This window comes from Azospirillum picis (genome assembly GCF_017876115.1).
Classification (GTDB): Bacteria; Pseudomonadota; Alphaproteobacteria; order Azospirillales; family Azospirillaceae; genus Azospirillum; species Azospirillum picis.
Map to the genome: position 1 here is coordinate 1 of NZ_JAGINO010000036.1, position 54837 is coordinate 54837.

The following is a 54837-nucleotide window of genomic DNA, read 5'->3' on the forward strand; positions in this document are numbered from 1 at the left end:
ATGATGCCGTACACCATCGTGTAGCCGATCGCGATCAGACCGTAGATCGCTCCAAGCGAAAGGCCGTTGATCAATTGCTGTAGAAAATATTCCATGTCCTCACCCCACCTTCAGCGCGGCGCAAAGGCAGGGTGCGGCGGCACGGGCACACTCGGCACACCGATCACGCAACAGCAGCCCCCTGTCCGATACAGCCCGCCCGATCGCCAAACGGAATGCCGCATCATCCGGAATTCCGTCTATCCGCCTGACGGACCATGATTTTTCCTATTCTCGAACGCGGTCCCATGCCCGGCTAGGCCGAACGGGAGACCGTTCCCGTGACTTTTTCGGTAGTACCAGCCTGACGGATTTTTGCAAGACAGATTTGTGTTGCCCGCATGCGTACACCAACGTCCGCCATGGCGCCCACGCCGGCCGCCGACAGGCCAGCCAAGAAAAAAGCGCGCCCCCGGGATGGGGACGCGCTCTTTTACGAACCGGGAGATGGAACCGGTCAGTTCTTCGACTTGTCGACCAGGCGGCGCTCGGCGATCCAGGGCATCATGGCGCGCAGCTTCTCGCCGACCTTCTCGATCTCGTGCTCGGCGTTGCGGCGGCGGATTGCCTTGAAGGATGGCTGGCCGGCCTTGCACTCCAGCATCCAGTCGCGGACGAAGCGGCCTTCCTGGATGTCGGTCAGGACGCGCTTCATCTCGGCCTTGGTCTCGGCGGTGATGATGCGCGGCCCGGTGCGGTAGTCACCGTACTCGGCCGTGTTGGAGATCGAGTAGCGCATGTTGGCCATGCCGCCCTCGTACATCAGGTCGACGATCAGCTTCACTTCGTGCAGGCACTCGAAGTAGGCCATCTCGGGGGCGTAGCCCGCCTCGACCAGCGTCTCGTAGCCGGCGCGGATCAGCTCGGTCAGGCCGCCGCAGAGCACGGCCTGCTCGCCGAACAGGTCGGTCTCGCACTCTTCCTTGAAGGTGGTCTCGATGATGCCGGCGCGGCCGCCGCCGTTGGCCGAGGCGTAGGAGAGCGCGATGTCCAGCGCGTTGCCCGAGGCGTTCTGGTGCACCGCGACCAGCGACGGCACGCCGCCGCCACGCTGGTATTCGCTGCGCACGGTGTGGCCGGGACCCTTCGGCGCGATCATGAACACGTCGAGGTCGGCGCGCGGTTCGATCAGGTTGAAGTGGACGTTCAGGCCGTGCGCGAAGGCGAGGGCGGCGCCCTGCTTCATGTTCGGGGCCAGATCGTCACGGTACAGGTCGGCCTGCAGCTCGTCCGGGGTCAGAACCATCACGACGTCGGCCCAGGCGGCGGCTTCGGCCGGGGTCATGACCTGGAAGCCGGCGGTCTCGGCCTTCTTGATGGTGGCCGAACCGGGGCGGAGCGCGATCCGCACGTCCTTCACGCCGCTGTCACGCAGGTTGTGGGCGTGGGCATGGCCCTGGCTGCCGTAGCCGACGATGACGACCTTCTTGCCCTTGATCAGGTTGACGTCGGCATCACGATCGTAATAGACGCGCATGGAGATGGTTCCTTGAATTCGCAACGAACAAAGACAGAGTGCGTTTCCTGCGGCGGATTACTCCATTGAGCAAAGCCGCCCGTCAAGGGAAACAATCGCTCGACCGGGCGGCCGTACGCAGAGCTTCCTTACGTTTCCGCCGCCCCGATCTTGCACAGATTACCAAAGCCCGTTTCCGGACCGCTTCAAAAAGCCGTCGGCCCCTTCGACATGGCGACCACGCCGGTGCGGCTGGCCTCGACGAGGCCGAGCTGGCCCATCAGACCGACGAAATCGTCGACCTGCTCGGTGGTGCCGGTCAGCTCGAAGACGAAGCTGGTCAGGGTGGCGTCGACCACCTTGGCCTTGAAGATGTCGGCCAGCCGCAGCGCCTCGATCCGCTTGTCGCCGGTGCCGGCGACCTTGACCAGCGCCAGTTCGCGCTCGACCGCCGGGCCTTCGTCGGTCAGGTCGTGGACGCGGTGCACCGGCACCAGCCGGCCGAGCTGCGCCTTGATCTGCTCGATGATCATCCTGGTGCCGGAGGTGACCAGCGTGATGCGCGACAGGTGGTCGGCGTTGTTCACCTCCGCCACCGTCAGGCTCTCGATGTTGTAGCCCCGGCCGGAGAACAGCCCGATGACGCGGGCGAGCACGCCCGGCTCGTTGTCCACCAGCACGGCGATGGTGTGCTTCTCGATCATGTTCTGGTCCATGAGTCCCGGTTCCCCTTGCTCGTTCTTCCCCGGCCGGTCAGACCAGCACCATGCCGTCTTCCGGCGTGGCACTGGACGGGCTGTCGTCCGGACCGAACAGGATCTCGTTGTGGGCCTTGCCGCCCGGGATCATGGGGAAGCAGTTCTCCTTGGGATCGACGGCGATGTCGATGATGCAGGGGCGGTCGGTGACCGTCAGCATCTTCTCGATCACCTGGTCCACCTCGGCCACCGTGGTGGCGCGCAGGCCGACGCACCCCCAGGCCTCCGCCAGCTTGACGAAGTCCGGCAGCGCTTCGGAGTAGCTCTGGGAATAGCGCGAGCCGTGCAGCAGTTCCTGCCACTGGCGCACCATGCCCATGTACTGGTTGTTCAGGATGAAGATCTTGACCGGCGCGCGATACTGCACGGCGGTGCCGATCTCCTGCATGTTCATCAGGAAACTGGCCTCGCCGGACACGTCGACGACGATGGCGTCGGGGTGCGCGAGCTGGGCGCCGATGGCGGCCGGCAGGCCGTAGCCCATGGTGCCGAGCCCGCCCGAGGTCATCCAGCGGTTCGGCTGGTCGAAGGGCAGGAACTGGGCGGCCCACATCTGGTGCTGGCCGACCTCGGTGGTGATGTAATGGTCCTTGCCGCGCAGCGCCTCGCGCAGGCGCTCCAGCGCGTACTGCGGCTTGATGACCGATTCCGTGCGGTTGTAGTTCAGGCAGTTGCGGGCGCGCCAACCCTCGATCCTGCCCCACCACTCCTTCAGAGCGGCCTTGTCCGGCGACTTGGCGCGCGCCTTCCAGACGCGCAGCATGTCTTCCAGCACGGCGCCGCAGTCGCCGACGATCGGGATGTCGACCGCGACGTTCTTGTTGATCGAGCTGGGGTCGATGTCGACGTGGATCTTCTTGGACCCCGGCGAGAAGTCGGACAGCTTGCCGGTGACGCGGTCGTCGAAGCGGGCGCCGATGTTGATCATGACGTCGCATTCGTACATGGCGAGGTTCGCCTCGTACGTGCCGTGCATGCCGAGCATGCCGAGCCACTGGCTTTCAGACGCCGGGAAGGCGCCCAGGCCCATCAGGGTGGAGGTGATCGGGAAGCCGGTGGCCTTGACGAACTGGGTCAGCAGCTTTGCCGCGAAAGGACCGGCGTTGATCACGCCGCCGCCGGTGTAGAAGACCGGCCGCTTGGCGTTGGCGATCAGGTCCACCGCCTCCTCGATGCGGGCCATCTCCGCCTTCACCTGCGGACGATAGGTCTTGTGCTTGACCTCGGCAGGCGGGACGTAGGTGCCGTCGGCGAACTGCACGTCCTTCGGAATGTCGACCAGCACCGGGCCGGGCCGGCCGCTGCGCGCGACGAAGAAGGCCTCGTGCAGGGTGCGGGCCAGGTTGTCGACGTCCTTCACCAGGTAATTGTGCTTGGTGCAGGGGCGGGTGATGCCGGTGGTGTCGGCTTCCTGGAAGGCGTCGTTGCCGATCAGGTGGGTCGGCACCTGGCCCGACAGGCACACCAACGGGATGCTGTCGCACAGCGCATCCAGCAGGCCGGTCACCGCGTTGGTGGCGCCGGGGCCGGAGGTCACCAGCACGCAGCCGACCTTGCCGGTCGAGCGCGCGTAACCTTCGGCCGCGTGAACCGCGGCCTGCTCGTGGCGTACAAGGACATGCTTGAGGTCGTTTTGCTGGAACAGCGCGTCGTAGATGGGAAGTACGGCGCCGCCGGGATAGCCGAAGATGATGTCAACGCCCTGATCCTTCAGGGCCTTGATGACGATCTGGGCGCCGGTCAGCTTCTGTTCGGACATCGCTTGCGACCTTCTCATTTGGACGCCTCCTTGAGCCTCCTCAAGGGCGCCCGGTTCCTTGGACTGCATCCCGCCAGCCGCGTCGGCAGCGCCGCCGGAACAGGGTCCGGATCAACGGCTTAGCCCGATGGCTCAGGTTGGGAGCGGCAAATTAGTCAAATCTTCCGTCATAGGTCAACCCAAATCGCGAATGTTCGCAAAGGTTTTTTGCCGCAGTTTTTCCGTTTGTTGCGCGCAATTCGGAGAAGGCGCGACGTTCGGGCGGAAATGGCAAACGCCCCGCCGGCGGCTGCCGGCGGGGCGTTTGCATCACGAACGGATCGGGCCGACGGCGGCGTGCGCCCCGGCCCCGGCTTGGCGACTCAGCGGACCGCGACGTCCGCCTTCGACGGCACGGCGGCGACCTTCTGCTTCGGCTTCGCCGGCGCGGGGGCCTTCGCCGGCTTCGCAGTCGCCGGCTTGCCCGCCTTGGCCGACGCGACCTTGGCCGTCGAGGCGGCGGGTGCCTGGGCGACGGCGTAGGTGTCGGGAACGCTCACGACCTTCACGTCGCACAGCGGCTTGCTCGACATGTACATCAGGCCGGCACCCTTCTCGTCCGAGGTCAGGGTGCGCAGGTCCTCGGCGGTCAGATCCTTGGCGGCGGCCGAGCGGTCGACGAAGTTCGCGCAGTATTGCGGGATGCCGATGGTGGCGGCCCGGCGGCTGATCTCGTTGGCGAGCTCGGTGCGGTACATGTCGAAATTGCGGGTGGCGTTGCCGCCGGAGGTCCGCTTGTAATAGCCGATCATCGCCGCTTCCGAGTTGGAAAGCATGGCGCGGTTCTTGACCGAGAAATCCTGGTAGAGATCGAACGGCTTCTTGTCCGGCACCACCGTGCGGCAGGTCAGGCCGACCACCATCATCTCGGTGTGCATGCGGATGAGCTGCTCGGCCGCGTGCTCACTGCGGTTGTAGCAGGCCGGCGCCTGCGGGGCACTGGCCTTGGCCGGGCGCGCCTTGGCAGCGGGCTTCGCAGCCTCCTTGGCGACGGCCGATCCCGCCGTTGCCGGCAGGGCGAGCAACGCGCCGAGAACGGCGACGCCGGTGAGGGCTTGGAACGAAAGGCGAAGGGCAGCGCGCTGGCGACTCATCAGTGACTCCGGTGGCGCGGTGTGTCTGAACGGGAGGAGGCGACCTTCTACCCGAACGCCAAGGCCGGTCAACGGGAATTGCCCGATGCTTGCGATTTGTCCCATCACCGCGGCGCGGCTGCCACGGCGCCACCACCTTTGCGGTGCGGCGCATGGCTGGACGGCACACGGCCGGCGACGCTATGGATGGGCCACCATCGACGGACGGAATTCTCAGCATGGCGGGCACAGCGCCTGATTACGACGGCGGCCATCGGATCGGCATCGACCTCGGCGGCACGAAGACGGAAGGCATCCTGCTCGACCACCAGGGAAGACAGGTGGCGCGCCACCGGGTTCCCACGCCGCGCGGCGATTACGACGGCACCATCGCCACCATCCGCGCCCTGGTCGACCGGCTGGAGGGAGAGGCCGGCGGGCCGAGGGCAACGGTCGGCCTGGGGATTCCGGGGGCGATATCGCCGGCGACGGGACTGGTGAAGAACGCGAATTCGACCTGGCTGATCGGCCGGGACTTCCGCGGTGATCTCGCCGCGGCGCTCGGGCGTCCCGTGCGGATCGAGAACGACGCCAACTGCCTGGCGGTCTCGGAAGCGACCGACGGCGCCGGGGCCGGCTGCGGCGTCGTCTTCGCGGCGATCCTCGGCACCGGCTGCGGCGCCGGCATCGTCGCGCACGGCCGGGTGCTGGGCGGGCGCAACGCCATCGCCGGCGAATGGGGCCACAACCCGCTGCCCTGGCCGACCGATGCCGAGCGGCCCGGACCGGCCTGCTACTGCGGCAAGAACGGTTGCCTGGAAACTTACGTCTCGGGCCCGGCGGTGGCCGCCGACCACGCGGCCGTCACCGGCGAGCGGCTCGACGCCGCGGCGATCCTGAAGCGTGCGGCATCGGGTGGCGATCCCGCCTGCGCCGCCACCGCCGGACGGCTGGTCGACCGGCTGGGGCGCGGGCTGGCGGCGGTGGCCAACCTCCTGGATCCCGACGTGATCGTACTGGGCGGCGGCCTGTCGAATGCGGAGCTGCTCTATGCCCGCCTGCCCGACGCAATGGCGCGCTGGGCCTTCACCGACCGGCTCGACACGCCGGTGCGCCGCGCCCGCCATGGGGATTCCAGCGGCGTGCGCGGTGCAGCGTGGCTATGGCGCCCAGGGGAGGCCCCGGCAGCGTCCTGACAAAAGAGTACGGAGAGGGACGCCCGCAGTGAGCGGCGGAGCCGGCGGGCCGATTTCCGTCCGGCCCGCCGCCTTGCATGGGATCAGGGGCGCTGCACCGTGCGGGGGGCCGGCGGCGGATCGGCGCTGCGCGGCGGGGCGGCCATGCGCTTGGCCGCCGCGGGGTCGACTGCGGGCGGCGTCAGCGAATGGGTGTTGGAATAGTGGCGGGTCGTCTGCTTCACGTCGGTGCCGTACCGCTGCATGCCGGCACGGAACTCACCGTTCTTGCCGAGGGCCCCCCAGTGGGAGGGGGCGGGGCCGGGAACCGGCTGCGCCTGCTCCAGGTTGCGCAGGTAGGGACCGGTCGGCACCATCTCCTTGTAGACCCAGGGATCGTATTCCTGCTTCTGGGCGTGGGCCGGCGACGTCAACGCCATCACCGTCAGGGTGGCGACGGCGGACATGGTCAGAGCGGCGTGGGTAACGCGGGGCATAGAACAGGCGCCTTTCGTCCGGAACGGATCGGAAGGGACAGTCGAGCGGAAAGCGGCCGCGCCGTCCATTGCGCAGCCGCATTACCCATGCCTGCGCCGGCATCACCCGTGCGGGGCAGCCCGCCCCTCCCCGCCTGTCACCACCGGGCCGCCACCACTGGGCCGCCCTTATCGCGACGCCGCCAGCCGGTAGAGGGTCAGGTGCAGGCGCTTGCCGGTGTTGTAGTTGAACCCGGAGAAGTCCGTCAGCGCCAGCGGCGGCATCGTGCCGAGGCTGTCGAGGAACGCCGCCGTCTCGCGATCCTCCACCAGCGCCAAGCCGCAGGCCGGGCTTTCCCTGAGATGCGCGGCGGCTCCGGCGCCATGCACCAGCTTCGTCGGCGTGCCGAGCAGGAAGACCAGGCTCGGCTCCGAATAACCGGCGGAGGCGACGACGCTGTCCGGACAGGGTGCGCCCTGCGCCACCGCACGGGCCGCCTGCCGGCTGATCCAGACGCCGTCGATCCCCGGCAGCACGACCGCATAGGTCCCGGCATAGAGCATGGCCGCCGCCGCGACACCGGACGCCAGCCCGGTCCGCCGCTCCCCCCGCAGCACCGAGCGCAGCGCGAGGGCGAAGAGGCCGCCCACCGCCGGCACCATGGCCGCTCCCAACGGATCGATCCGCCGGTCGACCAGCCACGGGATCACCGCGACCGCCAGGACCAGCGCGCCGAACCCGAGGCTGCCGAGCACCGCGGCGGCGACCGCCAGCCAGCGGCGCGGCCGCTCGCGGCTGCGGTCGAAGGCGCCGAGCAGCGCTGCCGCGGCAAGGGCGGCGATGGCCGGGAAGACCGGCAGGGTGTAGTGGAGCAGCTTGGTCGGGACCGCCTCGAACACCAGCCAGCTCGGCACGATCCAGGCGATGCTGAAGCGCACGGCATCCAGCCGGCGCCGCGCCCAGGCCCAGGGAACGGCGAGCAGCGCCAGGAAGGACCAGGGGGCGAAGGTGACCCAGAAGGTGCCGAGATAGTAGCCGGGCGGCAGTCCCTTGCCCTCCTGCCCACCCGACACCTTGCCCAGCATGTCGTGGCCGACGGACTCGGCGAAGAAGGCGCCCTTGCTCTTGATGGCGATGGCGATCAGCCAGGGGGCGGCGATGGCGACGACGATGCTGATGCCCGCCAGCGGCTTCAGCCGCTTCAGCCACCCCGCCTCGCGGTCCCACAGCGCCAGCACCAGCGCCGTGCTGCCGGAGACCAGCAGGACCATCGGCCCCTTCACCAGCACGCCGACGCCGGCGGCGATCCAGAACACCAGCGGCGGCCCCCAGGCCGCCCGGCCGGCCGGGGCCGGCTGGCGCCGGGTCAGGTAGAGATGCGCCAGCGCCCCCTGCCCGATCACCACGGTGGCGAGCAGGACCGCGTCGGTCTTCGCCATGCGTGCCTCGACCCCGAGGACGACGCAGGACGCCAGCATCAGCCCGGCGATGAAGCCGGCCGGGCCGCCGAACAGCCGCGCCGCCGCCCAGGCAGTGGCGAGGACAGCGAGAATGGCGCCGAGGACCGACGGGATGCGGTAGGTCCAGATCACCTTTCCGGTTCCCGCCGGCACGCCGCGGAGCGCGTCGGTGGCGGCCGTGGCGGCGCTCTGAAGCCAGTAGATGCCGACCGGCTTTTTATAGCGCGTCTCGTCCTGGAAGCGGATGTCGACGAAGTTGCCGCTGTCCAGCATCTGCGACGAAGCCTGGGCGAAGCGGGATTCGTCGCGGTCGAAGGGCGGCAGGACGGTGAAGCCCGGCAGGAACAGGACGGCGGCGATCAGCGCCAGCAGTGCATAGGCCCAGACCGGCAGGCGGCCGCCCGGCAGGTCCGCGGAGACGGGCAAGGTCACGATTTGCTCGGCACCGCGTCGCCCTGTCCCAGCGACTTCTTGTGGGTCCAGACGAAATAGACGTTGCGGGCATAGATCACCAGACCCATCCCCTGCCCCAGCATGAAGACCGGATCGAAGCGGTAGAAGGCGTAGGCAAACAGCAGGGCGCCGCCGGCCAGCGAGAAATACCAGAAGACCTCCGGCACCACACTGCGGCGCGCCTTCTCGCTGGCGATCCACTGCAGCACGAAGCGCATGGTGAACATGAGCTGGGCGAAGAAGCCGATGCCGACCCAGACCAGGTCGGTGGTGCTTTGGCCCTGGAACCACGCTGCGGCGCGCTCAAGCATAGGATGATCCTGTCCCGTAGGGGTCGTGTGGTGCGGTCAGAGCCGTTCGGAAACCGGCGACATCTTGGTCCGCCGTTTCAGCCAGTAGACGCCGAGCAGATCGACCACGCCGATCAGGCCGCGCCGCCAGTTGTTGTATTTGGACACGCCGCGTTCGCGCGGGCGATGGTTCACCGGCACATACGCCACCGGGTGGCCATGGGCGCGGAAGAGCGCCGGCAGGAAGCGGTGCATCGCCCCGAAGAAGGGGAGGTCGAGGAAGGCGTCGCGCCGGAACAGCTTCAGGCCGCAGCCGCTGTCGGTGCAGCCGTCCTGAAGGAAGGACTGGCGGACGGCGTTGGCGACCTTCGATGCCCAGCGCTTGGACAGGCTGTCCTGCCGCTTGCGGCGAATGCCGCCGACCAGGACCGGGGACCCGGCCCGGCCCGCGGAGACCAGCGCGAACAGCGCCGGGATGTCGGCCGGATCGTTCTGGCCGTCGCCGTCCAGCGTCACCACGAACTCGCCGCGCGCCGCCTTGACCCCGCTGCGCACGGCCGCGCTCTGGCCGGAACGCCGGTCATGGCGCAGCAGGCGCAGGCGGCCGGCCGCCACCACGGGGGCAAGGCGCGCCTGGGTGTCGTCCTCGGACTCGTCGTCGACGAAGATGATCTCGTGGCCACCGACCGCCGCCAGCGCCCGCTCGATCTCCTCGAGCAGCGGCAGCACGTTCTCGGCCTCGTTGAAAACGGGGACAACGACCGACAGCCGCACCGGCTGGCCGCTCTCCGGATAGATGCTCACGGTTTGCCATCCCATTCACCAAACGGGCGGCAAATTACTCTCGCGGCGCGGCGAACGGTAGCGGAAAAGGATGGGACCGGAGCGGGGACTTTCCCCACCCCGGCGGCAGCCTCGCGGACCACGCCGGCCGCGGGATGCACATCCCGCCGGAAGCGGACGGGCGGAGACTCCCGGTGGGCGCCGCGGCCCGGCCGGAACTCCCCGCCCGCCTGCCGGACCGGGACGGTCCCGGACTCAGCCCTTGCGGCCGTCGAGCGGCAGCGGGACGTAGCGCAGGTCGCCGCCGCGGCTGACCAGCATCAGCAGGGTCTTGCGGCCGGCCTCGCGCGCCTTGGCGATGCGGCTGTCGAGGTCGGCGGGGGTCGCCACCGGCTCCTGCCCGGCCTCGACGATCACGTCGCCGAGATCGAGGCCACGGTCGGAGGCGGCGCTGTCGCTGTCGACCTCGGTGACCACCAGCCCCTCGATGTCGGCGGCGATCGAGAAGGTTTCGCGCAGGCCGGGGGTGAGCGGCGCGATCTTGAGGCCGAGGGCGGTGCGGGTTTCCTCCGGCTGCGCCGAACGGGGAGCCCCGCTCGACCCGGCCATCGCGACCTGCTGCGGCTCGTCGCGCAGTTCGCCCAGCGTCACCTGCATCGACCGGGTCTCCCCGCCGCGCAGGATGGTGACCGGAACGGCGCTCCCGATCCCCGACGAGGCCACGAGGCGCGGCAGCTCGCGCATCTGCGTCAGCGGCTTGCCGTTGAAGCCGGTGATGACGTCGCCCTGCCGCAGGCCGGCCTCGGCGGCCGGGCTGCCGGGCGAGACGCTGGTGACCAGGGCGCCGCCCCCGCCGTTCCCGGCCTCGGCGTCCATGCCCAGGCTTTCGGCGATGTCCGGCGTGATCCGCTGGACCTGGACGCCCAGCCAGCCGCGCCGCACCTTGCCGCTGTCCTTCAACTGCTCGACGATCGGCCGCGCCAGCGACGACGGGATGGCGAAGCCGATGCCGACGGAGCCGCCGGTCGGAGAATAGATCGCGGTGTTGATGCCGATCACCGCCCCCGAGGCATCGTAGAGCGGGCCGCCGGAGTTGCCGCGGTTGATGGCGGCATCGGTCTGCAGGTACTCGTCATAGGGGCCCTGCTGGATGTCGCGGGCGCGCGCCGACAGGATGCCTGCGGTCACCGACCCGCCGAGACCGAAGGGATTGCCGATCGCCACCACCCAGTCGCCGACCTCCACCGTGCCGCTGTCGCCCCAATGGGCGGCCGTCAGCGGCTTGTCGCTCTCCACCTTCAGCAGCGCGAGGTCGGTCGGCGCGTCGGCCCCGACCAGTTTGGCCGGCAGCTTCCTGCCGTCATGAAGGGTTACGGAGATCTCGGCCGCGTCGGCGACGACGTGGTTGTTGGTGACGATCAGTCCCGTGGGATCGATGATGAAGCCGGAGCCCAGCGCCATGCTGGGGCCACCGCCCTGCGGACCCTGCCCATCCTCCTCCGGGCTGCTCCCACCGCCGCGCTGGCGGTTGCGGAACTCACGGAAGAACTCCTCCAGCGGCGAGCCGGGAGGCGTTTCCAACCCTTCCGGCGAACGGCCTCCACCCGGCGAGGCACCCTGCGGCGCCTGGGTGCTGGAGATGTTGACCACCGTGTCGATCTGCGTCCGGGCAAGGTCGCGGAAGGACGGCGGCGAGTAGGTCCGGCTGGCGTTGGGCGCCGCGGACGCGTCCTGTGCGGCGGCCGTCCCGGCCGCCAGCATCGGCAGCGGCAGCAGGGCGGCCCCCGTCAACAGCGCGGACAGCGCGGCCGCGGGAAGGCGTCGGGTGGAGGAAGGCGAATGCGGCGCGGGCGCATGCGGCATGGACGGTCTCCGCCGATACTGTTTGGGACCAGAGGCGGCCGGTTTGACGGGCCGGCCGGACCCATTTCTGTTGGCAAAACGCATCACCCCCTGCCCGGGGTCCATCGCGTTTTTGAAAAGATCCGCAAGGCGGCATTTTTTAAAACAGCCGGCCCTTTGCAAACCCTCAACCAGACGTGGCGATCCGCCGGTAGCGGCCGGCACAAAATCACGGCCCCGTGCAAAGTTATGCTGGCATTTTTGAGAAGAGTTTCCGATATTCGTCCATACTGAAAACATCGCCCGCCAGCGTGAAGCCCGATGCAGCCGACGCACGCGCCCGCGTGGTCCCGCGTTGGAAAGCTGCGGTCCGGGTGGACATGCTGACGAATGACTGAAAATTCACTTTGGCAACCGAGCGACATAATGAACTCAGAAACCGGGAGCGAACCGGAGTCTCCCAAGAAGCGTGGGCGCATTCCGCAGTCGGCATGGCCCCAAATTCTTGATCGTTACCGCAGCGGCGCGACGCTGTCGGCCATCGCGCGCGAGTTTGAATGCACGCCCAGCGCGATCTCCTACATCATCAAGAAGGCAGAGGCGGCAAGCGGCCAGGGTGAATTGAAAGTCGGCGACGCCGATGCCGCCGGTGACGCCGAGGCGGCCCCGGCCCCCGCTCCGGTAGCCGAGGCGGCCCACGAGGCGCCGGCACCGGAAAGCGCCCCCGCGGCGGACGCTCCCGCCGCGGCCCCGGCTTCGGGTTCGGGTTCGGCCGATGCCACCCGCCGCGAGGGACGGCCCATCGGCCGCACCGCGCGCACGACACTGACCCGCGCGTCGCGGACGGAACCGGCGGCCGATGCCGCTCCGGCCGCCGAAACCCCCGCTCCCGCGGCGGCGCCGAGCGAAACCCTGCGCCTGAGCCGCCCGGAACCCGCCCCGGTTCCCGTCGCGACCCCGGCTCCCGCTCCCGCCGTCACCGCTGCGGCTCCGGCCGGCACGGACGCCGCGGCACCTCGCGCCGCCGGTCAGCCGACGCCGCCGGTGGATGCCGTGGAAGGTCGTCTGCGCGACACCGCCAAGGCCTGCATCTCCGCCTACCGCAATTGGCGCCAGCAGCCGAGCGAAGGCACGATCCAGTCCTTGTCCGATACCGTGCATGAGCTGCGCAAGGCTCTGGCGCGGGTCGAGATCGACATGTCGGCCAGCCGGCGCGAGGAGCAGGCGATCCGCCCGATCCCGATCCCGGCACACCGCACATCGCGCCGGCCTAACTGACCGGGTTTCGAGCGTCCGCGAGCGACGTCGATTTGAAAAACCTCCGCCCCGCTCCCGGGGCGGAGGTTTTTTTTGGACGTTCGAAGCTTAAGCCCAGCCGTTCACAAAAGGGCTTGACGCCCCCCGGGCGAGCGGCTACTCCTCTGCGCCCCGGCGGAAGGGTGGCCGAGTGGTTAAAGGCAGCAGACTGTAAATCTGCCCGCGTACGCGTACGCTGGTTCGAATCCAGCCCCTTCCACCATACCGGGTCCAATCGACGGGACCCGTCGCGCCGGCCGGCGATCAGGGCCGGTTGCCCCCCGATACAGACCATGCGGAACGGTGCGCCGATCGGTCCGGCCGCTACAGCGGTGGCGGCTCCGACGGAGTGACCCTGGGAAAGCGCAGGATGAAGGCCGTTCCTGCACCGTCCGTGCTGTCGAGGCGCAGACGCCCGCGCAGGTTGCGTGTCACCAGCGTATAGACGATGCTGAGCCCCAGCCCGCTGCCGCCACGCTCCCGGCTGGTGGTGAAGAAGGGCTCGAAGACCCGCCCCTGCACATCGGCCGGAATGCCGCGGCCATCGTCGGCATAGACCAGCTCCACCTCGGCGCCCACCAGCGTGACGTCGATGTCGAGATGCCCGCGCTCGCCCGGAGCGTAGCCGTGCAGGATCGAGTTGAGGACGAAGTTGGTCAGGATCTGACCCAGGGCACCGGGATAGCTGTCCAGCATCAAGCCTTCCGGACAGTGGACGGTAACGGCATGGCCGCTGCGGCGGATGCGCATGCCGATGCTGTGCAGCACCTCGTGGATGTAGTGGCCGAGGTCGAAAACGCGGCGTTCTTCGCTCGACTGGTCGACCGCGACTTGTTTGAAACTCTGGATCAGGCGGGTGGCCCGTTCGATGTTGAAAAGCATCAATTGCGTCGCCTCGTCGGCGACGTCGATGAAGTCGGCGAAGTCACCCCGCCGCAGGGCACCGTCCTGGTAGAGACGGCGCAGGGTGCGCGTCTTCTCGGCCAACAGCGAGGCACCCGTCAAGGCGATGCCGACCGGCGTGTTGATCTCGTGCGTCACCCCGGCAACCAGCGATCCCAGCGCGGCCATCTTCTCCGCCTGGATGAGCTGGACCTGCGCCTCCTTCAGGTCCTGAAGGGCCTGCTCGGCCTCCTCCTTGGCCGCGCGGACGGCTTCGGCGGCACGGACGCTTTCGGTGACGTCGGTATGGGAGCCGACGATGCGGAACGGCCGGCCGTCGCCGCCGGGCACCGAGATGGAGCGGGTCTCCAGATACACCGTCCCGCCCGCCCGGTGGCGGAACCGCTGCAGCAGGCGGCTCTCGGTCCGGCGCCCCGCCGCCACCTCCTCCATCATGGCAAGCGCTTCGCTGCGGTCGTCGGGGTGGATCAGCGTCTCCCAGCGGCGCCGGCTGTTGTCCGCCTCCCCGTCGCCATAGCCCAGCAGCCCCCACCATTGCGGCGAGAACCACACCTCCCCGGTGCGCAGGTCCCACTGGGAGATGCCCTCGCGGGCCGCCCGGATCGCCAGCTCGAACAGTTCGCGGCTGGCGGCCAGTTCGCGCTCCGCCTGCTTGCGCTGGGTGATGTCGGTGTAGGTGGTGACGAACCCGCCGTCCGGCAGCGGCAGGGTCACCGTCTCGATGACGGCGCCGTCGGGCCGGACCCGCTCGTTGTAGAAGGGCCAGGAGGCCTTGCGGATGTAGTCGAGCCGTTGTGCCACCAGCTCTTCGACATCGCCGGCGCCGTAGCCGCCCTGCCGGGCGATGTGTCGGACCACCGCTTCATAAGGCTGGCCATGGCGCGGGAAAGCCGGGTCGATGGAAAGGAGCTCGAGCACGCGGCGGTTCCAGGCCACCAGCCGCAAGTCGCGGTCGAAGGCCATCACCCCCTGGCTGAGGCAGTCGAGGACGAGACTCGTCCTCGCCCAGGGGCCATCCGCTTCGGCCGCGGGCACGGATGCCGGGGCGGCCGGACACTCGACTGCCGTCAGCAGGCGTTCGTCGGCGGTTCCGTCGCCGAGAGCGAGCGTCAGTGCCGCCCGGCCGGACGGCTCCCAGGTCACCGGACCCCCGCGGCGCAGCGCGGCAAGCCCCGCTTCGCCGAGCGCCCCGATCAGCAGGCCGGCGAGAGTCGCATCGGCGGGAGAACCGAAGCTGGCGGAGAATGCCGCGTTGGCCCACACCAGACGGTCGTCGGCATCGAAGCGGGCGAATCCGGTAGCTCCCATGCGCCTGGAGTCCTCCCGAGGATCGGGCCGGCGGGCGTGGATGGGAAACACCCGTATCCTCCGGCACCTTTGGCGACCTTCCGCCCCATTCTTGTCTCTTGCCGTTTTCCGGGCAAGCGCCATTGCGCGGGGGTCCGGGCCGGTCCGTCGGCTCAAGCGCCCTCCAAGCACCCTTGAATTCGCCCGCCCGCACCGCCTAATCCTGCGCCGACGGCTTACCAAGCAGCCAAGGCATTGGCGGGAAAGGGACTTGCAGGATGTCCGATGTCACGGCCTATGGGAGCCTGTTCCTGGTGGCGCTCGCAGCCGCAACGATTTTCCCGGCACAGTCGGAGATCCTGCTGGCCGGCCTGCACGCATCCGGGAATTACGACGACGCCATGCTGATCCTCGCGGCGACGGCCGGCAACGTCGCCGGTTCCACGGTCAATTGGGCGCTCGGCCGCTACCTGATGCATTTCCAGGACCGTCGCTGGTTCCCGGTGCCCCGCCGTCTGGTCGAGCGGGCGACCGGCTGGTACCAGCGCTTCGGCGTCTGGTCGCTGCTGCTGGCATGGGTGCCGGTGATCGGCGATCCGCTGACGCTCGTCGCCGGCATTCTGCGCGTCGATCTGCGCCTGTTCCTGCTGCTCGTGACGATCGGAAAGGCTGCACGGTACGTATTGCTGATCGTCGCCATTTAATACTGCTTGTTTTGAAAATAATATGTGTGCTTACGCAGGTGAAGGCAAAACAATTTTCTTGTCTGCGAACAGGAGGAGGCAGTAATAACCAGCCCGGTAGGCGCACCCTTCGCACCCGCGAAAAGCCTTAGTAATTCGATGGCTTTTCAAAATACGGATGTTTTTGACCGAGGTCAAAGGCCGTGCTGTGCAGGTCGATTATGCTCCGCACCAATGTGGAACCGGAACCCAGGCGCATCGACATGCCAGACGGAAGCATCGTTCAGCCGGAAGCCGCCAAACCGGCCAAGCTCCAGCTTTTCGAAACCCAGAAGAAGATCCATCCGAAGGCGGTCAAGGGCCTTTATCGCCGCCTGAAAACCATCACCTTTTCGGTTCTGCTGGCGCTGTTCTTCATCGCCCCCTGGATCCGGTGGGAACGCGGTCCCGATGCGCCGGCCCAGGCGGTGCTGTTCGATCTGACCACCCCGCGCTTCTTCCTGTTCTGGATCGAGATCTGGCCGCAGGAGATCTATTACCTCACCGGCATCCTGATCGTCGCAGCTCTGGGGCTGTTCCTGGCGACGGCCCTGGCCGGTCGCGTCTGGTGCGGTTTCGCCTGTCCCCACACGGTGTGGACCGACCTGTTCGTCTGGATCGAGCGGACCTTCGAGGGCGACCGGGCGGAGCGCATCCGCCTCGACAAGCAGCCCTGGACCGCGCGCAAGATCCTGCGCAAGGCCGGCAAGCATGCCGGTTGGATGGCGCTCAGCCTCGTCACCGGCTTCGGCTTCCTGGCTTACTTCACCGATGCGCCCACCCTGCTGCGCGATCTGGTCACCTTCGAGGCCAGCTACGAAGCGGTGAGCTTCTTCGCCATCTTCGCCGGCATGACCTACATCATGGCCGGCTGGACCCGCGAGCAGATGTGCATGTACATGTGCCCGTGGCCGCGCATCCAGAGCGCCATGCTCGACGAACATTCGCTGGTCGTCACCTATCAGGCCGACCGCGGCAACAACCGTGGCCCCAAGCGCAAGTCGCAGAGCTGGGACGAGCGCCGCGCCCAAGGGTTCGGCGACTGCATCGACTGCGGCCAGTGCGTTCAGGTCTGCCCGATGGGCATCGACGTGCGCACCGGCGAACAGGCCGACTGCATCAACTGCGGCCTGTGCGTCGACGCCTGCGACAGCATCATGATCCAGCAGGGCCTGCCGACCCGTCTCATTGCCTTCGACTCGCTCGCGGCCCAGGACACCCGCGCCGCCGGCAGCACCTACAACTGGCGCCTGATCCGTCCGCGCGTGATCGTCTACGCCCTGCTGATGCTGGTCATCGGCGGCGCCATGGCCTGGAGCTTCGCCCTGCGGCCCAGCCTGAACATCACGATCCTGCGCGACCGCGCCCCGCTGTTCGTGACGCTGTCGGATGGCTCGATCCGCAACGCCTACACCTTCAAGGTCGCCAACAAGACCCGGCAAAACCGCGCCTACACCCTCAGCGTCGACGGCATCGCCGGTGCCGAGATCAAGGTGATCGGCGAGGCGGAGGATGAAGGCTCGGCCCACACCGCCGCCCTGTCGGCCGACGCGGACAGCGTGGCGACCTACCGCGTCTATGTGACCGCCCCCCGCTCCGCGGTAACGGCCGCCTCCCTGCCGCTGACCTTCCGGCTGGCCGATACGGCCAACGCCGACAAGGACAGCCGCGACAGCGTCTTCATGGGACCGGCGAACTAAGGGAAGGCCGTCGCGACAACCTCCGGGAGCCCCCGCCCGGACGGCCCGCTGGCTAGGGCAGTTCGGGGACGGGGCCGGGAGCCGGGCTTCCGTCGCCTTGCCGCCCGCCGCCTAGCCGCCGCCCTTCGCGGCCCTGGACGCAGACGGCCGCCGGTTCGGCCTACCGCCTTCCGCACCTGCACGCAAAGGGAGACCATCCGCATGGACAGTTTGCGGATGGGGACTTGCCACTCACCTGACTCCCGAACGAGGAACGGGCAGCCGGAAGGCCAAGCAGGACTTCCGCACCCGCGCGCTCCAGCCGGTAGAGAGGTGAGCGAGCCATGCTTTTCGATTTCGAACCGTCGGGCATCAACGACACCTATCTGCGCCTGACCCGCAACGGCCTGTCCTGCATCGTCGCGCCCGCCGGGGTGTGGAACGGGCTGCTGCGCGTCAACTACATCGTCGCCGGCGCTCCCGGCGGCAGCGAACCCCACATGGTCTTCCGCAGCCTGGACGTCGGATGGGACGACGGCCGCTTCTGCTGGAAAGGGCGCGCCGCCCCGGTGATGACCGGCTCGGCGATGGTCGACATCCTGCTGGACCGCGGCCTGGTCACCGAAGCGGAGGCCGAGCGGCTGCTCTTCGGCATCAACACCCCGGCCGCCGGCGCCTCGTCGGACGAAGCGCTGATGATCCGGGCGATGCTCAGCGGCTGCAGCTTCACCCCGGTCTACGAAAATCAGCCCCTCGGCGGCCAGCCGCCGGTCGTCGTCGGCTTTGCCCTGCGCACCCTGTCCGATCCGGGGGCCTACATGCTGGAGGCGAAGGGCGGGATGCCGGTCCTCGACGGCGACGCGCGCGACGCGCTGCGGCGGCAGGTCGGCGCCGTCCTGTAGCGCGGCGCGCCCTCCTTCTTTGGTCGCAAACGGGCTGCAACGGAGCCCTATCCACGACCTATGGTATATAAATTAAACCTTCGGGCGATGGAAACTGTCACAGAGTAGGGACATTCTTATTGCACCCGCTCACAGGAGCAAAGACCACCGACTTCGATCTTCCGCGCGAGAGAGCCGCCCCGCCATGACTGCCAGACTGTCCAGTGCCAGACTGTCCGAACGCTGCACCTCCCTGTTCGGCCGCGCCCGTGCCGCATGGCTGGCACAACCGCTTGCCCGGCGGTTGGCGGCACGGAAAGCCGGCGGGCGCAACCGGCTGTCGATGGAGTTGCTGGACCTGGAGCTGTTCCGGGTCGACATCGGCGGATAGCCCCCACGCTGGCCAGCATGTTGCCGACGGACGGCGCTATTGGCCCAGCAGAGGCTCGTAGCGCTTGTCGGTCAAGGTCTTCATGAAGGCGACCAGCGCCTTGACGCGGCGGGTGTCCAGCGCCGGCGCGGATTCCAGTTCCTTGGTCGACAGGTTCGCGGCGATTTCGGGCGGCCCCCACGGCTTGCCGGTTTCCAGGTTGATCGCCGCCTTTTCGGTCCTGTTGTTGTAATGGTCGTAGAAGCGGACGACCGTCTCCAGATCCTTGAACACGCCGTTGTGCATGTAAGGGCCGGTCACGGCGACGTTGCGCAGGGTCGGCGTCTTGAATTTGCCCTCGAAACGGGCCTCGGTCGCCGCCGGATTGTCGCGCAGGCCGCGGTCGACGAATCCCGGCTTGCCGGACGCGGCGCGCAGGGACGGGTTCGCCGGGACGCCGATGTTGTGGTGTTCGTAATTGCTGAAGGTTTCGCCCTCCGCCGCCGGCATCGCCTTCAGCTTGTGGCACTGGTTGCAATTGGTGAACTGGGTCGAGAAGAACAGGGTCATGCCCAGATCCTCCTCCGCCGTCATTTTGTAGTCTCCACGCAAATACCGGTCGTACTTCGAATCGAAGGGCGAAAACAGGTCGGTCCGCTCGAAGGCGGCCAAGCTGTCGGTCATCGCGTCGAAGGCGCGCCCGGCATCGTCCAGCACGCCGGCGCCATAGAGCGCAACGAAGGCCCTCGCGTAATCCGGGTTCTCGGCCAGACGCTCGCGCACCTGCTCCTTGGAGGCCATGCCCATCTCGGCAGGGTTCAGCGGCGGACCGCCGGCCTGCTCCTGCAGGGTGGCGGCCCGGCCATCCAGGAACTGGCCGCCGACCGGCTTTCCGTCGGCCCTGACATGGAAGGCCGGGGCGAACTTCGCGTAGCTGGCGGTCGGTGCGTTGCGGTCGCCCACCGACGTCCCATTGTCGCCGACCGAAGCCGCACCGCCGGCTCCGCCGGTGCGGGGATCGGCGAAGCCGAAGGACGGGTTGTGGCAATCGGCGCAGGACTGGCTCCGCCGTGCCGACAGGTTGGAGTCGGAAAACAGCGCCTCCCCCAGCTTCTCCTTCGTCGCCAGCCCGTCGGCTGCGGCGCCGGCCGGCAGTCCGGCGATGGACAGCAGGGCAAGGGTGGTCAACGGAACGGCGGCCATGGCGATGGCCATGGCACGGGTGGCGGTTGGGCGGATGGCGGGCATGACGACGCTCCTGGCAGCGGCCGGCCGAAGAATGGCGGATATCCGGGACGGGCATCCGGGAGGGCCGGCGCCTCACTCTGTGCGTCGAAGGTTAACCAGTAATGAGAATCACTATCAACCCGGTGGGACGAAAGGTCGCTGCGCTCCCCGGCGCCACCTCCTGCGGCCGGGATCAGGCCCGGCCGGAGCCATCTCCTTCGGTCAGCAGCCGCCGGATGGCATTGACCAGCGGCTTCATATGGAAGGTCGAGTCCGGCGATACGGCGACGGTGCCGCCGGCGGCAACGACCGCATCGGCCACCACGGGGCCGACGGCGGCGATGCGCGTCCTGGCAAACCCCTCACGGAAGGCGTCGGCAAGGCCGCAGGCCTCGGCCACCTCCTGCAGGCGCCGCACCTGCGGGGAAGCGGTGAAGGCGACGAAATCAATGCGGCCGGCCGCCATGTCACGGATCGCCGCCTCGACGGACCCGGTCTCCGAATCGTTGGCGTAGCGATAGGGCGTGACCGCCCACGGCGTGCCGCCACGCGTCCGCACCGCCTCCAGCAGCGGCTCGTTCGGGTTCCCGGGATAGAGCTGCACGCCGACCCGGCGCCCGGTCAGATCCTCATCCGCCAGGGCGGCGATCACGCCGTCGGTGGTCGGTGCCGGTGCCGATTTGAAGGGCGCGCAGCCGATCTCCCGCAGGGCCTTCACCGGCTTCGGTCCGCGGACGAAGACCCGCGTCCGCCCGATGGCCGCGATCACGTCGGCCTCGCGCTCCATGCCGCGGGCGACCGTCATCAGGCGGCGCAGCCCTTCGCCGGTCAGCAGGATGATGTCGTCGAAGCCGCCGGCAAGCAGCCGGTCCAGCCAGTCCCGCGCCGGCGACGGATCGTCCAGGTCGAGGATCTTGACCATCGGGCAGCGGATCGTCTCAGCACCATGCTGCTCCATCATGCCGGCGAAGAGGTCGAGGTCCCGGCTTTCCGGCACCAGTATCCGCTTCCCTGCCAGATCGCCGCCCTGTGAGGCCATGTCCCCCGCTCCCCGATTGCGCCTGCCCGAGGTCGCCAGACTAGCAGCAGGCGGCGGGCACGGCCACAAGGCGTGGCGGCTGGCGGAAGAACCCTCGTCCATGCAGGGCGGGGGCCCAGAGGCCGGCGGAGCGCCGCCGGCTTCGAACGTCCGGGTCATGCCGCAAGCGACCCCATTCGCACCGGCCCGGCAAAAAGTCAGGCAGTGGACAATTTGCCCATCCCGAAATCCGCCTGCAGCGGAACGATGGACAGTCTGTCCGGTCGTCTTGTTCCAACCCATTGATCCGTATGACCAGCGGACGTTGGCATCGCCTTTGCTGAAGGCGTCCCCGGCGCGGGATCGCCCCGGTGGTCCCGTCCCCCACGCAAAAGAACGAAGCCGGAGAAAGCACCTCCATTCCCGCCTGTTCCCAACCGCATTTCCTGAGCCGTGAAGGCACGGTGGCGGGAGTTGGCCTCAACCGGTGGCTGGTGCCGCCGGCGACGCTGGCGATCCGTCTCTGCATCGGCATGTCCTACGGCTTCTCGGTGTTCTGGCTGCCGTTGTCGCGCGTCCGTGGCCATCGTCCGCGGCGACCATGCCGCCGGCCGGGTCCGGATGAACCGCACGGACCTGCAGCAGGTGCTGATCAATCTGTTCGCCGACGCCATCCACGCCACGCCCCACGGCGGCACCCTGTCGATCAGCAGCGCCGTCGGGGCCGGCGCCCGCTTCATCATCCTGTCGCCTGCCTGAACCGCGTGCTTCAGGCCCCCTGGCCGCGCCGGCAGTGCAGAAGACTGAACAGGCCGAAGGGCGGCAGGGTGCGGATGCTCTCGATCGCCAGCCGCGATCCGGCCATCATGCTGTCCAGCGTGAAGTCGGGCCGCCAGCCGAGCTTCTTCGACAAGGGAGACAGCCAGCCCTCCACCGCACGCCGGACGCCGGGCCGCGGCGCGGCGAAATGGTTGACGATGACGATGTCGCCGCCGGGTTTGCAGACGCGTTCCAATTCCGCCATCGTGCCCTGGGGATCGGGCACCACGGTCATCACATACATGGCGACGACGACATCGAAGCTGCCGTCGGCGAAGGCCAGCTTACCGGCATCCATCTCCAGCAGCCCTTCGACATGGTCGAGCCTCTCGCGGGCCACCCGGTCCTGTGCCACCTTCAGCATGTCGGTGGACAGGTCGATGCCGACCACGCGGTTGTCCTTGCGGTAATCGGACAGCGACAGGCCGGTGCCGACTCCGACCTCCAGGATGCGCAGGCCGCCGCGGCGGTTCAGCCACTCGACTGCCGCATGGCGTCCGGAGGCGAGCAGCACCCCGAACACCCGGTCGTAGAAGCCGGCGTAGCGGCGGTAGGCGGCGCGAATGGAGTCGGCATCCATGGTAACGGTCTCCCCGGTCCTGATGTCCGGGCCGCGTCGCAAGCGGCCCGAAGGTCACGTTCAAGCCTGTGGCCGCGCACCATAGCGGGCTTTCGGCCGTCATGAAAGTGACGCAAACAACAGGCTCCGTTCTTTTTCATCACGTGCCGCGACATTCATTTGGGATATGTCGATCGACGGTTTGTTTGTCTGTTTTTGATTGATCGTTCAGTCAAAGTAACTGGAGCGGGGACAGCGGACCGGGAGAACTCCGCCGGAAACTCCTCTCCTATGGCCTCAGGTGGCGCCGTCCGCTGTGCAGCCGTGCCATCTCGATGGATTCGCCCGGATTTCCAGGCTTGCGCAGGTCCTTGACCACCGCCAGCACCGCGCCGCCCCGCTCCACCTCCGCCACGACGGCGCCCTCCATCAGTTCGTCGCAGTTCTCCTGCGTCGGGGCGATGAAGAAGTCAGCCCTCGTCCAGTCCCCGACCCAGCGCAGGTTGGCCGGCGCCACCTTCTCGAACGAGATCGGCTCGGCACAGACCGCGACGCTGTAGGTCCGGTGGCGGTGGCTGCGCGCCTCCTCGTCGGCGATCAGTTCGGACAGGTCCTCCACCGCTTCGGGCACGCTGTTGGCCCAGTAATCCACGTCGTAGCGGCGCGCCGCCCCGGCGACGCCGCCGACCAGTTCGTTGAAATAGACATATTCGTCCGGGTGGAGCGCCTCCAGCTCCGCCCCCTCGCGGACCAGCAGCAGGGCCAGCGCGAAGCTGGCGACCGCGGCAAGCGAAAGCCCCCGGCCGCTGCGTTGCGAGACGCCGATCCTCCACGCCCCTGCCCGTACCAGCAGCCGGTCCAGCCCAAGGCCGCCGAGCACCGCCAGCGGCGGCAGCACGAACAGGAAATGCCGGATGGCGGTGTAACCGGGCGCGTGGGTCACGGTGAACCACAACACCGGGAACAGCGCCGCCAGCGCCACCAGTGCCAGCCCCATCCCCGGCCCTGACGGGTGCGCCCACCCGTCCCCCTCCTTCGGCCGGCCGCGGCGCAGGGCGGACGGCAGCGCCAGCAGACCGAGCAGCGCCCCGGCCAGCATCACCAGCGGCAGCTTGATCGCGAGGTACCAAGCCAGGTACCCGCGCGGCACCTCGTACATCCAGTATTCCGCACCGCCCAGGGTGGTGCGGATCGGGTAATGGAAATGCGAGAAGTCGGCGAGCGCGCGCAGGGGGTTCAGGGGCTCCAGCACCGCCCAGGGCCAGAAGGCCGCCATAAGCCCATAGGCGACCGGCAGCGCCGGCAACAGGCGCAGGAGAATGCCACCACACCGCCGCAGCCGGCCGGCTGCGCCGTGCAGGCCGCCGCGGATGCCGCCCGGCATCCGGCCCGCCAGCACCCAGCCTGCGATCATGGCGACGGTATAGCCGGCGACCAGCAGCGCACCGACCCGGATGCCCAGCGCCAGCCCGACGATGGCGCCGAGCCCGAGCACCGTGCCCTGGCGCGGCCGCGGCAGTTGACCGGAAAGCCGGACCAGCAGCGCCAGCGCTGCCGCCATCAGCACGGCGAAGGGCACGTCCTTGGTATGGTTGAACATGCCGCCATACCACGGGCCGCACAGCGCCAGCAGGGCTCCGGCGAGGAAGCCGGCCCGCGGCCCGCCCAGCCGCCGGCCCAACCCCCAGGCGACGGCGATCCCCGCCACGCCGACCAGCGCACACAGCAGGTGCCGGGTCTCATACGGATCGAACGGCAGAAGCGGCACCAACGCCACCGCCGCCATGTCGAACAGCCCGCCATAGAGAAACAGGTTCTTGTAGGAGAAGGCCGCGTCGTCGGTGAAACCGCTCCGGTACCAGTCGATCAGCTTGGCGCCATAGACATGCTGCACCTCCTCGTCGTTGGAGATGCCGTAATGGCGGAAGGTCATGGCGACCAGCAGCAACAGGGCCAGCAGACCGGCCCCGGCGGCGGCATGCCACGGATCGCACCGAAGCCGCCGCATCGCCGAGCGAAGGCGGCCCGTCATGGCCGGGCGTATCCGGTCCTCAAGCAGTTCCATCCCCACCGCCCGTGATCCCCGCTCCGCTCAAGCTTCTGGCACGACTTGCTTGCGGACCCCGCAGAAATCCGGAAGACGCCCGGCCGTCCCGCCCGGCGCGCAGGCAGGAAGCCCCGAATGCCGGCGCATGTCATGTGAATTTGCTGCAATGCGACGGCGGCGGATGGAAGGCGCCATGCCATCGGGCGGAACGCCTTCCCCCCTTGCCGCAGCGCGCCTGCCGACAGGCGGACTTCTGCGACCGCGTCGGAGCATCTCAGCGGAACATGGAGCAGTCACCCGATTGAAGTCGAGGATTCCCGGCAGGATACTCCGATGCGACACAATGGCACGGCAAAATTGGGGGATTTCCGTACAATATTCATGTGATCCGGCCAAGCAGCGAAAGGCGGGATCGACCCGCCGCGAGGTGGTGCATTATGTCGGGATACTTATTCTCAATTCGCGCCAAACTGTTGATCCTGGTCGCAACGGCCAGCCTCTCCTGCCTGGCCGTTGCCGCGGCCGGACTCTATCTCGGCTACAACCGCATGTATCAGGACCGCGTCGACGCCCTGCGCTACATGGTCGAGGCCGGACACAGCATGGCCGCCCGTTACGAGGACGAGGTCGCCGCCGGCCGCCTGTCCCGCGCCGAGGCGCAGGATCGCTTCAAGGACGCCTTTCTCGCCATCCGCTACGGCGGCGCGGAATATCTCTTCGCCCACACCTACGACAGCATCGGCTTCGCCCACACGAACAAGGCGCTGATGGGCAAGGACGTCTCGGGCATCAGGGACGCCAGGGGCGTGCCGGTGATCCCGGCGCTGGTCGCCGTCGTCCGTGCCCAAGGCGAGGGCACCTACGCCTATGACTGGCCGCGCAGCGCCGGGTCCGCGGAGACGGCGGTCAAGCTTGCCTATGTCAAGGGGTTCGAGCCTTGGCGGATCCTGATCGGAACCGGCGTCTTCATCGACGATCTCTGGGCCGAGTTCCTGTCGCAGCTCTGGACGCTGCTGGGCATCATTGCGGCACTCGCCCTGCCGGCGATCCTGCTTCTTGCCTTGGTCGGCCACAACATCATCGCCACCATCCGCTCGCTTGCAGGGCGGACGCGGGCGATGGCCGACGGCGACCTGACCGTCGACTTTCCCGAGAGCGCCCGCGGAGACGAGCTGGGGGACATGGGCCGGGCGATGACCGTGTTCAAGGGAAATGCGCAGGCACGGCTGCGGCTTGAGGCCGAACAGGCCGAGCTGGCGCGGCTTGCGCAAGAGGATAAGCGGCGCGCCCTCGCCGACCTGGCCGACCGTTTCGAGCAGGCGGTGGGCGGCGTGATGCACGCCGTGGTCACGGAAACCGTTGGCATGGAGGGCCGCGTCCAAGACGTGGCGCTGGCGGCCGAACGGACCGGCCGGCTTGCCGGCGATGTCGCCGCCGCCACCGGGCAGACCAGCGCCAACGTCCAGACCGTCGCCGCGGCGACCGAGGAGCTGACCGGTTCCATCGGTGAGATCGGCCGGCAGGTCGGCCAGTCCTCGCACATCGCGCAGGAGGCGGTCGGCATCGCCGAACGCGCCGACGGCAAGGTGGGAGGCCTGGCCCGAGCCGTCGAGCGGATCGGCGCGGTCGTCGGGCTGATCAATTCCATCGCCAGCCAGACCAACCTGCTGGCCCTGAACGCGACGATCGAGGCGGCCCGCGCCGGCGAGGCGGGCCGCGGCTTTGCGGTGGTGGCGAACGAGGTGAAGGCGCTGGCGACCCAGACCGCCAAGGCGACGGACGACATCGCGACCCAGGTCGCCGACATCCAGTCGGTGACCGGGGACGCCGTCGGCGAACTGCGGGAGGTGGTCCGCGTCATCGGCCGCATCAACGAGGTCGCCGCATCCATCGCCTCGGCGGTCGAGGAGCAGGGCGCGGCCGCCCGCGAGATCGCCCGCAACATCCAGCAGGCCGCCCGCGGCACCCAGGCCGTTTCCGACAGCATCGGCAGTGTGAACGATGCCGCCAGCCAGAGCGGCACGGTCGCCGGGGAGGTTCTGGCCTCTGTGCGGCAATTGTCCAGCCACACCGAGGCGCTGGGGCAGGAGGTGGAGCGTTTCCTCACACGCGTCCGGGCGGGTTGAGGGCAATTGCCCGTCGGCGGTCGCGGCCGGGGAGCCTGCTCCCCGGCCTCAAGCGGGCTTTAACTGATTGACGTTGACTTCCCCCCTCTCCCCGTGGCGGAATCGTTCGCCTGGGAGATTGTCCATGTCCGAACCGGGTCGCGTCTATGGGGTGTCGGAATTGGCTGCGGAGTTCGACCTTACACCGCAGGCCCTGCGCTTCTACGAGGAAAAGGGACTGCTCGCGCCGCAACGGGCCGGCGGACGCCGGGTCTTCACCCGCCGCGACCGGTCAAGGCTGATCCGGATCCTGAAGTTCCGGCGGGTCGGCTTCTCCCTCGACCAGATCGCCGACTGCCTGTCCCGCCACCGCTCCGGCCGGCCGGTCGCCGCGCAATGCCGCGACGGCCTGCGGAAGATCCGCGCGCGCCTCGCAGATCTGGAGCGGATGCAGGCGGAAATCGCCGATGTGATGGCAGAGCTCAAAGCGATGGAGGCCGATGCCCAGTCCCGCCTTGCCGCCTGCGAAAACATCCGACCGGGGCGACGATCCAGCGATGGGGCCGGATGAGGAAACGGGCCGGGAAAACCGGCCGGGACGCAGAACAAGACAGATGAACGGGGAGTGAAACGGGATGCTGCGCGGAATGATGATGAACGAGCCGCTGCTGGTGACGTCGATCCTGCGTCATGCGGCGCTCTACCATGCCGACACCGAGATCGTGTCGCGCACCACCGAAGGGCCGATCCACCGCTACACCTATGCCGAGGCGTGGGTGCGGGCGCAGAAGCTGGCAAACGCGCTTGCCGCACTCGGCATGCAGCCGGGCGACCGCGTCGGCACACTGGCCTGGAACGGCTTCCGCCATCTGGAATGCTATTACGGCATCGGCGGCTCGGGCATGGTCTGCCACACCATCAATCCCCGCCTTTTCCCCGAACAGATCGCCTACATTATCAACCACGCGGAAGACCGGCTGCTGTTCACCGACCTGACCTTCATCCCGCTGCTGGAAGGCATCGCGCAGGAGCTGGCCGGCCTGAAGGGCATCGTGGTGATGACCGACAGCGCCAACATGCCGCGATCGAGCCTGCCCAACCTGCTGTGCTACGAAGATCTGCTTGCCGAGCAGCCGGACGCCTTCGACTGGCCGCTCCTGGACGAGAACACCGCCTGCGGCATGTGCTACACCTCGGGCACCACGGGGAACCCCAAGGGCGTTCTGTACAGCCACCGGTCCTCCATCCTGCACGCCATGGCGGCCTGCATGCCCGACGTGTTCGGCCTGTCGGCGTCGGACGTGGTCCTGCCGGTGGTGCCGATGTTCCACGTCAACGCCTGGGGCGTCCCCTATGCCGCCCCGATGGCCGGCGCGAAGCTCGTCTTTCCCGGCGCCAAGCTCGACGGCGCCAGCCTGTACGAGCTGTTCGAGGCCGAGAAGGTCACCAACAGCGCCGGTGTGCCGACCGTCTGGCTCGCCCTGCTCAACTGGATGGACGCGACCGGCAAGCGGCTGACCACGATGCGCCGCATCGCCATCGGCGGTTCGGCCTGCCCGCCGGTGATGATCCAGCGCTTCAAGGAGACGGGGGTCGAGGTCCTGCATGCCTGGGGGATGACGGAGACCAGCCCTCTCGGGCTGGCGAATACCCCCAAGGGCAAGCACCGGGATCTGGACGCCGACGGCACCCTGGCGCTGGCGTCGAAACAGGGGCGGCCGATCTGCGGCGTGCAGTTCCGCGTCGTCGATGCCGATGGCCGCGACGTGCCACGCGACGGCGCCAGCTTCGGCCGGTTGCTGGTCCGGGGGCCGACGGTCTGTTCCGGCTATTTCGGGGTGGCCGACAGCCCCGCACACCAGGCGGTTCCGGGCTGGTTCGAAACCGGCGACGTGGTGACGATGGATGCCGACGGCTATGTCCAGATCGTCGACCGCACCAAGGACGTCATCAAGTCCGGCGGCGAGTGGATCAGTTCCATCGACCTGGAGAACATCGCCGTCGGCCATCCGGCGGTGCAGGAGGCGGCGGCGGTCGCCGTGCCGGACGAGAAATGGGGAGAGAGGCCGGTGCTGGTGGTGGTGCCGAAGCCCGGTGCCAGCCTGACCAGGGACGATCTGCTGGCGGTCTTCCAGGGCAAGGTCGCCAAATGGTGCATCCCCGACGACGTCCGCTTCGTCGAGGCCCTGCCCCATACGGCCACCGGCAAGCTGCTGAAAAGCCGGATCCGCGAGATGGTGACCGGCGCCCCGGCCGCCTGAAAGACGTTCAGGGCCTCCCGGCGGCAGCGCGGGAGGCCCTGGATTGTCCGGCTCGACCCTCGGGCGACGGGCGGCGCGAGGCCGCCGTCGCGGCTGCGCCGTTACAGCGGCGCCAGACCCGCCATCATCTTGTCCTTGCGGTCGGCGTAGACCCCGCCCAGTTCGGCGGCGCGGCCGTCGTCGAGATAGTCCTTGGCCTCCTCGAACAGCTCCTCCTCCTCCTCGTCGAGGTGGTGGCGCACCAGTTCGCCCAGCACCTGGAGCTTTTCCGACCAGCCGCTGTCGGTGGTCTTCATCGCGTTCAGTTCGTCGAGCAGCCCGTTGATCAGGTGATGCTCGTTCAGCCCCTCGATGGTTTCGGACTTCGCTTCCTTCGCCTTCCTCAGCGAGGCATAGAACACGTTCTCCTCGACCTTCGAATGGGCCCAGAGTTCGCGCTGAAGCTCCTCGAACACCGAGCGGCCGCTACCATTCGCCTTCTCGGTCTTGTCGAGCAGGCTGCGGATGAGATCGTGGTCGCTCTTGATACGGGCAAAGATGTCGGCGTCGGTCTTGCGGGCCATGTCGGCTCCTCGGCAGTCGTTGAAACGGTCTGCCAGAAGAACCCCGCCACGGCGCGACTGTTCCCTTGCCGTCAGCCCTGCGGGTGCGCCGTCATGAATTCCTGCAGGGTGTGCATCAGATCCACGGCATGGGCGGCGCGGCCACGGGCACAGGCATCCGCGATGTCGTCGGCGATGAAGTGGGCGATGCGGCCGGGGCCGCCAGGGCAGTGGGCAAGGCAGTGCCCCATCTCCACCGCAACCATTTCCGGCAGATGCTCGTGCTCGGCGATCGCGTCGATCTCGGCTTCGGTCAGGTCGCTGAGGGCGATGCAGTCGATGATCGTCAACATGGCGCGTTCCTCCCCCGAATGGCCGGGCCGCCCTGCGGGCAGGGCGTTCCGCTCCGGCTGGAACGGCCCCGGCTGGAACGGCCATCGCCGCGCGGAGCCCCTGGCCGGGAACGCCGCGCGGAAAGGATCGATGGTACGCCTCAGTGAGCCATCAGGACCGGCAACCCGGCATGGTTCAGCACATAACGCGTGACACCTCCGAGGATCATTTCCCGCACCCGGCTGTGGCCGTAGCCGCCCATCACCAGCAGGTCGGCGCCCAGCTCGGCGGCTTTCTTGGTGACCGTCTCGCCGACGGGTTCGGATCCCGGATGCAGTATGGTTAACTCAGGATTAACACCTTGCCAAGCGAGATAATCGGCCATGCGACGTCCGGCCGCGGCATCGGTGGCCGAGGTCTCGGCGGTCAGCACATGCGCACGGTCGGCGCTGCGCAGGAACGGCAGGGCTGCGGCGACGGCACGGGTGGCCTCGACCTTGCCGTTCCAGGCGACGGCGACGGTCCGGCCGATCTCCGCCGGGATGTCCTTCGGAATCAGCAGCACCGGCCGTGCCGAGCCCAGGAGCGCCGTCTCCATGGTGGCGTATCCCTGGGTGTCGGCATCGATCGAGGTGTGGGCGCAGACGATCAGGTCGGCCAGCCGGGCCTCGGCCGGGACAATGTCCTCGATCCGGCCGACCACGTCGCGCCAGGCTGCGGATGGCGCCTCGACCCCGCCGGGGACATCGCGCAGTTCGAAGCCGGCCGCCGCGACGGCCTCGTCGAAATGGCGCCGGGCAGCGGCGCGGTGGCTGTTCGACTCGGTTTCCGCCGCACGCATGATCTCGTCGACCATGGCCCCCGACATTCCCTCTCCCAGCATCGGCACCGCGTCGCGCGGATCGAGGCGGACGAAAAGGCCGACGAGGTGGGCGTCGAAATCCCGCGCCACCATCACCGCCCCCTTCAGGGCGACCGGATCATTGTCACTGCCGCACAGCGGCACAAGGATGGTCTTGTAGGTCATGGACTCCTCCCGGACCGGTTGGATCGGCCCTGTTTCGCGCGGCGCCCGCCCGCCCCCTCGGCGGAGCGGCCCGGCGCCACCAGTCTGCCCCGGGTCGTCGCGGCCTGCCGTCCGGGGCGGGGACGGCGGCCGCCGGCGCGCTGCCGACATCCTTGATGTCGTGCGCGCCGGCCTCACGCCAAGCGGTTTCGGGCTGCACGGCCCTGGATCCGGTCCAAGCCCGCAAGGGCATCGCCGAGCACGTCCGCCGCAGCCTTCCCGGCATCGAGGCGCATCCAGTCGATCGTACCCACATCATAGGTTTCCTGGCGTTGAGCCACGTCAGCGGTGGCGTCGGACGCATCGTTGCGACGATCGGTCACACGCGTGACCCGGGCCGGGAGCGGCGCCTCCAGCCAGAAGCCGTCGAACCGCACGCCCGCCGCCAAGGCGACCGCTGCGATGCCCGCGCGCTCCTCCGGCCGGGCGCTCACCGCATCCACAACCGCCGCCTGCCCGGCTGCGAGCACCACCGCGGCACGGCGGCACAGGCCGTCATAGACGCGCTCCGTAACCGCACGGGAATAGCCGCCCTCCTCCAGCCGGTCGGTGTCGGCCACGCCGCACAGGCGCTTGCGCAGCACGTCGCTGCGCAGAACCACCGCACCGGGCGCCGGGCCCAGGCCGGGCGCCATCCCTTCCGCCAGGCGCGTCTTGCCGGCGCCCGACAGGCCGCCGACGGCGACCAGCCGGGCCGGCTCAGGCTCCAGCACCGCCAGGGCAAGGTCCAGGTAGCGGCGCGCCTCCTGTCTGGCCTCCTCCTGCGCGCCGGCGGTCTTCACAGCGTCGCCCTGGCCGGGATCGCGCTTCGCACCGGCGTCCAGCACAAGCGCCGCGGCCAGCACCTTGGCCCGCACGGCGGCACGCATGGACAGGAACAGCGGCAGCACCGCCAGCCCGCCGTGATCGTCGGTTTCCTCCAGGTAGCGGTTCAGCACCACGTTGGCGAGCCGCCGCAGCCCGCGGCTTTCCAGGTCCATCAGCAGGAAGGCGAGGTCGTAGAAGACGTCGGCGACCGCCAGGGCCTCGTCGAACTCGATGGCGTCGAAGAGCGTCGGCTCGCCATCCAGCAGCACGATGTTGCGCAGGTGCAGGTCGCCGTGCCCGTGCCGCACGAAGCCGGCGCGCCGGCGTTCCTCCAGCAGCGGACCGTGACGGTCGAGGGCGGCCGCCGTGAGGCGGGCCAGCCTCCCCACCGTGGCCGGCGGGAAGAGGGCCGGCGAGGCGCGCAGCTCCCCGATGTTGCCGTCCGCCACGGTGCGCATCGCCGCAGCACCGCCGCCATCCGGACGCGCCGCCGCCCGGGCATGGAAGCCGGCGATCCGCTCGGCCAGCCGGCGCGCCAGGGCGGGCGTCAGGGCACCGCCGCCAGCCATGCGGTCGAGCAGCGCGTCGGCGGGAAAACGCGTCATGACGACCAGCCAGTCGACCGGCTCGCCGTGGACATCGTTGCCATTGCCATCGCCGTTGCCATCGGTCCCGAAATCCAGCGCCAGCGCCCCGTCGGCCCCGCGGCGGACCGCTGCAAGCCCCCGATAAAGGCCCGGCGCGGTACGGCGGTTGACCGCAAGCTCCGCCGCACAGGCGGACCGGCGCTTCTCCACCGTCGAATAGTCCAGATAGGGGTAGCGCAGCGCCCGCTTCAGCTTGAGCGCCCGGTCCCCGGCCAGGAACACCATGGCGGCGTGGGTGCCGATGCGCTCCACCATCTCTCCGCCATGGGTTCTCCGGTCGCCGAGGAAGGCGATCACCTCCTGCTGGTTCGGGTCGGCGTGAAGCGGTGTCATGGCCCGATGCTAGCAGAATTTCCGGCGGCAGCGCTTGCGCTTTCGTGGTTGAATCCAGCCTTCGGATACCGACATCCTAAGCAGGTTTTCCGCACTCCGCCCAGAGATGGGCAGGTTCGGAAAACCTGCAAAACCATGGAGGCCGCAGGGCTGTCCAGGTCGGCCTCCGGCCCGATCCGGAGAGCCCCGCTTAGAGGTAGCGCCAATACCCCATGGGACGGTGGCACCGTCCCTTCGTTATCGTGCCCGACAGCATATGGTGGAGTCGCCGCGTCGCCGGGGGGTGTCCGTGAACCGCCTGTTGAACCATCAGTCCAGAGGCCCGGGGCCGTTCCTTTTGGGAGCGTTGCTGGCCATCCTGTTGCCGGCAGGCGCACAGGCGATCGACGCCGAAGGCCGGCTCGGCGACTGGGCGGTCGGGGGACTGGCCTACGGCGTGCAGCAGCAGCCGGACAACAGCCTCGGCATCCTGAACAGCAAATTGCGGCTCGGCGGCTCCCTGGTGCCGCAGCTCGAACCCTACGCGGCCATCCGCCCCTGGATCGGGCCGAGCACCGGCAGCAGCCTGACCCCGACCGACGCGATCCCCGGCCTCGCCGGCGGCGCCTTGTCCACCGGCCTCACCGGCATGATGGGCGGCGTCCTGATCGACGTGCCGCTCGGCTCCTTCATCTTCACGCCCAGCGTCGGCGCCGGCAGCCTGCCATCGGCCCGCCGCGAGGGCGCCCCGACCACGGAGTTCCGGTCACAGCTCGAACTGGGATACGAATTCGACAACAAGTCGCGATTCAGCATGGGCTACAGCCGCATCGTCAACGACGCCGCCGCGGGCGATCCCGCCGCCGGTACGAACAACGTCTTCGGCCTATATTACCGCTTGCCTTTCGGCGGCCCATGACGCCGCCGCAGGATACGGGACATCCTGTCGCGGCATCTCGGCGGGGTGAGAGGTCCGCGCCGATCGCGTCTTAACCTCATCTTAAACATGATTGCCTCAAGTGGACGCGGACCGAACGCTCCCCGGGGAATCCACCATGGCCACCAAGCGCAAGACCGCCGCCTCCGCCGCTCCCGCCACAGCACCTGCCGCAGCCCTCGAAACGCCCGCCGAAAGCTGGGCCGACATCATCCTGCGGACCAACTTCGCGCAGGTCGAACAGGACAGCATCGTCCTGCTGCAGGCGGCCAGCACCCTGCTGGAGGCCGACACGCCGGAGAAGGTGAACGTCGCGCTGGACCAGAACCTGAAGCTGTGGATCGCCATCAAGACGGTCCTGCTGAACGGCGACTGCCCCGTCGAGCCGGAGGTGAAGGCCAACCTGCGCAACCTCGCCCAGTTCGTGGTCTCGACCACGATGCTGGCCACCCAGGGCGCGATCGAGGCCCGCAAGCTGGTGTCGCTCGCCCGGCTGAACATGAACATCGCCGAGGGGCTGCTGAGCGGCCAGCGCAACCGCATGGTCCAGGAGCGCGCCTACCAGATCTGGGAAGAGGAAGGGCGCCCCGACGGCCGCGGGGACGAGCACTGGCTGCGCGCCGAGTCGGAAATCACCGGCCTTTTCAAAGTCTGAGCCCCGGCAGCCCGCGGACCGCTTTCACAGGGCCGCCATACCGGGTCGACATGACCGCCCGCGTCGCGACACCGTGACGCGGGCGGTTCCGCTTGATAGGTTGGGATTACCGTGACCGTCCCTCCGCAAACCCTCTCCAAGCCGCACCGGCGCATCGACAACACCCCGCTCGGCATCGCCGCGATGCTGACGTCGGTGCTGTTCTTCTCGGTCATGAACGTCCTGGGAAAGGTGCTGATGGAGCGCTTCCCGGTGACCGAGGTCACGTTCTTCCGCAGCATGTTCGCCCTGATCCCGGTCTGCCTGGCCATCCATTTCGGCAAGGGTTTCGCGGTCACGCTGCGCACCCGGCACGGGCTGGGGCACATGGGACGCTCGCTGATCGGGCTGACCTCGATGATGGCGATGTTCTGGTCGTTCCACCTGCTGCCGCTGGGCGACGCCATCGCGCTCAACTTCGCGGCACCGCTGTTCCTCACGGCTTTATCGGTGCCGCTCCTGAGCGAGAAGGTCGGCATCCACCGCTGGAGCGCCGTGCTGGTCGGCTTCGTCGGCGTCCTGATCATCGTCCGGCCGAGCGGCGACGTGCTGAAGCTCGGCGCCATGGTGGCGCTCGGCGGCGCGATGACCAACGCGCTGGCGATGATCGCCATCCGCCAGCTCAGCCGGACCGAGCCGCCGGACACCATCGTCTTCTATTTCACCCTGCTGACCACCGTATTGCTGGCGCTGACCCTGCCCTTTAGCTGGACGACGCCCGATCCGCTGTCCTGGCTGATGCTGCTGGCGACCGGGCTGTGCGGCGGATGCGGCCAGCTTGCGCTGACCCGCGCCTATTCGCTGGCGCCGGCCGCGGTGGTGGCGCCGCTGAACTACACCTCGCTGCTGCTGGCCGTCACCTTCGGCTGGCTGCTGTGGGGCGAGGTGCCGACCGGCACCATGGCGGCCGGTGCCGCCGTGGTCATGGCCAGCGGCCTCTACATCCTCCACCGCGAGACGCGGCGGCGCGTGACCCCGAGCGAACCGCCGCCGCCCGGCGGCGGCTGAGCGCAAGGCGCCCACCGGCGCGGTCCCGCCCGACGCACGCCCGCGGGCAATGCCTCCCCGGCGCCATGGCCCCCGGACCGCCGCCTTACTTTCGACATTGCGAGGTGGTCGGCTGTACCATCGCGCCGGTGGGCAAAACCGGTCCGCCGCGCCTATATGAGTGTGGCGCATCCAGGCCAGCCCGGTGGTCCGTACCATGAACCGGCGGCTTTTCGGCGCGGATGGGGGCTGCATGAAGCAGGACGAGCGGCGCGGCGGACGATGGACGGCCGAAGGACGGGCAGCCGGAAACGCGGCTGGCCGGACGCATCACGACGCGGTGCCGGAACCGCGCTTCCGTCTGGCACAGGCACGCGCGGCCCTGCTGTGGGAGCGGCTGGGTCCGGTCCTGTGGGCACCGCTGACCGTGCTGGGGGCCTTTCTCGCCCTGGCCCTGCTGAACCTCCTGCCGAACCTGCCGGGCTGGCTGCACGGCATCGCCCTGCTGCTGGTCGCGGTCGCCTTCCTGCTGTCTCTCGGGATCGGCATCCGCCGCTTCCGGGCTCCGGCCGGGGACGAGGCCCGCCGCCGGTTGGAACGCGACAGCGGCATCGCCCACCGCCCGCTGCACACGCTGCGCGACCGCCCGGCCGGCAACGACCCGATGGCGCAGGCGCTGTGGCGCCTGCACCAGGAGCGTGCCCGCGCCGCCATGCGCGGCCTGCGCGTCGCCTGGCCCGGCACCGAGGTGCCCTCCCACGACCGTTACGCCCTGCGCGCGCTGGTGATCCTGCTGCTGGTGGTGGCGGGGGCCGCCGCCTGGGGCGACTGGCGGCCGCGCCTGACCGCGGCCTTGACGCCCCGCCTGGACAGCGGTGCGGCGACGGCGGCGGCCACCCTCGACCTGTGGGTCAACCCTCCCGACTACACGGGGCTGGCTCCGGTGTTCCTGAAGACCGGCTCGCAGAAGACCGAGGCGGAGAAGGCGGGCGGCGCGAAGCCCGATGCCGCCGGCGTCGCCGCCGACCAGCCGGTGCAGGTGCCGCAGGGAAGCCTTGTCCTGGCCCGCGTCACCGGCGGCAACGGCACGCCGACGCTGGAGGCCGGCGACCAGAACGCCGCCTTCGAGGTCGTCGATTCCTCCAATTTCCAGATCCAGAAGCCGGTGACCGGCGGAACCCGGATCGCCGTCACCCAGGGCGGCCGGACGCTGGGATCCTGGCCGATCCAGGTGGTGCCCGACCGCGCGCCGATCGTCGCCCACGCCAACCCGCCCTCCGCCGGCGAGCGCGGAGCCCTGAAGATCGACTATGCGGCCCGTGACGATTACGGCCTGACCGAATTGAAGGCGCAGGTCCGGCTCGCCCCGGAGCCGGCCAAGCCGGAAGCCTCCGCCAAGCCGGGCGCCGGCAAGCCGGACGCCGCCAAGCCCGGCGCCGTTCCGGACGATTCCGTGCTGGAACTGGCGCTGTCGCTGCCCGGCGTCCGGCCGAAGGAGGCGCACGGCGCGTCATTCCAGGACCTGACCGCCCATCCCTGGGCCGGGCTTCCGGCGACCGTGCGGCTGGTCGCCACCGACGGCGCCGGCCAGACCGGCCGGTCCGAGGACGCCACCGTCACCCTTCCGGAACGGACGTTCCATCATCCGGTCGCCCGCGCCATCATCGAGCAACGCAAGATCCTCACCCGCAACCCGCAGGACTCGCGGGTGGACGTCGCCCGCGCGCTGGCCGGGATTTCGGCACGGCCGGGAACCTACGGCGAGGACATCGTCGCCTTCCTGTCGCTGCGCACCGCCGTCGCCAGGCTGATGCTCGACCAGAGCCCGGACTCGGTCCCCGCGCTCCAGCAGCTCTTGTGGGAAACCGCGCTGCGCATCGAGGACGGTGGCCTGTCGCTGGCCGAAAAGGACCTGCGCGACGCCGAGAAGCGGCTGTCGGAGGCGCTCGACAAGAACGCGCCGGACGAGGAGCTGAACCGGCTGATGGACGAGCTGCAGGCGGCGCTCGACAAGTTCCTCGACGCCATGGAACAGCGCATGATGGAGGCGCTGCAGCGCGGCGAGCAGATCCCGACCGTGCCGCCGGAAATGGCCGACCAGATGACCGACCGCAACGACCTCCAGCAGATGCTGGACCGCATGCGGGAGATGGCGCAGACCGGATCGCGCGATGCCGCCCGACAGATGCTGTCGCAACTGCAGCAGATGCTGGAGAACATGCGCTCCGGCGCCATGGCCCAGATGAACCAGCAGCAGAACGGCCAGCAGCAGAACCAGGCTTGGCAGATGATGCAGGAGTTGCAGAAGCTGACGCAGCAGCAGCAGCAGCTTCTCGACCAGAGCTTCCGCCAGTCGCAGGAATCGATGGACCAGCAGCAGGGCGAGCAGGACCCGCGCAACCGTCGTCCCGGACAGCGGCGCAACCAGAACGGCCAGATGTCCGGCAGCCCGACCATGCAGAAGCAGGCCGAGCAGCAGGAGGCCCTGCGCCGCCAACTGGGCGACCTGATGCGCCGCATGGGCGAGCAGCAGGGTGGCGACATCCCGCAGCCGCTGGGCCGCGCCGAGCGCGCGATGCGCGATGCCGGACAGGCGCTCCAGCGCGGCGCCCCGGGCGCCGCCGTGCCCTCGCAGACGGAGGCGATGGAGCAGTTGCAGCAGGGCATGCAGGGCATGGCCGAGCAGCTCGCCCAGCAGATGATGATGGGCCAGGGGCAGGCGATGATGGGCCAGCAGGGTCAGATGCCGCGCCAGGGCCGCGGGCGCGATCCCCTCGGCCGGCGCCCCAGCGGCATGGGCATGCAGGATTCCAACGACGTGAAGATCCCGGAACAGTCGGAGCTCCAGCGCGCCCGAGAGATCCTGGACGAACTCCGCCGGCGCTCCGGCCAGTACGGCCGCCCACAGGAGGAACGCGACTACATCGACCGCCTGCTCAAGCAGTTCTGATCACCGCCTTCCCGTGGCCCTCCCCGGCCGCGCGGCCGGGCGGTTAATGGCCGGACGGCTTCCCATGCGCCGCCGGTGCGGCATGCTTCTCCGCCGGTGCCGCCGGTGCCGGTGCCGCCGCGGGGGCGTCGGCGGCATGTCCACCGGCGTCCGCCCCGGCGGGCGGCGTGGCGAAGGTGATGGTCAGCTCGGTCACCGGTCCGGGATCGGGCTGGCTGTGCTGGAAGGTCGCCGTCGCCCCCGGCGCCAGCACCTTGTCCGACAGGTGCAGCGCCCAGCTCCGCAGCGGCTTGTGGTCGGCCCCGATGGTGACGGCGTAGAGCGGCGGCAGCTCGCGCTCGTCGCCGGTGCTGTTGACGACCTCGCCGCTCAGTTGCAGCACGGCCTTGCCGTTCTCCAGCGTCTGCCCCGAATGGATGTTGCGCAGTTCCAGCCCCGCGCCGGGGGGCTCCACCGGCAGGCCCACCGTCTCGTAGAGCAGGGCCGCGGCGGGCCACCCCCGCACGATCTGCCCGCGCGCCAGGTAGGCCGCCGCCGCCGTCCCGGCCAGCAGCACGCCGAGCAGGGCGAACCCGGCCACGGTGCCTTTCGCCGGCTTGCCGCGCGGCGGCTTCGACGCTTTCGCCGGCTTGGCCCTGGCCATCGACGGCATGGGCCGCATGTCGGTCGGCGCGTCGGCCATCACCGGCTCGGGCTCCGCCGGCTCCGGCATCTGGCGCCAGACGTGGCCGCACCGGGCGCACTTGACCTTGCGCCCGTCGGATCCGACCGATTGGTCGGGAAGGGTATAGCGCGTTGAACAGGTCGGGCAGGTAACGATCATCGCGCCGTCGCTGGAAGGTTGCCCGTTGGCTTATAGATAGGAGCGCCGCATGGCGCAACGGGGGGAACCCTTATGGCGCGGCGCTCCGTCCCTCCCCGCCGGCGGCGGACGGAGGGACGGGGTGGCCTGCCTCACATGCCGCCCGGATAGTTCGGCCCCCCGCCGCCCTCCGGCACGACCCAGTTGATGTTCTGGGTGGGGTCCTTGATGTCGCAGGTCTTGCAGTGCACGCAGTTCTGCGCGTTGATCTGCAGGCGCGGGTCGCCGCCGTCGTCGTTGCGGACGATCTCGTAGACGCCGGCCGGGCAATAGCGCTGCTCCGGCGCGTCGTAGAGCGCCAGGTTGACGGTGATCGGGACCGACTTGTCCTTCAGCGTCAGGTGCGGCGGCTGGTCTTCCTCATGGTTGGTGTTGGAGAGGTAGACCGACGACAGGCGGTCGAAGCTGACCTTTCCGTCCGGCTTGGGGTAGGCGATCTTCGGCGCCTCGCTGGCCTTCACCAGAGTGGTGTTGTCGGCGTGGTGCTTCAGCGTCCAGGGCGACTTGCCCTTCAGCGCCGTCTCGTAGGCGGCATTCGCCAGGCCGGCCCACAGCCCCTTCTGGAATCCGGGACGGATGTTGCGGACCGCGTACAGCTCCGGCCAGACCCAGGACTGCTTCAGGCGCTCCGGATAGGCGATCACCTCGGGACCATTGTCGGGCGGGTTGCCGGCCCCGCCGGTCAGGTGGTCGAACACCGCCTCGGCCGCGACCATGCCCGACTTCATGGCGGTGTGGTTGCCCTTGATCTTCGGCACGTTCAGGAAGCCGGCACCGTCGCCGATGATCAGGCCGCCGGGGAAGGTGAGCTTCGGGATCGACTGGAAGCCGCCTTCCGACAGGGCGCGGGCGCCGTAGGCCAGACGCCGGCCACCCTCGAAGGTCGGGCGGATCGCCGGGTGGGTCTTGTAGCGCTGGAACTCCTCGAACGGGCTCATGTGCGGGTTCCAGTAGTCGAGGCCGACGACGAAGCCGACCGACACCAGATTCCCTTCCATGTGGTAGAGCCAGCTACCGCCATAGGTCTTGGGGTCCATCGGCCAGCCGATGGTATGGACGATCAGGCCCGGCTTGGACTGGGACGGGTCGACCTCCCACAGCTCCTTGATGCCGAGGCCGTAGGTCTGCGGCTGGCAGTCGCGGCGCAGGTCGAAGCGCTCGAACAGGGTCTTGGTCAGCGAGCCGCGGCAGCCTTCGGCGAAGATGGTCTGCTTGGCGTGCAGCTCCATGCCGGGGGTATAGTTGCCGGTCGGCTCGCCGTCCTTGCCGATGCCCATGTCGCCGGTGGCGACGCCCTTGACCGCGCCCCGGTCGTCGTACAGCACCTCGGCGGCGGCGAAGCCGGGGTAGATCTCCACCCCCAGCTCCTCGGCCTGGCTGCCCATCCAGCGGGCGAGATTGCCCAGGCTGATGATGTAGTTGCCGTGGTTGTTCATCTGCGGCGGAGCGAAGGGGGACTTGTAGGCCTTCGTCTCCGTCAGGTAGAGGAAACGGTCCTCGCGCGCCGGGGTGGTGAGGGGCGCCCCCTTCTCCTTCCAGTCGGGGATCAGCTCGTCCAGCGCATGCGGCTCGAACACGGCGCCGGACAGCAGGTGGGCGCCGACCTCCGATCCCTTCTCGATCACGCAGACGCTCAGCTCCTGTCCCGTCTCCACCGCGCGCTGCCGCAGGCGGATCGCCGCGGCCAGGCCCGACGGGCCGGCGCCGACGATCAGAACATCATACTCCATGACCTCGCGCGGTTCGCGTTCCATAACCAAACTCCCCCACCGGCTTGTTTTGCTGTTCGTTCCCTCGGGATGCCCCGGTATCGTTCTCGGGGGCGCGTGCTTGTAGCACAGTTTGCGTCGCACCCAAATCGGGTATCGGCACATGAAAGACCACACGATCTGTGGTAAGGTCAAACGATGATTGACGTATGCGACATCCTCGACGCGCTGCGCTGGCATGCCGACATCGGCTGCGACGAGGCCATCGGCGACGAGCCGACGGACTGGGCGGCCCTGACCGCCCGCATGCCCGTGCGCACGGCCCCCGCCGCCGCCGGCCGGGCGGCCGGACCACTGCCGTCCGGCAGGGCCGTCCCGGCGGCGGCTCCGCCGCGTCCGCCCGCCCGCCCGCCGGCGTTCCCCGAGTCGCCGGACCAGCCGCTCGGAGCCAGCGAAGCCGGCATCCACGCCCGCGCCCGTGCTGCGGAAGCCGGGTCGCTGGAAGCGCTGGAGGCGGCGCTGCGCGCCTTCGACGGCTGCCCGCTGAAGGCGACGGCGATGAACACCGTCTTCGCCGACGGCAACCCGCAGGCCGCGGTCATGCTGATCGGCGAGGCGCCGGGCGAGGACGAGGACCGGCAGGGCAAGCCTTTCGTCGGCGTCAGCGGCAAGCTGCTCGACCGCATGCTGGCCCAGGTCGGGCTGGACCGCGGCGCGGTCTACATCACCAACATCCTTCCCTGGCGCCCGCCCGGCAACCGCAGCCCGACCCAGGCGGAGATCGCCGCCTGCCTCCCCTTCCTGGAACGGCATGTCGAGCTGGTGAAGCCGCGGCTTCTGGTGGCGCTCGGCGGCGTTTCGGCCAAGACCCTGCTGAACCGCGCGGAAGGGATCACCCGCCTGCGCGGGCAATGGCGCAGCTACGAAGGGGCCGGCGGCGCCATCCCGCTGATGCCGATGCTCCATCCGGCGTACCTCTTGCGCAATCCTATCGCAAAACGGGAGGCGTGGCGGGACATGCTTGCCTTGAAGCAAAAGATCGAGGAAGAAGGCTTAAAGTAATCGCAAGTGAAGAGGAGACGCCGCGGCGCCGTCAAAATCGTTCGTATGAAACGACGGGAAGCGGAACGCAAACGTCGCTGAGTTGGCTCCGGACGCATCTTCCCAACGGGCTAGAGCCTTTTTCCCACGCTCTATAACCCATTGTTTGCACTCGCGAATACCAGCGCCGTCACATTCGGTGCGAATCCGTTGCTTGCGGTTCGCTCGGACGTGCGTTATGCCGTTGCCATGCTCCGGATATTTTGCAATGCAGCATACCGGGCCGCGGATGCGGTCCCGCTGCGGCGGAACCTTCTGGGGGTGCTGGGCCTCGCGGTGGCGTACACCCTGGGACCCGACGGCGCCGTCGGGCTTCGGCCCGCCTGCGCCGCCCTCATCATCCACGCGCCGGACGGTCATGCCGTCGTCCCGCCCGGCCCGGACTCCGTCCCCGACCCGTCTTTCCCGCCCCTGGAACAGGGCGCATCCCCCGACCATGAAACCACCGCCGGAGCGGCACCCGGTGAGCCGGAGGCGACGGACGCCGCCGTTCAGGCCACGCCCGATGCGGGCGACCCCGAAGCAGCCGGCCCCGGCGTCGCGATCGCCGACATGCCGCTCCTCCTCGCGACCGACGCGTACGCCCGGACTGTGCAGCTTGGCGAGGAGGATGCGGAGCGCTACCGCCGCATCTTCGCGCTGCAGGAGCGTGCGGACTGGAGCGGCGCCGACGCGGAAATGGAAAAGCTGACCGACCGCCGGCTGGTCGGCTACGTCCTGCGCCAGCGCTACCTCCACCCCGACCGCAGGGCCGCCTACGAGGAGCTTGCGCGCTGGATGCAGGAGTACGGCGACCTCGCTGGAGCCGAACGCATCCACGGCCTGGCGCAGAAACGCCAGCCCGCCGGCCAGCGCGCGCCGAAGCCTCCGCGCGGGGCGGAGCGCGTACGCCTCGTCGGCTCGCTGGAGCGGCTCGGCGGCCTGCGGACGGTGGCGGCCGGCGACGAGAGTGACGGCGAGGACGGGGACAGCGTCACGGTGGCGCCGCGCAGCCGCACCGTGACCCGCGCCCGCAGCGACCGCGCCGCCGTCGCACGGGTGGAGGAGCTGCTGCGCGGCGGCCGTACCGCCCAGGCGCTGAGCCTGCTCGGGCAGGACGATTTCGGCGGCAGGCTCGATCCGGTGCAGTATGACGCCACCCGGTCCCGCATCGCGGCGGCGCTCTATTATTCGGGTGAAAGCGCCCAGGCGCTGACCCTGGCCTCGGCCAGCGCCGCACGCTCCGGCGAGATGCTGCCGGAGGCGCACTGGATCGCCGGGCTCGCCGCCTGGCGGATGCAGCAGGTCGACCGTGCCGCCCGCCATTTCAGGGCGATGGCGGAGGCGGCTCCGCGCTCCCCCTGGAAGGCGGCGGCGGCCGACTATTGGGCGGCCCGCGCGCTGACCCGGAAGGGCAAGACGGACGAGGCGGCGGCGCATCTGGCTGCCGCCGCCCGTTATCCCCACACCTTCTATGGCCTGATCGCGCTGCGCACCCTCGACCGCCTGGGCGAGGTGCGCTGGCAGGCCCCGGACCTGAGCGGGCGGCAGCTCTCGGCACTGGCCGCCACGCTGGCCGGCGCCCGCGCCATCGCCCTGATGCAGGCCGGCCAGCGCGAGCTGGCGGGACTGGAGCTGCAGCGGGTCGACCCGCAGGGCGACCGGCTGGTCGAGCAGGCGATGGTCGCGCTGGCCGACCGCGCCGGCCTGCCCACGCTGTCGCTCCGGCTGGGCAACGCGGTGGCCGGACCGGACGGCGCACCCTACGCTGCGGCGCTCTATCCGCTGCCGTCCTGGAAGCCGCGCGACGGCTTCGCCATCGACCGCGCGCTGGTCTTCGCGGTGATGCGGCAGGAATCGCGGTTCGACCCGCGGCTGGTCAGCTCCGCCGGGGCCACCGGCTTGATGCAGATCCTGCCCTCCACCGCCCAGCATGTGCAGGAGCGCAATGCCGACATCGGCCGCGAGGATGCCGGCCGCGACGCCCTGTTCGACCCGGCCCGCAACATGGAGCTTGGCCAGCGCTACCTGTCCGAACTGCTGGGCATGCCGGACATCGACGGCAGCCTGTTCCTGGCCGCCGCCGCCTACAACGCCGGTCCCGGCACGCTGCTGCGCTGGCGGCGCGACCTGTCCGACATCTCCGACCCGCTTCTGTTCATCGAGAGCCTTCCCTTCGGCGAGACGCGCGACTATGTGGAGAAGGTGATGGCGAACTTCTGGATCTACCGGCTGCGGCTGGGCCAGGAGACCGCTTCGCTCGATGCCGTCGCCGAGGGCAAGTGGCCGGTCTACACGGCCGTCGAGGCGCGCCGGACCCAGGTCGCGGCGCAGCCGGACATCCTGCCGCCGGTGAAGCCGACGGCGCCCGTCGCCTCGCCGACGACCATGCCGGCCACCATGCCGGCGGCGACCACGCCGGCGGCAGCACCGCCCGCCGCCCCGTCGCCGGACGCCTCGCCGCCGGACGCGGGGCCGGCCGCAGGGCCGGTGGCGGAGGCTGTCGCGGAGGTGCCAGCGGCGTCCGAGGCTTCGGCGGGAAGTTCCGCGGCAGCGGAACAGCCGTCGGGCGGCTCGTCGCCAGAGCCCGTGGCGGAGCAGGAGGACGCCGTCCCGATACCCTGACCGCCGGCAGCCCCCACGGGCGCCGGTCCGACCAACCGGCCCCGACAGGATATGCCCGCCGCCATGCCGAAGATCGACGAAAGCCGCCCCTTCCTTCCCGTGAACATCGCCGTGGTGACGGTGTCGGATACCCGCAGCGCCGCCGACGACCGCTCCGGCGACGCGCTGGCCGAGCGTATCGCCGGCGCCGGCCACAGGGTCGCCGCCCGCGCCATCGTGAAGGACGACATCGCGGCGATCCGCGCCCTCGTGCAGTCCCATGTCGCCGACCCGCAGATCGACGTGGTGCTGACCACCGGCGGCACCGGCGTCACCGGCCGCGACGTGACCCCGGAAGCGGTCGAGGCCCTGTACGAAAAGGCGATTCCCGGTTTCGGCGAACTGTTCCGCCAGCTCAGCTACGCCAAGGTCGGCACCTCGACGATCCAGAGCCGGGCGACCGGCGGGGTGGCCAACGGCACCTACATCTTCGCCCTTCCCGGCTCGCCCAGCGCCTGCCGCGACGCCTGGGACGACATCCTGGTCTGGCAGCTCGACAACCGCCACCGCCCCTGCAACCTCGTGGAGCTGATGCCGCGCCTGCGCGAGCATCTGGCGTGAGCGTCACGGGCATAGGAGTCATGGGCGTGAGCACGACTGGTTTCGACCCCGGCGCCCTCCATGCCGCCCTGACGCGGCTGCCGCGCCTGTCGGACCTGCCGGCCGACGCGCTGGAGCCGATGCCGCTGAAAGGCGTGGCGCACGACCATGTGCGGTTGCGCGGCCGCCGGCTGGTCGCCCGCATCCCGCGCTGGAGCCAGCTCGACCTCGACGCCTGGACGGCGCTCGAACGCCAGGCCGCCGCCTTCCGCCGGGCGGAGCCGTCGGGGCATACCCCCCGCTTCGCCGGCCTCCTCCCGCCCGGCGACGGGCTGCCGTCGGGGGCCCTGGTGGTCGGCGAGGTCGAGGGGCGCCCGCCCGTCCTGCCTGCCGACATGCCGGCCATCGCGCGGGCTTTGGCCGCCCTGCACCGCATGGCGCCGCCCGACCTCTACGACCCGCTGCCCGCACCGGCGGACCCGGTCGCCGCCCTGCTGGCCCAGGTCGAACGGCAGGCGGAATGGTTCGACCGCGCCGGCCTGTCGCCGCAGGCCCGGGATCTGGTCGCCCACGAGTTGGCGGCGGCCCGCGCCGGCGACCTCGACCCGCCGGCGGGAACGCCGGTCCCGCTGACCGCCGTCGGCGTCGATGTCCATCCCGGCAACTTCCTGATCGACGCCTGGGGCAAGGCCTGGTTCACCGACCTGGAGAAGCTGCAATACGGCCATCCCGGTGCCGACCTCGCCCATGCCAGCCTCTACACATCGACCAAATGGGATCCGGCCGTGGATGCGGAACTGGCGCGGGAGGACGTCGCCGCCTTCCAGGACGCCTGGGCGATGGCCGTGCCGGGCGACCTCGCGGACGAGGTGCGGCCCTGGCTGAAGCCCTTGCGCCGGCTGGTCTGGCTGCGCACCTTGTCGTGGATGGCCCGGTGGTCGGCGGAGGGCGCCGCCCTGTCGCCGGGCATGCCGGAGCCCTTGCGCGACCATATGGATGCCCACGCCGCCGACATCCTGCGGCCGGAGCGGATCGAGCAGGTGCGGCGGGAGTGGCGATAGGGGACGGGGCCGGCCGTGACCGCCGCGGGACGGGAGATGGATTCCCTTGCCCCTGCGGTGCCGAAAGTGATGGGATAGGCTCCTTGGAACACAGGGTGACCAGAGCATGACGAGTGTCCGAAACCGGCTGCGGTCGATCTCCCTGGCAGCCTTGATGCTGTCCGCGCCGCTGGCGTCGATCCCACTGGTGTCGATCCCCTTGGCCTCGTTCCCGTTGGCGGCCGCCGCAGCCGGACAGCCGGGAGAGGCGGCGGCCTCGTCCACCGGCAGCTATCTTGCGGGCCGTTATGCCCAGCACCAGGACGACTGGACGGCCGCCGCACGCTACACCGCCGAGGCGCTGGCCGCCGATCCGGACGATCCGGCCCTGCTGCGCCGCAGCTTCCTGCTGCGTCTGGGAGAAGGCCAGATCGACACCGCGCTCGGCTATGCCGGCCGGCTTCTGGGCGACCAGGGCGAGCCGCAGATGGCCCTGACCCTGCTCGCCGCCGACGCTCTGGCGAAGGACAAGCTGGACGAGGCCGACGGCTATGCCGCGAAGATGCCCTCCGACGGCCTGGGCCGTTTCGTCACGCCGCTGACCAGGGCCTGGCTGGCGGCGGCCCGCGGCAAGACCGACGATGCTCTGGCGGCACTGGAGCCTCTGGCCTCGGTCCAGGGGTTCGGCGCCCTCCATGCCCTGCATGCCGGCCTGATCCTCGACCTCGCCGGGCGCAGCGACGAGGCGGCGGCCCGCTATGCCAAGGTGACGGACACCGACGCGCCGCTGCGGGTGGTGCAGATCGTCGGCAACTTCATGGACCGCACCGGCCGCAAGGAGGAGGCGCGCCAGCTCTACCGCACCTTCCAGGCCGGCAATCCCGACGGCCTGCTGGTCGAACCGGCGCTCGACGCGATGGCGCAGCTTCCCGCCGATGCCCGCCCGGTCCCCGACGCCCGCTCCGGCCTGGCGGAGGCGCTGTTCGACCTGGGCAGCGCCCTCCACCACGAGAACGCCGACGAGCCGGCGCTGCTGTTCGCACGGGTCGCCCTGCATCTGCGCAACGACCTGCCGCTCGCCCATCTGCTGATCGCCGACATCATGGCCTCGCGCGACCATCACGACGAGGCGCTGGCGGAATACCGTGGGCTGGAGAAGGATCCGCTGCTGGGCTGGACCGCCCGCATGCGCGAGGCCGACAGCCTCGCCCGCATGGACCGGACCGACGACGCCGTCGCCGTCCTGAAGTCGCTGTCCGCGGACCGGCCTGAGCGCACCGACGCGGCGATCCGGCTCGGCGACGTCTATCGCTATGCCAAGCGCTACGACGAGGCGATCGGCGCCTACACCACCGCCCTGCAGCGCATCGGCGCTCCGGAGGAGCGACATTGGCCGCTGCTCTACGCCCGCGCCATGTCCTACGAGAAGACCGGCCAGTGGGAGAAGGCGGAGGCCGACCTGCAGGCGGCGCTGGTGCTGAAGCCGGACGAGGCGTCGCTGCTGAACTTCCTCGGCTATAGCTGGATCGACCGCGGCCAGCACCTCGACAAGGCCAAGGCGATGGTCGAACGGGCGGCCGAGCTGCGCCCGCGCGACGGCTACATCGTCGACAGCCTCGGCTGGGCGCTCTACATGCTCGGCGACTACGACGGGGCGGTCACCAGGCTGGAGCGGGCGGTCGAGCTGAAACCGGCCGATCCGACCATCAACGACCATCTCGGCGACGCCTACTGGCGCGCCGGCCGCCGCAACGAGGCCCGGTTCCAGTGGACGCGCGCCCTGCGCAGCGCCGACGAGGATACCGACAAGGCGGCGATCCAGGCCAAGCTCGACAAGGGCCTGCCCGAGCTCAAGGCGGCGGCCAAGCAGTAGGGAACGGGCCGCCGGTCTCAGCCCGGACCGTCGATCCCCGCCCGCAGCCCCAGCCGCGCCAGCTTCTTGTAGAAGGCGGCCCGCGAGATGCCGAGGGACCGCGCCGCCTCCGCCGCCCGCCCGCCGCTGGCGGCCAGCGCCCGTCCAAGCAGGGCGCGTTCGAAGGCGTCGAACGCCTCGTCGTAGCCGGGCGGCGGTTCCGCCGGGACGGAAGCGGGCACCGGCGGCAGGCTCCCGGCAGCCGCCGGTGCCGCGGCCTCCAGCGCCGGCAGCGCTTCCGCAAGATCGTCCGCGGTCAGGCGGCGGTTGTCGGTCAGCAGGCAGACCCGCTCCAGCACGTTGCGCAGTTCGCGCACGTTGCCGGGCCAGCGGTGGCGGCCCAGCGCCTCCGCCGCCTCCGGACTCAGGACGCGCAGCGGCAGACCGGTGCGGGCGGCGATCTCCTGCAGGATGGATTCGGCGATGGCCTCCAGCCCGCCGCCCATCTCGGCCAGCGCCGGCAGGCGGATCGGCAGGACGTTCAGCCGGTAGTAGAGGTCGGGCCGGAAGCGTCCGTCACGGATCCGCCGTTCCAGATCGACGTTGGTGGCGGCGATCACCCGCACGTCGACCTTCACCGGCCGGTCGGAGCCCAGCGGCTCGATCTCCTGCTCCTGCAGGGCGCGCAGCAGCTTGGCCTGGAGGCCCAGCGGCATGTCGCCGATCTCGTCGAGGAACAGGGTTCCGCCGTCGGCGGTCTTGAAGCGGCCCTCGCGTCCGCGCCGGTCGAGGCCGGTATAGGCGCCGGGCACCGCGCCGAAGAACTCCGCCTCCAGCAGCGTTTCCGGGATGGCGGCGACGTTGACCCCGACGAAGGGTCGGCCGCTGCGGGCCGACAGGCCGTGGATGGCCTGGGCGATCAGCTCCTTGCCGGTGCCGGTCTCGCCCAGCAGCAGGATGGGCGCGTCGCTGCGGGCGGCGAGACGGGCCTTGCGCTTGACCTCCAGGCAGACCGGGCTTTCCCCGACATAGCTTTGCAGCGTGTAGCGCGGCTGCCGCCCCTCGTCGAGCCGGCGCTTGGTCGCCGCCAGTTCCGCCTCCAGCCGCGACAGCTCGGCCAGCAGCGGCTTCAGCCGGTGCAGGCTGTCATACAGCACGAAGCCGACGGCGCCGATCACCGTGCCGGCATCGTCGGTCAGCGGAAAGCGCGACACCACCAGCCGCTGCGTTCCGAACAGCATCAGGTCGAGCAGGATCGGCTGGCCGGTGGCCAGCACCTGCCGCAGTTGCGACTGGGGGATGATCTCCTCCACCTCGCGGCCGATGGCCAGCGCCGGATCGGCGATCCCCAGCATGCGGGCATACTTCGCGTTGATCCAGACCACCCGCGCGTCGCGATCGACCGCCACCGTGCCTTCCGACTGGGTTTCCAGCGCCTCGAACAACGAGGGCATCGCCCGGCCGCGCAGCAGCGCCACCCCGTATCCGACGGCTTCCGCACCGCCCTGCCGGCCCGTCCCTGCCTCCGCCACGCCGCCCGTTCCTCCCCGCCGCCCGTCTGCCCGTCCACCCGTTATCGGCAGCGGCGCCGGATTCCGCAATCCCGGATAAGGCCGCCCGCACCGGGCAGTTCCATCTTGCCGCAGCCCTCTTGCGCGGCCCCACCCGCACGGTCCATCCTTGGCCAGCCCCCGCCCCACTCCCGCCGGCGGCGGGACGCCCCGACCTTCAGGACCTTCCTTGCCAACCGCACGGCCATCGTCATGCTGACCCTGCCCGCCGCCCTCCTCCTGGCGGCCGTGATGGCGACGCTCTGGACGGCCTGGCGCAGCCGCAGCCTCCCGTCCTTTCCAGGCTGCGGCAATTTCGTGCTGATGCAGCTCTCCGCCTCCTGGTGGGCGACGGCGGCGGCGGTCGAAAGCATCGTGATGGCCCCGGCCGACAAGCTGTTCTGGGCGGAGATGGCCTGGATCGGCATCGTCGGCGCTCCCAGCTTCTGGACGCTGTTCATCTGGTCCTACATCCAGGGAGAGCTGCCGGCGCGCTGGCGCCTGGTACCGGCGGTCGCCGGGGCCGCCACCTGGGTGGTGGCGCTGACCAACGACGCCCACCACCTGATGTACACGGCGACCAAGCCGGTGAGCGGGACCCCCGGCGCAGCGCTCGTCTACGACCACGGCCTCTGGTTCTTCGCCACCACGATCTACCTGTACGTCTTCATGGTGATGAGCGTGGTCGTCACCGCCGGCGGCATCCGCCGCACCTCGCCGGCCCACCGCACCCACTATCTGGGCTTCCTGGTGGCGATGGCGGTGCCCTGGCTCGCCAACATCGGCTATGTCACCGGCAACGCCACGCTGTTCGACCTCGACCCGACCCCCTTCAGCTTCCTGGTGATGGGAGCGGTCTTCTATTGGCTGATCACCCGGCGCCGCCTGTTCGAGCTGCTGCCGGTCGCCCGCGACGTGCTGCTCGACGCGGTGCCGGACCCGGTCCTGGTGCTGGACGTCGAAGGAACGGTGGTGGAGGCGAACCCGTCGGCCTGCGCCCTGATCGGCGGCGCCCCGACCGGCGGGCCGGGACGATCGCCCGTCGGGCGGCGCCTGTCGGACCTTCCCGGCATGGCCGCGCTGGCGCGGCTGGGCGTGCCGGCGGAGGCTCCGCAAGCGATGGCGCTTGCGCTGGACGGCCCCGACGGCCCGCGCAGCTTCGAGGTGACGCGCGTGCCGCTGGGCGCCGGCCCGCGGACCGTCGGCTGCCTGCTGATGCTGCGCGACGTCACCCACCGCCGGCGGGCCGAATCGCGGCTGGAGGACACCATCCGCCGGCTGGACGGCGCCCGCCGCGAGGCGGAGGAGGGTCTGGCCGCCGAGCAGCAGGCGAAGCAGGCGCTGAGCGGCTTCCTGTCGATGGCGGCGCACGAGTTCAAGACGCCTCTCGCGATCATCGACGGCGCAGCACAGCTCCTGCTGCTCGATGCCGAGACCAAGGCGCCGGCCATGCTGCCGCGGCTGGAGAAGATCCGCCGCGCCGTCCGCCGCCAGGTCAACATCCTGGAGACGTGCCTGGCCGACGACCGGTTGAACGACCCGTCCTTCGCCCCGCGGTGTGACCTGCTGGACCTGCCGGCCCTGTTGCGCGCCGCCGTGGCTGCCCAGGCCGACGCCGCGCCCGGCCGCCGGATCGAACTGGCCCTGGAAGGTTGTCCGCCGCGGATGTCGGCGGACGGTCCGCTGCTGGAACTCTGCGTCCACAACCTCCTGAACAACGCCTTGAAATATTCCGGCCCGGAGGGCGCCGTGCTGCTGGCCGCCCGCGGGCGCCACAAGGCCGGCGGGACGCCCCATCTGGAGCTGTCGGTGTCCGACCGCGGCATCGGCATACCGCCGGCCGAAGCGGCGCGGATCTTCGACCGCTTCTTCCGGGCCACCAACACCGGGACGACGCCGGGAAGCGGGGTCGGGCTGAACATGGTCCGCCGCATCGCCGCCCTGCACGGCGGCACCGTGGCCGTCGACAGCCGATTGGGGGAAGGCAGCACCTTCACGCTCACCCTGCCGCTCGGCAAGGACGAGGTGCCGGCCGCGGTACCGGTGCCCGGAAACGCCACGGGCGCCTCCGGCTGAGGCACAGGCGCCGACGGCCGTCCGCTCAATAGCGCGGCAACAGTCCTTTCAGGTAGGAAACGTCGGTTCCCGACGGGCGGCTCACCGGCACGCCGACATCCAGGACATCGATTGCCCGCGGCGAACCCGCCCCCCTATCGATCTGGCCGCCGTCGATCTGGTAGATGCCGGCACCGACCGCCTGCCTCCGCCCGGCCCCATAGAGCGCCCGCATGCGGTCCGCCTCCCCACCGAGAGCGGGTCCCGAGCGATTTTGATCGGGAACGGACAGATAGGGCAGAAACGCCGCGTCCTTCTCCGAGAAGTCGGGGTCCGCGGACACGGAACGGGAGGACGGCAGGCCGGCCCGCTCCGACAGGATGGCCGCGGCGTCCTTCTCGCCGATGCCCCGCAGGGCGGCATCGATTCCATCCAGATCGACGCCGAGGGACTTCATCTTGTAGGCGGCGTCGCCCTCCTTCCTGGTGTAGAGCAGCCGGGAATCGGCGCCTCCACCCGCGAAGAGTCCCACCAGGCCGCCCTGCCCCTGCGCCAGCAGCGGGTTGAGCTCGCGCGCCGCCAGGGCGGCCGATGCCTCCTGCACTCCGTCCTGGCTCAAAGCGGACTTCAGCTTGTCCATCAACGAGGAGCGCCGCTCCAGCGTCGCGCCGAGCGCGTCGCGCAGTTCGTCCGGGCCGGCGTTTCCCCCCGCCAGCAGTTCGGCGTGGTCATTGGCGAACATGCGCTGGGTAGCGCTGACGGCGCTGCTGCGGGCCTGCTTCAGGCGCTGCTTCAATGCGTCATGGACCTCCTCGCCGCTCATCTTCCCGCTGTCGACCAGATCGACGAGCTGGCTGCGCTGCTTGTCGGAGAGCGCGTCGAAGGCGATGAGGGAGTCGCCACGCAGCGACTTCCCGAGCTCGCTCACCGACACTTTGTCCTCGACCGCGGCTCCGGCGACGGATGAACGGGGCTGTGTCGGAACTCTGGCTGCCGCATAGGTCCCGGACAATGCAGCCGATGTGGCAGAAATGCTTGAGATGGTCATTCGAAGGTCCCCCGATGGCTTTGCAAGACTTCCTCCGCCCGAGGCCGCAACCGGGCCGCTTCGCCTCCCTCGGCCGGCACCGCCAGGCCGACCGCCCCCTGCCCGCCGTCCTTGCGCTCTGGTTGAGCGCGAACCGTCGGCCGTCCCCTGTGTCGGGACTCATCACCTGGCGCCGCCATCACTCGCGATGCCACTTCCTGAATACAACAACCTTTGGGCGATTTCCACCGGCATCGGCTTGCGGGCCGCGGTGCCGCTGCGACCCTTCGTCCGATCCACCCGGCGGGCTCGGGAAACCCACCGCATTCGGGGCGGCGCACTGCCGCCCTGCGGGTGCGCCATGGCGGTCATGCCCGGCAGATTGATCCGTCCGGGAGATAGTTTCTTGCATCGATTGCCGGACAACGGGAATAATCCCGCTCCCTCAACCTGGACCCAGGCAACATGAGCGATCACGACCCAACCATCGTCCGGCCGGACCCGACCCCCCGCGTCCCCCTGGCCCTCGAAGAGGTGCTGGTCGCCGTCACCATGGCGGTGGTGGCGCTGATCACCTTCGTCAACGTCGTGGTGCGCTACCTGACCGACGTCTCCTTCGCCTTCACCGAGGAGTACTCCATCGCGCTGATGGTCATCCTCACCTTCCTCGGCGCCTCGGCGGCGGTGGTGAAGGACCGCCATATCCGCATCACCTTCGTGACCGACAAGCTGTCGCCCGCCAACCGGCACCGCGCGGAACAGTTCGCCATGCTCTGCATGGCCGCGATGTACGGGCTCCTGGTGGTCTACGGCGCCTGGGCGACCTGGGACGACTACCGGTTCGAGGTGACGTCGCCCGCGCTCGGCCTGCCGCAGTGGATCTACACGATCTGCCTGCCGGTGCTGTCCCTGGCGGTGCTCGCCCGCACGGTCGGGCGCATGATCCGCATCCACCGCGGCACCGAACCGCTCGAAACCGGACATTTCCCGGAGGAGGAGCCGTGATCTCCATCCTCCTGTTCGGGTCCTTCCTGGTCATGATGCTGCTCGGCGTGCCGATCGCCGCGGCGCTGGGCCTGGCCGGCACCGCGGCCATCGCCTCCGCCCATCTCGGCGTCATTTCGGTGCCGACCAGCGTCTATACCGGCATCGCCAAGTATCCGTTGCTGACCATCCCGATGTTCGTGCTGGCGGGCACCATCTTCGACCGCTCGGGCGTGGCGCAGAAGCTGGTGCGGTTCGCCACCGCCATCGTCGGCCAGGGGCGCGGGGCGCTGGCCGTCATCGCGGTGGTGGTGGCGATGATGATGGGCGGCATCTCCGGCTCCGGCCCGGCCATCGCGGCGGCGGTGTGCGGCGTGATGGCGCCCAGCATGATCCGCGCCGGCTATCCGCGCCCCTACATCGCCAGCACGATCGCCGCCGCGTCGGCGACCGACATCCTGATTCCGCCGTCGGTGGCGCTCATCATCTACAGCGTGCTGGTGCCCGCGGCCCCGACCACCTCGATGTTCGCGGCCGGCATCATTCCCGGCACGCTGGCCGGGCTGGCGCTGATCCTGCCGACGCTGTGGCTGGCCTGGAAGCACGGTTTCGGCGCCAGGCTGTCGCACGAGCCGCGCCCGCCCTTCTGGCGCAGCCTGTGGGACGCCTCGCTCGGGCTGTTCGCCAAGGTCATCATCCTCGGCGGCCTGCGCCTCGGCATCTTCACGCCGACCGAGGCGGCGGTGATCGCGGTCGCCTACGGGCTGCTGCTGGGCATGGTGGTCTACCGCACCGTCAAGGTGCGCGACCTCTTTTCCATGCTGGTGGACGCGGCGGAGATCTCGGCCATCATCCTGACGGTGATCGCGCTGGCCGGCGTCTTCGGCTGGGCGCTCAGCACCCTGTCTGTGATCGACCCCATCGCCGATGCGATCATCCACTCCGGCCTCGGCGAGTACGGCGTGATGGCACTGCTTGTGGTGCTGCTGACCATCGTCGGCACCTTCCTCGACGGCATCTCGATCTTCATCATCCTGCTGCCGCTGCTGGTGCCGATCGCCACCGCCTATCACTGGGACCTCACCTGGTTCGGCGTGATCCTGACCCTGATGATCGCCATCGGCCAGTTCACCCCGCCGATGGCGGTCAACCTGATGGTGGCCTGCCGCATGACCGGCTGTTCGATGGAAAGCACGGTGCGCTGGGTGGTCTGGCCACTGATCACCATGCTGCTGGTGGTCGTCGCCGTGATCGCCTGGCCGGACCTGGCGCTGTGGCTGCCACGGCGGATGGGGTTCTGACGGGCTCCGGCCTTCCGGTTTCGGTGCGGTCGGGGGGGGGGGGGGGGCCGCCCCCCCCCCCCCCCCCCCCACACCCCCCCCCCCCCCCCCCGCGGGGGGGGGGGGGGGGCGGGCCCCCCC

44 protein-coding genes, 1 tRNA gene and 1 pseudogene are annotated in these 54837 nt (G+C 69.6%); 23 read left to right on the top strand and 23 right to left on the bottom strand.

Features of this window, described 5'->3' with window-relative positions; translation table 11 throughout:
- From J2850_RS31945 to J2850_RS29645, 5 genes and pseudogenes are all read right to left on the bottom strand, one after another.
- Positions 1-95 (bottom strand): annotated as a pseudogene (locus J2850_RS31945) (branched-chain amino acid ABC transporter permease LivH); the annotation flags it as partial.
- A 401-nt stretch (positions 96-496) separates the two neighbouring features.
- The gene (gene ilvC / locus J2850_RS29630) at positions 497-1516 is read right to left on the bottom strand and encodes a ketol-acid reductoisomerase (RefSeq protein ID WP_209990656.1); all 1020 of its coding nucleotides are present in this window, start codon (positions 1514-1516) and stop codon (positions 497-499) included.
- A gap of 185 nt (positions 1517-1701) precedes the next feature.
- Positions 1702-2211 carry an acetolactate synthase small subunit gene (gene ilvN / locus J2850_RS29635; RefSeq protein WP_209990658.1) on the bottom strand — a complete coding sequence of 170 codons (510 nt, stop codon included), beginning with the start codon at positions 2209-2211 and terminating at the stop codon, positions 1702-1704.
- Positions 2212-2248: 37 nt separating this feature from the next.
- Positions 2249-4012: an acetolactate synthase 3 large subunit gene (locus J2850_RS29640; protein ID WP_209990757.1), complete on the bottom strand. Its 1764-nt coding sequence runs from the start codon at positions 4010-4012 to the stop codon at positions 2249-2251.
- Positions 4013-4374: 362 nt separating this feature from the next.
- Positions 4375-5145 (bottom strand): hypothetical protein, encoded by a 771-nt coding sequence (locus tag J2850_RS29645; protein ID WP_209990661.1) that lies wholly within the window; start codon positions 5143-5145, stop codon positions 4375-4377.
- Positions 5146-5363: 218 nt separating this feature from the next.
- Between J2850_RS29645 and J2850_RS29650 the strand changes: the two genes are divergently transcribed.
- Complete coding sequence (locus J2850_RS29650) at positions 5364-6320, top strand: ROK family protein (protein ID WP_209990663.1); 957 nt, start codon at positions 5364-5366, stop codon at positions 6318-6320.
- Positions 6321-6403: 83 nt separating this feature from the next.
- Here the strand turns inward: J2850_RS29650 and J2850_RS29655 are convergent, their stop codons facing one another.
- The 5 genes from J2850_RS29655 to J2850_RS29675 all read right to left on the bottom strand — a co-directional run bounded on the left by J2850_RS29655 (position 6404) and on the right by J2850_RS29675 (position 11625).
- Positions 6404-6796: a hypothetical protein gene (locus J2850_RS29655; RefSeq protein ID WP_209990666.1), complete on the bottom strand. Its 393-nt coding sequence runs from the start codon at positions 6794-6796 to the stop codon at positions 6404-6406.
- Between the two features lie 168 nt (positions 6797-6964).
- Positions 6965-8668: an ArnT family glycosyltransferase gene (locus tag J2850_RS29660; RefSeq protein ID WP_307354598.1), complete on the bottom strand. Its 1704-nt coding sequence runs from the start codon at positions 8666-8668 to the stop codon at positions 6965-6967.
- A complete protein-coding gene (locus tag J2850_RS29665) occupies positions 8665-9000 on the bottom strand; it encodes a lipid-A-disaccharide synthase N-terminal domain-containing protein (RefSeq protein WP_209990669.1) in 336 nt (111 codons plus the stop codon). Before J2850_RS29665 ends, J2850_RS29660 begins: the two co-directional genes overlap by 4 nt.
- Before the next feature lie 36 nt (positions 9001-9036).
- Positions 9037-9798 carry a glycosyltransferase family 2 protein gene (locus J2850_RS29670; RefSeq protein WP_209990672.1) on the bottom strand — a complete coding sequence of 254 codons (762 nt, stop codon included), beginning with the start codon at positions 9796-9798 and terminating at the stop codon, positions 9037-9039.
- 219 nt (positions 9799-10017) lie between these two features.
- Complete coding sequence (locus J2850_RS29675; RefSeq protein ID WP_209990674.1) at positions 10018-11625, bottom strand: DegQ family serine endoprotease; 1608 nt, start codon at positions 11623-11625, stop codon at positions 10018-10020.
- Positions 11626-12030: 405 nt separating this feature from the next.
- On the opposite strand from J2850_RS29675, the gene J2850_RS29680 reads away from it, so the two are divergent.
- Entirely contained in the window at positions 12031-12882 is an 852-nt protein-coding gene (locus J2850_RS29680) for a hypothetical protein (RefSeq protein ID WP_209990677.1), read from the top strand.
- 155 nt (positions 12883-13037) lie between these two features.
- Positions 13038-13123: transfer RNA gene (locus tag J2850_RS29685), tRNA-Tyr, on the top strand.
- A gap of 101 nt (positions 13124-13224) precedes the next feature.
- Here the strand turns inward: J2850_RS29685 and J2850_RS29690 are convergent.
- On the bottom strand, positions 13225-15111 hold the full coding sequence (locus tag J2850_RS29690; RefSeq protein ID WP_209990681.1) for a PAS-domain containing protein: 1887 nt from the start codon (positions 15109-15111) through the stop codon (positions 13225-13227).
- Positions 15112-15368: 257 nt separating this feature from the next.
- Here J2850_RS29690 and J2850_RS29695 point away from each other — a divergent pair, with 257 nt between their 5' ends.
- The 4 genes from J2850_RS29695 to J2850_RS29710 all read left to right on the top strand — a co-directional run bounded on the left by J2850_RS29695 (position 15369) and on the right by J2850_RS29710 (position 18763).
- A complete protein-coding gene (locus tag J2850_RS29695; RefSeq protein WP_209990684.1) occupies positions 15369-15794 on the top strand; it encodes a YqaA family protein in 426 nt (141 codons plus the stop codon).
- Between the two features lie 242 nt (positions 15795-16036).
- Complete coding sequence (gene ccoG / locus J2850_RS29700; protein ID WP_246513753.1) at positions 16037-17512, top strand: cytochrome c oxidase accessory protein CcoG; 1476 nt, start codon at positions 16037-16039, stop codon at positions 17510-17512.
- Positions 17513-17835: 323 nt separating this feature from the next.
- On the top strand, positions 17836-18393 hold the full coding sequence (locus J2850_RS29705) for a hypothetical protein (RefSeq protein ID WP_209990689.1): 558 nt from the start codon (positions 17836-17838) through the stop codon (positions 18391-18393).
- A 184-nt stretch (positions 18394-18577) separates the two neighbouring features.
- A complete protein-coding gene (locus J2850_RS29710; RefSeq protein ID WP_209990692.1) occupies positions 18578-18763 on the top strand; it encodes a hypothetical protein in 186 nt (61 codons plus the stop codon).
- Positions 18764-18799: 36 nt separating this feature from the next.
- On the opposite strand, the gene J2850_RS29715 is transcribed toward J2850_RS29710, so the two are convergent.
- Together J2850_RS29715 and J2850_RS29720 are read right to left on the bottom strand one after the other, a co-directional pair.
- Complete coding sequence (locus J2850_RS29715; RefSeq protein WP_246513754.1) at positions 18800-19990, bottom strand: cytochrome-c peroxidase; 1191 nt, start codon at positions 19988-19990, stop codon at positions 18800-18802.
- Between the two features lie 172 nt (positions 19991-20162).
- On the bottom strand, positions 20163-21008 hold the full coding sequence (locus tag J2850_RS29720) for a uroporphyrinogen-III synthase (RefSeq protein ID WP_209990695.1): 846 nt from the start codon (positions 21006-21008) through the stop codon (positions 20163-20165).
- A 558-nt stretch (positions 21009-21566) separates the two neighbouring features.
- On the opposite strand from J2850_RS29720, the gene J2850_RS29725 reads away from it, so the two are divergent.
- A complete protein-coding gene (locus tag J2850_RS29725) occupies positions 21567-21746 on the top strand; it encodes a hypothetical protein (protein WP_209990698.1) in 180 nt (59 codons plus the stop codon).
- A gap of 10 nt (positions 21747-21756) precedes the next feature.
- Here J2850_RS29725 and J2850_RS29730 read toward each other — a convergent pair whose 3' ends face one another.
- Positions 21757-22386, bottom strand: coding sequence for a class I SAM-dependent methyltransferase (locus J2850_RS29730; RefSeq protein WP_209990701.1), 630 nt, complete (start codon positions 22384-22386; stop codon positions 21757-21759).
- A 268-nt stretch (positions 22387-22654) separates the two neighbouring features.
- The gene (locus J2850_RS29735) at positions 22655-24397 is read right to left on the bottom strand and encodes a glycosyltransferase family 39 protein (RefSeq protein WP_209990704.1); all 1743 of its coding nucleotides are present in this window, start codon (positions 24395-24397) and stop codon (positions 22655-22657) included.
- A 452-nt stretch (positions 24398-24849) separates the two neighbouring features.
- Between J2850_RS29735 and J2850_RS29740 the strand changes: the two genes are divergently transcribed.
- The 3 genes from J2850_RS29740 (at position 24850) to J2850_RS29750 (ending at position 28778) form a co-directional block, all read left to right on the top strand.
- The gene (locus J2850_RS29740) at positions 24850-26538 is read left to right on the top strand and encodes a methyl-accepting chemotaxis protein (RefSeq protein ID WP_209990707.1); all 1689 of its coding nucleotides are present in this window, start codon (positions 24850-24852) and stop codon (positions 26536-26538) included.
- A 124-nt stretch (positions 26539-26662) separates the two neighbouring features.
- Positions 26663-27088: a MerR family transcriptional regulator gene (locus J2850_RS29745; RefSeq protein ID WP_209990710.1), complete on the top strand. Its 426-nt coding sequence runs from the start codon at positions 26663-26665 to the stop codon at positions 27086-27088.
- Positions 27089-27152: 64 nt separating this feature from the next.
- Complete coding sequence (locus J2850_RS29750; RefSeq protein ID WP_281415104.1) at positions 27153-28778, top strand: 3-(methylthio)propionyl-CoA ligase; 1626 nt, start codon at positions 27153-27155, stop codon at positions 28776-28778.
- 101 nt (positions 28779-28879) lie between these two features.
- On the opposite strand, the gene J2850_RS29755 is transcribed toward J2850_RS29750, so the two are convergent.
- The 4 genes from J2850_RS29755 to J2850_RS29770 all read right to left on the bottom strand — a co-directional run bounded on the left by J2850_RS29755 (position 28880) and on the right by J2850_RS29770 (position 32506).
- Positions 28880-29341, bottom strand: a complete 462-nt coding sequence (locus J2850_RS29755) for a hemerythrin domain-containing protein (RefSeq protein WP_209990712.1) — start codon at positions 29339-29341, stop codon at positions 28880-28882.
- 71 nt (positions 29342-29412) lie between these two features.
- Positions 29413-29673: a hypothetical protein gene (locus J2850_RS29760; RefSeq protein ID WP_209990717.1), complete on the bottom strand. Its 261-nt coding sequence runs from the start codon at positions 29671-29673 to the stop codon at positions 29413-29415.
- 140 nt (positions 29674-29813) lie between these two features.
- Entirely contained in the window at positions 29814-30680 is an 867-nt protein-coding gene (locus J2850_RS29765; RefSeq protein WP_209990720.1) for a universal stress protein, read from the bottom strand.
- A 173-nt stretch (positions 30681-30853) separates the two neighbouring features.
- The gene (locus J2850_RS29770) at positions 30854-32506 is read right to left on the bottom strand and encodes a bifunctional aminoglycoside phosphotransferase/ATP-binding protein (RefSeq protein ID WP_209990723.1); all 1653 of its coding nucleotides are present in this window, start codon (positions 32504-32506) and stop codon (positions 30854-30856) included.
- A gap of 346 nt (positions 32507-32852) precedes the next feature.
- Between J2850_RS29770 and J2850_RS29775 the strand changes: the two genes are divergently transcribed.
- The 4 genes from J2850_RS29775 to J2850_RS29790 all read left to right on the top strand — a co-directional run bounded on the left by J2850_RS29775 (position 32853) and on the right by J2850_RS29790 (position 38053).
- Positions 32853-33404, top strand: coding sequence for a hypothetical protein (locus J2850_RS29775; RefSeq protein WP_246513755.1), 552 nt, complete (start codon positions 32853-32855; stop codon positions 33402-33404).
- A gap of 136 nt (positions 33405-33540) precedes the next feature.
- Complete coding sequence (locus tag J2850_RS29780) at positions 33541-34077, top strand: DUF2934 domain-containing protein (RefSeq protein ID WP_209990729.1); 537 nt, start codon at positions 33541-33543, stop codon at positions 34075-34077.
- A gap of 111 nt (positions 34078-34188) precedes the next feature.
- Entirely contained in the window at positions 34189-35124 is a 936-nt protein-coding gene (locus J2850_RS32280; RefSeq protein WP_307354597.1) for a DMT family transporter, read from the top strand.
- Between the two features lie 232 nt (positions 35125-35356).
- The gene (locus tag J2850_RS29790) at positions 35357-38053 is read left to right on the top strand and encodes a TIGR02302 family protein (RefSeq protein WP_209990732.1); all 2697 of its coding nucleotides are present in this window, start codon (positions 35357-35359) and stop codon (positions 38051-38053) included.
- Positions 38054-38096: 43 nt separating this feature from the next.
- Here the strand turns inward: J2850_RS29790 and J2850_RS29795 are convergent, their stop codons facing one another.
- A complete protein-coding gene (locus tag J2850_RS29795; protein WP_209990735.1) occupies positions 38097-38876 on the bottom strand; it encodes a zinc-ribbon domain-containing protein in 780 nt (259 codons plus the stop codon).
- A gap of 131 nt (positions 38877-39007) precedes the next feature.
- Positions 39008-40669, bottom strand: coding sequence for an electron transfer flavoprotein-ubiquinone oxidoreductase (locus tag J2850_RS29800; RefSeq protein ID WP_209990737.1), 1662 nt, complete (start codon positions 40667-40669; stop codon positions 39008-39010).
- A 153-nt stretch (positions 40670-40822) separates the two neighbouring features.
- Here J2850_RS29800 and J2850_RS29805 point away from each other — a divergent pair, with 153 nt between their 5' ends.
- The 5 genes from J2850_RS29805 to J2850_RS29825 all read left to right on the top strand — a co-directional run bounded on the left by J2850_RS29805 (position 40823) and on the right by J2850_RS29825 (position 47821).
- Positions 40823-41686 (top strand): uracil-DNA glycosylase, encoded by an 864-nt coding sequence (locus J2850_RS29805; protein ID WP_209990740.1) that lies wholly within the window; start codon positions 40823-40825, stop codon positions 41684-41686.
- Positions 41687-41986: 300 nt separating this feature from the next.
- Positions 41987-44329: a lytic transglycosylase domain-containing protein gene (locus tag J2850_RS29810; protein ID WP_307354596.1), complete on the top strand. Its 2343-nt coding sequence runs from the start codon at positions 41987-41989 to the stop codon at positions 44327-44329.
- A 63-nt stretch (positions 44330-44392) separates the two neighbouring features.
- Complete coding sequence (gene moaB, locus J2850_RS29815) at positions 44393-44929, top strand: molybdenum cofactor biosynthesis protein B (protein WP_209990742.1); 537 nt, start codon at positions 44393-44395, stop codon at positions 44927-44929.
- A gap of 26 nt (positions 44930-44955) precedes the next feature.
- Positions 44956-45969, top strand: coding sequence for a phosphotransferase family protein (locus J2850_RS29820; protein ID WP_307354595.1), 1014 nt, complete (start codon positions 44956-44958; stop codon positions 45967-45969).
- Positions 45970-46075: 106 nt separating this feature from the next.
- Positions 46076-47821: a tetratricopeptide repeat protein gene (locus tag J2850_RS29825; protein ID WP_209990747.1), complete on the top strand. Its 1746-nt coding sequence runs from the start codon at positions 46076-46078 to the stop codon at positions 47819-47821.
- A gap of 17 nt (positions 47822-47838) precedes the next feature.
- Here the strand turns inward: J2850_RS29825 and J2850_RS29830 are convergent, their stop codons facing one another.
- A complete protein-coding gene (locus J2850_RS29830; RefSeq protein ID WP_307354594.1) occupies positions 47839-49332 on the bottom strand; it encodes a sigma-54 interaction domain-containing protein in 1494 nt (497 codons plus the stop codon).
- A 231-nt stretch (positions 49333-49563) separates the two neighbouring features.
- On the opposite strand from J2850_RS29830, the gene J2850_RS29835 reads away from it, so the two are divergent.
- Positions 49564-51426, top strand: coding sequence for a sensor histidine kinase (locus J2850_RS29835; RefSeq protein ID WP_209990749.1), 1863 nt, complete (start codon positions 49564-49566; stop codon positions 51424-51426).
- A 25-nt stretch (positions 51427-51451) separates the two neighbouring features.
- Here the strand turns inward: J2850_RS29835 and J2850_RS29840 are convergent, their stop codons facing one another.
- Complete coding sequence (locus tag J2850_RS29840) at positions 51452-52333, bottom strand: hypothetical protein (RefSeq protein ID WP_209990751.1); 882 nt, start codon at positions 52331-52333, stop codon at positions 51452-51454.
- Positions 52334-52897: 564 nt separating this feature from the next.
- Here J2850_RS29840 and J2850_RS29845 point away from each other — a divergent pair.
- Both J2850_RS29845 and J2850_RS29850 read left to right on the top strand, forming a co-directional pair.
- Positions 52898-53437 carry a TRAP transporter small permease gene (locus J2850_RS29845; protein ID WP_209990752.1) on the top strand — a complete coding sequence of 180 codons (540 nt, stop codon included), beginning with the start codon at positions 52898-52900 and terminating at the stop codon, positions 53435-53437.
- A complete protein-coding gene (locus J2850_RS29850) occupies positions 53434-54717 on the top strand; it encodes a TRAP transporter large permease (protein ID WP_209990754.1) in 1284 nt (427 codons plus the stop codon). Before J2850_RS29845 ends, J2850_RS29850 begins: the two co-directional genes overlap by 4 nt.
- The last annotated feature ends 120 nt before the right edge of the window (positions 54718-54837 follow it).

What these genes read in the sequence shown, in the direction of transcription:
- ilvC (WP_209990656.1), bottom strand. Translation starts at nt 1,516, where the DNA reads ATGCGCGTCTATTACGATCGTGATGCCGACGTCAACCTGATCAAGGGC.
- ilvN (WP_209990658.1), bottom strand. Translation starts at nt 2,211, where the DNA reads ATGGACCAGAACATGATCGAGAAGCACACCATCGCCGTGCTGGTGGAC.
- J2850_RS29640 (WP_209990757.1), bottom strand. Translation starts at nt 4,012, where the DNA reads ATGTCCGAACAGAAGCTGACCGGCGCCCAGATCGTCATCAAGGCCCTG.
- J2850_RS29645 (WP_209990661.1), bottom strand. Translation starts at nt 5,145, where the DNA reads ATGAGTCGCCAGCGCGCTGCCCTTCGCCTTTCGTTCCAAGCCCTCACC.
- J2850_RS29650 (WP_209990663.1), top strand. Translation starts at nt 5,364, where the DNA reads ATGGCGGGCACAGCGCCTGATTACGACGGCGGCCATCGGATCGGCATC.
- J2850_RS29655 (WP_209990666.1), bottom strand. Translation starts at nt 6,796, where the DNA reads ATGCCCCGCGTTACCCACGCCGCTCTGACCATGTCCGCCGTCGCCACC.
- J2850_RS29665 (WP_209990669.1), bottom strand. Translation starts at nt 9,000, where the DNA reads ATGCTTGAGCGCGCCGCAGCGTGGTTCCAGGGCCAAAGCACCACCGAC.
- J2850_RS29670 (WP_209990672.1), bottom strand. Translation starts at nt 9,798, where the DNA reads ATGGGATGGCAAACCGTGAGCATCTATCCGGAGAGCGGCCAGCCGGTG.
- J2850_RS29675 (WP_209990674.1), bottom strand. Translation starts at nt 11,625, where the DNA reads ATGCCGCATGCGCCCGCGCCGCATTCGCCTTCCTCCACCCGACGCCTT.
- J2850_RS29680 (WP_209990677.1), top strand. Translation starts at nt 12,031, where the DNA reads ATGAACTCAGAAACCGGGAGCGAACCGGAGTCTCCCAAGAAGCGTGGG.
- J2850_RS29690 (WP_209990681.1), bottom strand. Translation starts at nt 15,111, where the DNA reads ATGGGAGCTACCGGATTCGCCCGCTTCGATGCCGACGACCGTCTGGTG.
- J2850_RS29695 (WP_209990684.1), top strand. Translation starts at nt 15,369, where the DNA reads ATGTCCGATGTCACGGCCTATGGGAGCCTGTTCCTGGTGGCGCTCGCA.
- ccoG (WP_246513753.1), top strand. Translation starts at nt 16,037, where the DNA reads ATGCCAGACGGAAGCATCGTTCAGCCGGAAGCCGCCAAACCGGCCAAG.
- J2850_RS29705 (WP_209990689.1), top strand. Translation starts at nt 17,836, where the DNA reads ATGCTTTTCGATTTCGAACCGTCGGGCATCAACGACACCTATCTGCGC.
- J2850_RS29710 (WP_209990692.1), top strand. Translation starts at nt 18,578, where the DNA reads ATGACTGCCAGACTGTCCAGTGCCAGACTGTCCGAACGCTGCACCTCC.
- J2850_RS29715 (WP_246513754.1), bottom strand. Translation starts at nt 19,990, where the DNA reads ATGCCCGCCATCCGCCCAACCGCCACCCGTGCCATGGCCATCGCCATG.
- J2850_RS29720 (WP_209990695.1), bottom strand. Translation starts at nt 21,008, where the DNA reads ATGGCCTCACAGGGCGGCGATCTGGCAGGGAAGCGGATACTGGTGCCG.
- J2850_RS29730 (WP_209990701.1), bottom strand. Translation starts at nt 22,386, where the DNA reads ATGGATGCCGACTCCATTCGCGCCGCCTACCGCCGCTACGCCGGCTTC.
- J2850_RS29735 (WP_209990704.1), bottom strand. Translation starts at nt 24,397, where the DNA reads ATGACGGGCCGCCTTCGCTCGGCGATGCGGCGGCTTCGGTGCGATCCG.
- J2850_RS29740 (WP_209990707.1), top strand. Translation starts at nt 24,850, where the DNA reads ATGTCGGGATACTTATTCTCAATTCGCGCCAAACTGTTGATCCTGGTC.
- J2850_RS29745 (WP_209990710.1), top strand. Translation starts at nt 26,663, where the DNA reads ATGTCCGAACCGGGTCGCGTCTATGGGGTGTCGGAATTGGCTGCGGAG.
- J2850_RS29750 (WP_281415104.1), top strand. Translation starts at nt 27,153, where the DNA reads ATGCTGCGCGGAATGATGATGAACGAGCCGCTGCTGGTGACGTCGATC.
- J2850_RS29755 (WP_209990712.1), bottom strand. Translation starts at nt 29,341, where the DNA reads ATGGCCCGCAAGACCGACGCCGACATCTTTGCCCGTATCAAGAGCGAC.
- J2850_RS29760 (WP_209990717.1), bottom strand. Translation starts at nt 29,673, where the DNA reads ATGTTGACGATCATCGACTGCATCGCCCTCAGCGACCTGACCGAAGCC.
- J2850_RS29765 (WP_209990720.1), bottom strand. Translation starts at nt 30,680, where the DNA reads ATGACCTACAAGACCATCCTTGTGCCGCTGTGCGGCAGTGACAATGAT.
- J2850_RS29770 (WP_209990723.1), bottom strand. Translation starts at nt 32,506, where the DNA reads ATGACACCGCTTCACGCCGACCCGAACCAGCAGGAGGTGATCGCCTTC.
- J2850_RS29780 (WP_209990729.1), top strand. Translation starts at nt 33,541, where the DNA reads ATGGCCACCAAGCGCAAGACCGCCGCCTCCGCCGCTCCCGCCACAGCA.
- J2850_RS29790 (WP_209990732.1), top strand. Translation starts at nt 35,357, where the DNA reads ATGAAGCAGGACGAGCGGCGCGGCGGACGATGGACGGCCGAAGGACGG.
- J2850_RS29795 (WP_209990735.1), bottom strand. Translation starts at nt 38,876, where the DNA reads ATGATCGTTACCTGCCCGACCTGTTCAACGCGCTATACCCTTCCCGAC.
- J2850_RS29800 (WP_209990737.1), bottom strand. Translation starts at nt 40,669, where the DNA reads ATGGAACGCGAACCGCGCGAGGTCATGGAGTATGATGTTCTGATCGTC.
- J2850_RS29805 (WP_209990740.1), top strand. Translation starts at nt 40,823, where the DNA reads ATGATTGACGTATGCGACATCCTCGACGCGCTGCGCTGGCATGCCGAC.
- moaB (WP_209990742.1), top strand. Translation starts at nt 44,393, where the DNA reads ATGCCGAAGATCGACGAAAGCCGCCCCTTCCTTCCCGTGAACATCGCC.
- J2850_RS29825 (WP_209990747.1), top strand. Translation starts at nt 46,076, where the DNA reads ATGACGAGTGTCCGAAACCGGCTGCGGTCGATCTCCCTGGCAGCCTTG.
- J2850_RS29835 (WP_209990749.1), top strand. Translation starts at nt 49,564, where the DNA reads ATGCTGACCCTGCCCGCCGCCCTCCTCCTGGCGGCCGTGATGGCGACG.
- J2850_RS29845 (WP_209990752.1), top strand. Translation starts at nt 52,898, where the DNA reads ATGAGCGATCACGACCCAACCATCGTCCGGCCGGACCCGACCCCCCGC.